The sequence below is a fragment of the Bradyrhizobium zhanjiangense genome (genome assembly GCF_004114935.1).
GTDB lineage: Bacteria > Pseudomonadota > Alphaproteobacteria > Rhizobiales > Xanthobacteraceae > Bradyrhizobium > Bradyrhizobium zhanjiangense.
On sequence record NZ_CP022221.1, the window covers coordinates 2,175,679 to 2,233,349 of the forward strand.

Annotated in this window: 43 protein-coding genes and 1 pseudogene; 25 read left to right on the plus strand and 19 right to left on the minus strand. The window is 57.9% G+C overall.

The genetic code is table 11. The annotated features are described in order from the left end of the window. Positions 1-343: 343 nt before the first annotated feature. Positions 344-1,092 (plus strand): annotated as a pseudogene (locus XH85_RS46260) (IS5 family transposase). A 493-nt stretch (positions 1,093-1,585) separates the two neighbouring features. Here the strand turns inward: XH85_RS46260 and XH85_RS10440 are convergent. The 3 genes from XH85_RS10440 to XH85_RS10450 all read right to left on the minus strand — a co-directional run bounded on the left by XH85_RS10440 (position 1,586) and on the right by XH85_RS10450 (position 5,452). Further along, complete coding sequence (locus tag XH85_RS10440) at positions 1,586-2,974, minus strand: M16 family metallopeptidase (protein WP_420809158.1); 1,389 nt, start codon at positions 2,972-2,974, stop codon at positions 1,586-1,588. Next, entirely contained in the window at positions 2,974-4,437 is a 1,464-nt protein-coding gene (locus tag XH85_RS10445) for a M16 family metallopeptidase (RefSeq protein WP_245473946.1), read from the minus strand. Before XH85_RS10445 ends, XH85_RS10440 begins: the two co-directional genes overlap by 1 nt. Positions 4,438-4,741: 304 nt before the next feature. Next, a complete protein-coding gene (locus XH85_RS10450; protein WP_245473449.1) occupies positions 4,742-5,452 on the minus strand; it encodes a hypothetical protein in 711 nt (236 codons plus the stop codon). Between the two features lie 1,181 nt (positions 5,453-6,633). On the opposite strand from XH85_RS10450, the gene XH85_RS46265 reads away from it, so the two are divergent. Then, positions 6,634-6,819: a hypothetical protein gene (locus XH85_RS46265; RefSeq protein ID WP_091881765.1), complete on the plus strand. Its 186-nt coding sequence runs from the start codon at positions 6,634-6,636 to the stop codon at positions 6,817-6,819. Positions 6,820-7,622: 803 nt separating this feature from the next. Here the strand turns inward: XH85_RS46265 and XH85_RS10460 are convergent. From XH85_RS10460 to XH85_RS10500, 9 genes are all read right to left on the minus strand, one after another. Continuing rightward, entirely contained in the window at positions 7,623-8,132 is a 510-nt protein-coding gene (locus tag XH85_RS10460; protein WP_128931815.1) for a tetratricopeptide repeat protein, read from the minus strand. Between the two features lie 106 nt (positions 8,133-8,238). Next, the gene (sctV, locus tag XH85_RS10465) at positions 8,239-10,356 is read right to left on the minus strand and encodes a type III secretion system export apparatus subunit SctV (protein WP_128931816.1); all 2,118 of its coding nucleotides are present in this window, start codon (positions 10,354-10,356) and stop codon (positions 8,239-8,241) included. A gap of 8 nt (positions 10,357-10,364) precedes the next feature. After that, positions 10,365-10,793, minus strand: coding sequence for a type III secretion apparatus assembly chaperone SctY (sctY, locus tag XH85_RS10470; protein WP_128931817.1), 429 nt, complete (start codon positions 10,791-10,793; stop codon positions 10,365-10,367). Positions 10,794-10,795: 2 nt separating this feature from the next. Further along, the gene (locus XH85_RS10475; RefSeq protein ID WP_128931818.1) at positions 10,796-11,335 is read right to left on the minus strand and encodes a hypothetical protein; all 540 of its coding nucleotides are present in this window, start codon (positions 11,333-11,335) and stop codon (positions 10,796-10,798) included. Positions 11,336-11,368: 33 nt separating this feature from the next. Then, on the minus strand, positions 11,369-12,259 hold the full coding sequence (locus XH85_RS10480; RefSeq protein ID WP_128931819.1) for a SctD/MshK family protein: 891 nt from the start codon (positions 12,257-12,259) through the stop codon (positions 11,369-11,371). A gap of 115 nt (positions 12,260-12,374) precedes the next feature. Then, positions 12,375-12,608 (minus strand): nodulation protein NopA, encoded by a 234-nt coding sequence (locus XH85_RS10485; RefSeq protein ID WP_128931820.1) that lies wholly within the window; start codon positions 12,606-12,608, stop codon positions 12,375-12,377. A gap of 71 nt (positions 12,609-12,679) precedes the next feature. Next, positions 12,680-12,973: a hypothetical protein gene (locus tag XH85_RS10490; protein ID WP_128931821.1), complete on the minus strand. Its 294-nt coding sequence runs from the start codon at positions 12,971-12,973 to the stop codon at positions 12,680-12,682. An 887-nt stretch (positions 12,974-13,860) separates the two neighbouring features. Continuing rightward, positions 13,861-15,660, minus strand: coding sequence for an HrpF/NolX family T3SS translocon protein (locus tag XH85_RS10495; RefSeq protein ID WP_245473948.1), 1,800 nt, complete (start codon positions 15,658-15,660; stop codon positions 13,861-13,863). Between the two features lie 1,501 nt (positions 15,661-17,161). Beyond that, entirely contained in the window at positions 17,162-17,863 is a 702-nt protein-coding gene (locus tag XH85_RS10500; protein WP_128931822.1) for a secretin N-terminal domain-containing protein, read from the minus strand. Positions 17,864-18,053: 190 nt separating this feature from the next. Between XH85_RS10500 and XH85_RS10505 the strand changes: the two genes are divergently transcribed. The 11 genes from XH85_RS10505 (at position 18,054) to XH85_RS10555 (ending at position 27,156) form a co-directional block, all read left to right on the plus strand. Next, positions 18,054-18,575 (plus strand): nodulation protein NolB, encoded by a 522-nt coding sequence (locus XH85_RS10505; protein WP_128931823.1) that lies wholly within the window; start codon positions 18,054-18,056, stop codon positions 18,573-18,575. A 17-nt stretch (positions 18,576-18,592) separates the two neighbouring features. Then, the gene (sctJ, locus tag XH85_RS10510; protein ID WP_245474224.1) at positions 18,593-19,447 is read left to right on the plus strand and encodes a type III secretion system inner membrane ring lipoprotein SctJ; all 855 of its coding nucleotides are present in this window, start codon (positions 18,593-18,595) and stop codon (positions 19,445-19,447) included. Positions 19,448-19,468: 21 nt separating this feature from the next. Next, positions 19,469-20,083, plus strand: a complete 615-nt coding sequence (locus tag XH85_RS10515; protein ID WP_128931824.1) for a nodulation protein NolU — start codon at positions 19,469-19,471, stop codon at positions 20,081-20,083. Beyond that, positions 20,080-20,703: a type III secretion system stator protein SctL gene (gene sctL / locus XH85_RS10520; protein WP_128931825.1), complete on the plus strand. Its 624-nt coding sequence runs from the start codon at positions 20,080-20,082 to the stop codon at positions 20,701-20,703. Before XH85_RS10515 ends, sctL begins: the two co-directional genes overlap by 4 nt. Beyond that, positions 20,700-22,055 carry a type III secretion system ATPase SctN gene (sctN, locus tag XH85_RS10525; protein WP_128931826.1) on the plus strand — a complete coding sequence of 452 codons (1,356 nt, stop codon included), beginning with the start codon at positions 20,700-20,702 and terminating at the stop codon, positions 22,053-22,055. The genes sctL and sctN overlap by 4 nt, the downstream gene beginning before the upstream one ends. After that, positions 22,031-22,567 (plus strand): hypothetical protein, encoded by a 537-nt coding sequence (locus tag XH85_RS10530; RefSeq protein WP_128931827.1) that lies wholly within the window; start codon positions 22,031-22,033, stop codon positions 22,565-22,567. The genes sctN and XH85_RS10530 overlap by 25 nt, the downstream gene beginning before the upstream one ends. A 57-nt stretch (positions 22,568-22,624) precedes the next feature. Next, entirely contained in the window at positions 22,625-23,680 is a 1,056-nt protein-coding gene (gene sctQ / locus XH85_RS10535) for a type III secretion system cytoplasmic ring protein SctQ (protein WP_128931828.1), read from the plus strand. Continuing rightward, positions 23,673-24,338, plus strand: coding sequence for a type III secretion system export apparatus subunit SctR (gene sctR, locus XH85_RS10540; protein WP_128931829.1), 666 nt, complete (start codon positions 23,673-23,675; stop codon positions 24,336-24,338). The genes sctQ and sctR overlap by 8 nt, the downstream gene beginning before the upstream one ends. Before the next feature lies 1 nt (position 24,339). Continuing rightward, the gene (locus XH85_RS10545) at positions 24,340-24,615 is read left to right on the plus strand and encodes an EscS/YscS/HrcS family type III secretion system export apparatus protein (protein ID WP_025038819.1); all 276 of its coding nucleotides are present in this window, start codon (positions 24,340-24,342) and stop codon (positions 24,613-24,615) included. Positions 24,616-25,306: 691 nt separating this feature from the next. Then, positions 25,307-26,122, plus strand: coding sequence for a type III secretion system export apparatus subunit SctT (gene sctT / locus XH85_RS10550; RefSeq protein WP_128931830.1), 816 nt, complete (start codon positions 25,307-25,309; stop codon positions 26,120-26,122). Next, on the plus strand, positions 26,119-27,156 hold the full coding sequence (locus XH85_RS10555) for an EscU/YscU/HrcU family type III secretion system export apparatus switch protein (protein WP_128931831.1): 1,038 nt from the start codon (positions 26,119-26,121) through the stop codon (positions 27,154-27,156). Before sctT ends, XH85_RS10555 begins: the two co-directional genes overlap by 4 nt. Before the next feature lie 180 nt (positions 27,157-27,336). Here XH85_RS10555 and XH85_RS10560 read toward each other — a convergent pair whose 3' ends face one another. The 4 genes from XH85_RS10560 to XH85_RS10575 form a co-directional block, all read right to left on the minus strand. Next, on the minus strand, positions 27,337-27,969 hold the full coding sequence (locus tag XH85_RS10560) for a CpaD family pilus assembly lipoprotein (RefSeq protein ID WP_128931832.1): 633 nt from the start codon (positions 27,967-27,969) through the stop codon (positions 27,337-27,339). A 10-nt stretch (positions 27,970-27,979) separates the two neighbouring features. Continuing rightward, positions 27,980-29,428 (minus strand): type II and III secretion system protein family protein, encoded by a 1,449-nt coding sequence (locus tag XH85_RS10565; protein ID WP_128931833.1) that lies wholly within the window; start codon positions 29,426-29,428, stop codon positions 27,980-27,982. Positions 29,429-29,455: 27 nt separating this feature from the next. Further along, entirely contained in the window at positions 29,456-30,145 is a 690-nt protein-coding gene (locus tag XH85_RS10570) for a response regulator (protein ID WP_128931834.1), read from the minus strand. Positions 30,146-32,173: 2,028 nt separating this feature from the next. After that, positions 32,174-33,151: a hypothetical protein gene (locus XH85_RS10575; RefSeq protein WP_245473950.1), complete on the minus strand. Its 978-nt coding sequence runs from the start codon at positions 33,149-33,151 to the stop codon at positions 32,174-32,176. A gap of 608 nt (positions 33,152-33,759) precedes the next feature. Here XH85_RS10575 and XH85_RS10580 point away from each other — a divergent pair. Next, on the plus strand, positions 33,760-34,200 hold the full coding sequence (locus XH85_RS10580) for a VirK family protein (RefSeq protein ID WP_128931836.1): 441 nt from the start codon (positions 33,760-33,762) through the stop codon (positions 34,198-34,200). 765 nt (positions 34,201-34,965) lie between these two features. On the opposite strand, the gene XH85_RS10585 is transcribed toward XH85_RS10580, so the two are convergent. After that, complete coding sequence (locus XH85_RS10585) at positions 34,966-35,835, minus strand: hypothetical protein (protein ID WP_128931837.1); 870 nt, start codon at positions 35,833-35,835, stop codon at positions 34,966-34,968. A gap of 2,324 nt (positions 35,836-38,159) precedes the next feature. On the opposite strand from XH85_RS10585, the gene XH85_RS10590 reads away from it, so the two are divergent. The 10 genes from XH85_RS10590 (at position 38,160) to XH85_RS10635 (ending at position 53,220) form a co-directional block, all read left to right on the plus strand. After that, positions 38,160-39,500 (plus strand): NtaA/DmoA family FMN-dependent monooxygenase, encoded by a 1,341-nt coding sequence (locus XH85_RS10590; RefSeq protein WP_128931838.1) that lies wholly within the window; start codon positions 38,160-38,162, stop codon positions 39,498-39,500. A 34-nt stretch (positions 39,501-39,534) separates the two neighbouring features. Beyond that, complete coding sequence (locus tag XH85_RS10595; protein WP_128931839.1) at positions 39,535-41,223, plus strand: ABC transporter substrate-binding protein; 1,689 nt, start codon at positions 39,535-39,537, stop codon at positions 41,221-41,223. Positions 41,224-41,227: 4 nt separating this feature from the next. After that, a complete protein-coding gene (locus tag XH85_RS10600) occupies positions 41,228-42,184 on the plus strand; it encodes an ABC transporter permease (protein ID WP_245473952.1) in 957 nt (318 codons plus the stop codon). Continuing rightward, on the plus strand, positions 42,181-43,044 hold the full coding sequence (locus XH85_RS10605; protein ID WP_128931841.1) for an ABC transporter permease: 864 nt from the start codon (positions 42,181-42,183) through the stop codon (positions 43,042-43,044). Before XH85_RS10600 ends, XH85_RS10605 begins: the two co-directional genes overlap by 4 nt. Beyond that, positions 43,045-44,769 carry a dipeptide ABC transporter ATP-binding protein gene (locus XH85_RS10610; RefSeq protein ID WP_128931842.1) on the plus strand — a complete coding sequence of 575 codons (1,725 nt, stop codon included), beginning with the start codon at positions 43,045-43,047 and terminating at the stop codon, positions 44,767-44,769. Between the two features lie 889 nt (positions 44,770-45,658). Next, a complete protein-coding gene (locus tag XH85_RS10615; protein WP_128931843.1) occupies positions 45,659-47,140 on the plus strand; it encodes a pentapeptide repeat-containing protein in 1,482 nt (493 codons plus the stop codon). Positions 47,141-47,343: 203 nt separating this feature from the next. After that, entirely contained in the window at positions 47,344-48,225 is an 882-nt protein-coding gene (locus tag XH85_RS10620; RefSeq protein WP_128931844.1) for a pantoate--beta-alanine ligase, read from the plus strand. A 330-nt stretch (positions 48,226-48,555) separates the two neighbouring features. Next, a complete protein-coding gene (locus tag XH85_RS10625; RefSeq protein WP_128931845.1) occupies positions 48,556-49,797 on the plus strand; it encodes a cytochrome P450 in 1,242 nt (413 codons plus the stop codon). 282 nt (positions 49,798-50,079) lie between these two features. Beyond that, on the plus strand, positions 50,080-50,433 hold the full coding sequence (locus XH85_RS10630) for a hypothetical protein (RefSeq protein ID WP_128931846.1): 354 nt from the start codon (positions 50,080-50,082) through the stop codon (positions 50,431-50,433). 570 nt (positions 50,434-51,003) lie between these two features. Continuing rightward, entirely contained in the window at positions 51,004-53,220 is a 2,217-nt protein-coding gene (locus XH85_RS10635) for a hypothetical protein (protein ID WP_128931847.1), read from the plus strand. A 562-nt stretch (positions 53,221-53,782) separates the two neighbouring features. Here the strand turns inward: XH85_RS10635 and XH85_RS10640 are convergent. Further along, positions 53,783-54,004: a hypothetical protein gene (locus XH85_RS10640; protein WP_128931848.1), complete on the minus strand. Its 222-nt coding sequence runs from the start codon at positions 54,002-54,004 to the stop codon at positions 53,783-53,785. A gap of 488 nt (positions 54,005-54,492) precedes the next feature. On the opposite strand from XH85_RS10640, the gene XH85_RS10645 reads away from it, so the two are divergent. Beyond that, positions 54,493-54,699, plus strand: a complete 207-nt coding sequence (locus tag XH85_RS10645; protein WP_128931849.1) for a hypothetical protein — start codon at positions 54,493-54,495, stop codon at positions 54,697-54,699. 1,157 nt (positions 54,700-55,856) lie between these two features. Here XH85_RS10645 and XH85_RS10650 read toward each other — a convergent pair. Beyond that, entirely contained in the window at positions 55,857-57,176 is a 1,320-nt protein-coding gene (locus XH85_RS10650) for an MFS transporter (protein ID WP_128931850.1), read from the minus strand. Positions 57,177-57,671 lie beyond the last annotated feature (495 nt).

Consider the following 57,671-nt stretch of genomic DNA (forward strand, 5'->3'; position numbering starts at 1 on the left):
TATGGATTCAGCGGGCCTTTCCAGTCTATCCCTTATTTCTCAAGATGAGAGAGCATCAGAATTCTTCTGCAAGAAGGGGTTCCGATTCACGGGACAAGGGCACGACGAGAAGAATTCAGAAATGCGGCACCACATTAATGATCCACGGTGCGTTCCAGACGAAGTCATCCTTATTGGCGATATGGAACGACCAGCTAGCGTACTCTGGCGGCATGAATTGCCAGCCCATGTCCGGGCTGGCAATTCATCACGTGTCTCAATTGTACCGCTAAGAGGCCCATGGTTCGTACTTGATCAGCGGAGTCTGATTCCGTCGCCCGATTGATTCGGCGCAGGAACTTCATTGCGCAAAGGACTGTTCTGGCTTGACGACAAGCAGTGGGCTCAGATTGAGCCGCATCTGCCAACGAACCAGACCGGCCCTTCGCGCGAAAACGATCGACGCATCACAGCGGTATCGTTCACATGCTTCAGTGCGGCGCACGCTGGCGCGGTTGCCCGCCCGGCTATGATCCTTCCACGACGATCTACAATCGGTTCAATCGCTGAGCCAAGCGCGCCATTGGCAGCTGATCTTCGAAACGGCGCGCTGCGGGAACGCCAGCGTGACTTTGTCCACCGACTCCACGTCGATTAAGCGCATCGCTCCGCTAGCGGCGGAAAGGGGGAGAATGGATAGGCGATCGGCCGTTCGCGAGGTGGGTGGACGACGAAAATCCACGCGCTGACCGACGCTGATTGCAGACCTTGCGCATTTCATCTCACTCCAGGTAACGAGGCCGTTGTAGCCGCAGGTCCGGTCCTTTTGAAACTCGTGCTTCCTATGTCTGCCCTCATTGGAGACAAAGGCGACGATGGCGACGGCTTTCGCGCCGACATTATCAATCGTAGCGCGAAGCCCGTCATTCTAAACAAAGCCAACAGGGTGACTCTCCACAGCTTCAGCAAACGCGCCTACAGAGGGCCGCAAATGTTATCGAGCGCTGCTTCTGCCGGCTCAAGGATTCTCGGCGCGTTGTAACCCGCTACGGCAAACGAAACTTCCTGGCTTCCGTGTACCTCGCCGCCATCGTCGCCTATTGGATCAATTGAGTCTGACCCCTAAGGAGGATACTTACTGCAACAATGGAGGGAGGCGAGGAAAACAGGAAGCGTCGACCTCATCGCTGCCGCCGAACGCCGCCGAAATTGGCGACCCTCTGGGCTGCGAAGAGCTCCGATCCGGGCATCGCTGGTTAGGCTGGAAATGAAAATAACTAGCAGCAAGCCATTTGGTAAGTATCTCCACGTCTGAGCTATTCCCCAATGGCACGACCACAGTGCTTCAACTTAGTCTTCGCCGGGGCCGTTTTCTATCTTGCATTCACCCTGAAGACTTCAACCCGGGCTGCTTGTTTGGCAACGCGTTGCGCAGAAGCGGCGCTCGAGCGGCCGCGTGGTAGCTCTCCAATGAGCGAATATCTTCGCGAGCCAAAGGTGGGTGGCTAGAGGCACTCTGGGCGCATCAGCGAGGAGCTTGCTAAGCGCCTGGGATGCTAGAGGGTCAATTGGGTGGCGTCGTCGGGGGCGTCTAGCTGCTCGGCGTCTAGCGGGGGTGTGGTTCCCGATGGCATGGTGTCGGCTGCGCTGCGTCCCTCGGGGAGCGGCCGACGATGATTGTGAGCAGACCCTCGCCCCACAGCCGCTGCGCTGCTCTCTTGGCGTCCTCCAACGTCACCAAATCGACCATGGCGTTGTGCTTTTCGAAATAGTCGATGGCTAGCTTGTCAAGCTGATGCCGCAGCAGCGTTCGCGCCAGCTTTGATGATGTGTTGAGAGCCAGCACTTGCGAGCCCTTCAGGTAGGACTTTCCATCATCGAGCTCCTGCTGAGTCGGTCCTTCCTCGGAGATGTGGCGGACCTGCTTCTCGATTTCTTCGACCGTTTCGTCGGCACGATCGGCGCAGGTGGCGCTATTGCCGAGAAAGATGGCTGAATGATCCAGCCAGACCAGGTTCTCGCGGACCGAATAGGCCAATCCGCGCTTCTCGCGGACTTCGCGGAAGAGGCGCGACGTCAGGCCGGCGCCGCCGAGGATGTGGTTGACAACATAGGCGGCCATGAAATCGGGCTCGCTGCGACGGACAGCTGGACCGCCAAAAGTCACAACAGTCTGCGGCACGTCGAGCGGAATAAAGACCCGCCGCGGCGGCTTTGCCGGGACAACTTCGGGAACCGGCGTCGCTTCCGCCTTGGTCGGCAGGCTGCCAAAGGTCTTGTCGAGCAGTTTGCAGAGGACCCCTGGATCGACGTCGCCGACCACCGCGATTTTGAGCGTGTCTTTTGCAATCACGCGTCGGCCATACGCCTTGAGATCCGCGACCTCGATCTTCGGCACGCTTTCCAGCGAGCCTCCGGCTGGGCGAGCATAAGGATGATCGCTAAAGGCGGCTTCGAGGAACTTGCGATGGGCCACAGACGAAGGATCGGTCGAGTCGTGTCGAAGACGTGCAAGCACAGTGGCCCGGATTCGTTCGACATCGGCCGCGTCGAAACGCGGCGAGGTTAGCGCCATCCGTAAAAGGTCGAAGGCTTCGTCCGCGTTGTCCTTGAGCGTGCGCAAGGAACCCTGGAAGTGATCATGGGTTGAGCGAAAACGCAGCTCAATCGCACGACGCTCGAGCCGCTTATGAAAGGTCTTAAAGTCAAGGTCGCCGGAACCTTCCTTGAGCAGGCCAGCAACCATGTGGCTTACGCCAGGTTTTTGAGAGGGGTCCTGAGTCGCGCCGCCGGTGAAGGCAAATTCCATCGCGATCAACGGGACAGTGGAATCCTGCACGGACCAGGCTTCTATACCGCAAGACGAAACCAAGCGCTTGATCCTGGTCCGCGCGAGCGTCCTCGTGGCGGCAAGCGAATTTGGCGACGCGAGCATCGCGATTGAGAGCGAGGCTCCCCCGGGGAGGATCCTACGTCGTGTGCAAGGATGGATCACTAGAGCTTCTCCCCGTGTTTTGGCGCAGACTCTTTGATGAGATAGCCGGTCACCGATCGCTTCTTGTCGAGCCATTTCCGCACGGCCTCGTGCACCTGCTGTGCATCGACCGCGCGGATGTCGTCCGGCCAGCCTCGAATATCGTCGATGCATAGTCCCGTTGTCAGGCCGCGGCCATACCAGCGCGCGAGCATTTCATGATTGTCCTGGACGTAGGTTACTTGCGTGATCAACCGCGTTTTGACCCGCTCGAGGTCTTCGGTGCTCGCAGGATTACGCCCAATGTCGGTAATTACCTCGTCGATGGAGCGCTCGATCTGGCTGAGTTTGACGCCGGGTTTTGGTATGGCCCAAATCTGGAATAGCGAGAAATCGAGCGCGGCAGAGTGGTAGCTCGCTCCGGCAGTGACCGCGAGCTGCTTTTCGACCACCAGCGAGCGATAGAGATATGAGTTGACGCCGCCGCCCATCAACTGCTCTAGCACGTCAAGCACCGACCCCTCGCCGGCGGCCGCGGTGCGAGCCGACGGTACGAGGTAAGAGCGGTGCAGGGCTGGCTGTTCGACGCGGGAATCGGCCAACGTCACTGCGCGCGGCGCGGCCGGCGTCGGCTCCTGCGGCCGCAGGCGCTCCAGGGGAATCGATGGTTGCGCGGGGATGCCGCCAAACCTCTCCTTCACCATCGAGCGGATTTCCTTGGGGGCGACGTCGCCAGCGACAATCAGGATCGCGTTGTTCGGTGCATAGAAGCGTTTGTAGAAGGCAAGCGCGTCCTCTCGGGTAAGCGTTTCGATTTCGTGGCGCCACCCGATAATGGGGCGACCGTAGGGGTGGTTGAGGTAAAGCGCCGCCATCATCTGCTGAGCAAGCCGTTCACCTGGATGGTTGGCGACGCGCTTATTGAACTCCTCCAGCACGACGTCGCGCTCGGACAGCACGTTCTCATCTTTGAGAATGAGACCGGTCATGCGGTCGGCTTCAAAATCCATCATCTCGCCGAGGTGCTCGCGCGGCACGTGCTGGAAGTAGCTGGTGTAGTCGAGCCCGGTGAAGGCGTTGTGATTGCCGCCGGCGCGCAGCACGGCCTTGGAGAATTCATTCTCCGGATGTTTGGAGGTACCCTTGAACATCAGGTGTTCGAGGAAATGCGCAAGCCCCGATTTGCCAGGCGGCTCGTCGGCGGAACCGACCTTATACCAGATCATCTGAGTCACGACGGGTGTGCGATGATCCGGGATCACGACTACCTCCAGGCCGTTCTGAAGCGTGAAGCTAGCTGGTCGATCTGATCTGACCGTGTCGGAAAAAACGCCACCCTCTTCAAGAAGAAATAAGTCAGTGCTTTCATCCGTACTATGCTCGACCGCCAGCGCGGTGGGCGTCGTCGAGTCGGAGGCACTGGCGGTACCTCCCGCCTTGGCGGTGACCGAGATCCGGTTATTCATTGCATCGCCTTTTTTCATACGGATCCACGTTTATGGCGGACAAATCCGACAAAGCGGGTAGCCGCACGTGTTTGCCAAACAGCAGAGCAAATGCCGGACCAGTTGCCGGAGTGGCGTACTTACGGGCGCGCGCACGCCGACTGGACGCAAAACAGAACCGGCGCGTACTATTCTGGCTAACCTGGCGTGAACACGACATTGCGCACCACGCGTCAGGACAACTTGGCACAACTGACAGAAAGGAAAACTTGCAGAAAAGGTGGATTGAGCGGCGATATGACGCCGGTGCAACTTTCGGCAGGCTCGCTGTTACACTCTCGCTCTACGCAATGAGGGGCTTGGCAATATTTCTCATGGTCGCGAGGCGGGAGTTGGCGAGCAGCTCCTTGGAGTACACTGCGCCGAAATAGTCCAGGACGAAGGTGCCAGAATAGCGTAGATTATCCGACGCGCGGATTAGGTTATCGAGAATTGTGGCGGCTTGGTCGATGCGGTCGCGATAGCGTGCGCGGATAACGTTAACGGCGTTCATCGAGTGGACCGCCTCGTCGGCAATAACCTCCCGCAGCCAATAATGGAACGTGTTGTTCCCAAGGGCGTCATAAAATGGCTTTTCTGCTGCATAGGCGCGACAAGTGCACATCTCATCAAACGCGATTATGACCATTAGGGAGAATTCGTCCTTCAGGTGTTCAAGGATCGGACCAAAATCATGCGTTCGGGCGTCCAATCTCGCCCGAAGATCCGTTTCCGACCCGTTAGCGACAAGTTCAATGATTCGGATGAATCCGTCGGTGTGGCGCTCTTCGTCAATCGCCCACGCGTGGAAGAATGCTGCAGCTTCATCGGACGCGATAAGATTTCGCGCCACTAATTCTTGTTTCAGGTACCGAGCGTCATATTCCGTGTACAGATCAGGCCACAATTTGTCCCAACGTGCGTGGACAGCCGACGGCTCGGCGGCGAACATCGCTGGCGTAAGAGCATCGAATAATTCTTTTGGATTCCAGTTCCGTCGAAACGGCGTGATCATCCGAGTGCCCCTAATCGCGTACCGTGCGAGCGCTCCGGCGCAACATTGTTGTCATCTGTTGCCAGCCGTACGCTCGCACAGCATATGCTACAAACAAACAACAGATGCCGTCGTCTCCTTGTTTTGGTAGGCTGATGGCCAGAGGCCTTTCGGCCGGCTGACGCCTCCTCTTGAATGGCGCAGTAGCCTTTCGTGATGCACACGGCCGCAAAACCAGGAACACTCATCATTGCTAGTCGCCGGTCCAACACGGCCTCACCTGACTCCGGCCGGGCCGCCATGCTGACAGGCATCATAGTTTCAGCAGATCCACGACGCCGTCTGTTGACGGGGAGGACTGCGGCACGTTTTGAAGCACAATTAGCGGCACACGTGGTATCGGATGGGAGGCCCGGGCACCAATCGGATGTGGATCAAGGGGTGATTAGTCTGCGTCCCAGGAGATCCCAGCCGTTAGCCTCGTTCCCATAGCCTTTTACTTTTCGTAACTTGCGGCGATACTACTTGAGATGAGCATCGATGAGTATCTCTGGCCTTCTTCGATTTCGCTTAATGAATTCCTGTGCACTCCCGCCGCGCAAGCGTACTGCTAAATCAATTAAACCGAGCCATGGAAGGTTATGCGATTACCTACACGACCTGGCAGATCGCCTAGGGTTGCGAGATTAAGAGGATTTGTCTCTAAGCAGCATTTCGGTCGTCGACCGGCGAGGCAAGCAACTGCTCAGTCTCGCTAGCGTCGATGAGACGGAGGAAGTCACAGTTGCGTGCCGTTTGCTGTTTATGGAGGCAAAGGGATGCCGACAAAGCACCGGCCCTCTTCGTTCTTCAAATCACCAATAAACGGATTGCTCATTACTCCTGAGGATTCGAAAGACAGGCCAGATCACAGTCATCTGATTGAGATTGCAAGCCGAAACGTGCCTCGTTCCCGTTAGCTATTTCTACATTCCGCTATCCAACCAATAAACTGAGACAACGGGGTGCAGAAGCGCTCGGATGGAGCACTGCGGAGCCTGGTTTTATGTGGATGCGCTCCTTTTGGAAGACGTTCATTGTCGGTCCCCCTCATGCCGACAAGATTCTGCCAACCATTCACGCCTTCCGCTCCGACCGCTAACGGATCGAAAACGGTTTTCGAGCAAGTTCTTGCCCGGGATAGCAGGGGAGGAGATCCACACATGACCGGACCGGCCGTTATGGAAAACGTGCGCCGCTATCGCGCGATAGCGTCGTTGTGCCGTCAGTCCGCCGCATTTCGGCCAATCCAACGGGACTCATTACTAGCGCAAGCTGCAGAGTGGGAGGAACGCGCGATCGCGGAGCTCGAGAGATATTTTAGTTCCTCGGCCGCATGTTTTCGTTAACGGCAGCGGGCGCTTCGCAGATCCACGATCGAACAATAAGTAAGGTTCACGAGGGAGAACCGTGGCCAGGTGATCCGGTTGCGCAAGCCAGCCCTCGTGAAATCATGTCGGCGTTGGCGCTACTGTCTTCAGCTGCGGCAAAGATATAAGCTGCCTACTCGCGCATTTGGCATCTTTGTTCTTGTTCCACTTGTCGTCCTGCTTGGCGGGATCAAGCGCCATCATCGAGTCACTTACCTCAGCAAAACCCAACGCTGCTGCGCGAGCTTTCGCTGGCGATTGAATGTGTAGAGAGGGCGAGCGGTTCGTCGCCATCGCGCCGGAGCTGACGTTCCAGAAGTATCGCCTGGGTTGTTGGCCAGCGGATGAGTGACCCTGAGATCTATCGTCGAGGTGCTTTCATCTCGTCCAGGAAACTTATCGCGCTCGACGGAAGATTTTGAGATATCAACCACTGGGGGCTCGGAAACGGGCGAGTACGGCGGGGTTGCCACCGAAGATCGACCCGAGGGAAGAATTCGATGGCGCCGAATTCTTAGTAGAGACTATGTCCTGGAAACGTTTGACTATCAGTTCAGTACGAGCCATTGTTCGTGGGGCGTCCCATTCATCCGTCGCGGATACACTTGGCGTGTGGTTGGGTTACTGATCTGGTTATACATGCCGGTTTCATTGTATGAACGATGTCGCTTCGCAGGGAATTTAGCTCTTGAGCCTCAACGGCGGCTGATAATCGGCTAGCTGTCGGTAAGCTGACAGATACGCACGAGCAGCTGCGATCCGCTCTTGTTCGTTGGCTACCCCTAACGGTACGGTGCGCGCCGGCCATCCGCTTGCAGTTGTGGGCCCGAATTGCCTTTCTGCGTCGTCCCTTCAAGGGCGAGCGACAGCTTGAGATTGTTGCTCAACATCGGATTTTCTGGGTCAATTGCCAGAGCTTGGCGGTATAGCGTTTGCGCCTCGTTATGGCGGCCCTCGTGATCGAGCGCAACACCTTTGGCATTCAGTGCGCGCAGGTCGCCGGGTGCTGCAAGCAAGATGTTGTCGAGCACCTCAAGCGCCTCATCAGGGCTTTCACGCATCAGCAGGGCCCGCGCGAGAGGAATCGCCGCATCGACATTGTCCGGTCGTTGCCTCAGCGCATCGCGCAAAGCCTTCTCGTCAGGATCCCGAGTGAGGGCCTGAGAGATGCGCTCGCGCATAGCCGGATCGACCTCCTTGGCCCCAACCAGCTCTGCCGTAGACGTCGGCTGCTGTGAAAGACCCGACTTGTGCGAGTTAACGCAACCCGTGAGCAGCACAATGGCAAGCATGGGGAGAAAGGCCGAGCACGAATGGCGACGAAAGTTACGCCAGCGCCCCATAGCGTTAGTCTTACATGAATTCATAAGCGACCTCACGACCCCAAACCTGTGCTCGTCAGCCGGCCGCAGGGAGGAGGTCACGATGCCCGCCTGTAGGAGTCTTGTCCTTGCCAGGCGCAAGTTTGACGGAGCCAATCGGCTGGACGGTGAAGTCCGAGGCGAGATCCTGATACGAGAGAACAGGTAGGTCTATTCCATTGCGGGTGAGAAAGCCGCGGACGAAGCGCCGGATATCCATCGAGCCCAGGATAACTGGCTGGTTCTGACTGCGCGCGATGCTCGAATGGATCTGGCGAAATTGTGCAAGCAGCATCTCGCTTTGCCGATCCTCCAAAACGAGGTAGGGACCGACAGCGGTCTCGCGCACCGCACCTCGCACGATATCCTCGGTCTCACGCTCGACGATAAAGGCCGCCACAACACGATGGGCGTTGGCATAGCGGTGACAGATCTGCCGCTTCAGAACGGAGCGCACATATTCGGTGAGCAGTACGGCATTTTGCTCCCGTTCGCTCCATTCTGCGAGCGCCTCCAGAACCAAACGGGTGTTCCGGATCGGGATGCCCTCGTCCAGCAAGCGACGTAGCACATCCGCGATGCGAGGGATCGGTGTCGTGCGCAGCACCTCCTTCACCAGATCAGCATATTCCTGCTCCATCCGGCTAAGCAACTGACGCGTTTCCTGAATGCCCACCAGGCGCTGTGCATAGCGTGTCAACGTCGACTGGACGCGCAAGGCGATGATTTCGCTCGGACGGTGGTGCCCTATTCCGGCAGCTTTGAGAGCAGGCGCATGTCCTTGTTCGATCCAGATCCGATTCGTGTCTGGGTCCTGCCAAAAGGGGATCCCGCTCAGTTCAATGTTCGCCACGTCGTCGTTAAGTAAGAGTTGTGTCGGGTCAATGGCGCCCTCTTCCACCGGCACTCCTTCGACATCCACCCGGAATTGCGATTGGGGCAGGTGCTGTGCGCTTTGGGCGGGAATGCGTGGAATTGTGATGCCAAGATCAGCTGAAACCAGTGCCGAAAGCCGTGCGACGCACTGCTCGAGTTCCCCTACGTCGATTGCCTGCATCAGGCTTGGCGCTAGCAACAGCGTAATCGGAAGTGCCTCCGCGGGCACGGTTTGCTTCTGACCTTGTGCAGAAGCGGGAGCCGAACCGGTGGGACCGGCGCCGGCCTTGGGAGCGGTCTTGCCCTCTTGCACGCCAACCTTGAGAAAGCTGGCGGCGGAGAACAGCGCGGCCAGTATGACAAAGGGCGGCAAAGGGAAGCCAGGAACGAACCCCATCACAAGCAAGACACAGGAGGCCAAGCGTAGCGCGTGTGTGCTGGCCGTAAGTTGGTTGACGATATCGGCGCCGAGATTGAGTCTGGAAGGACCGTTGACCCGAGTGACAATGGTTGCGGCTGTAATTGACAGCAGCAGGGCCGGAATCTGCGAAATGAGCGCATCACCGATCGTCAGGATGGTGTAATGATGCATCGCCTCCTCGAGGGACATGCCCTTGGAGAGCGATCCGATCGTGATGCCACCCAGCATGTTGATGCAGATGACTATTAGTCCGGCTATGGCATCGCCCTTCACGAATTTCATAGCGCCGTCCATCGCGCCGTGCAGTTGGCTTTCTCGCTCCAGCGCGCCGCGCCGGCTGCGGGCTTCGTGCTGATCGATATGGCCGTTGCGCAGCTCCGCGTCGATCGCCATCTGCTTGCCCGGCAGCGCATCGAGCGTGAAGCGCGCCGATACCTCCGCCACCCGTTCGGCGCCCTTGGCGAGAACCATGAACTGCACCATGGTCACGATCAGGAATATGACAATGCCGACGGCGATATTGCCGGATATGACGAAATCGCCGAACGTATGAATGATGCTGCCGGCATCGCCCTCGGCTAGGATCAGTCGCGTCGTTGCAACGGTAAGAGCGAGACGAAAGACGGTGGAGATCAGGATGACGCCCGGCAGGGACGAAAAGTCGAGCGGCGTATTGAGATACAGGGCTACCATCAACAGCAATATGGCAAACCCCAGATTGAAGCCGATCAGCATATCGATCACAACGATCGGGATCGGCATGATCATCATTCCGATCGCCAGAAGAAGCATCAACGCGACCATCAAATCCGGGTGAGCCGGCGCGCGCGTGATGAGATTTCGTAGAAGGTTGGCCATGAGAAGCCTTATTGTTGTTTGATTGCAGCTGTGCTGCCCCGCAACAAAACATAGCGTTTGAAGACGGCTTGCGCTTCGGTCATGCGGCCAGCGTGACGCAGGGCGTGGCTGCGCATCAGCATCAAAGGCGGGCACGAAGACGGCTCGTCATCCAGTTTGTCAAGCCTGTCCAATACCGACAGTGCTTCGTCACCGCGATGCTCCGAGATGAGAGCGTAGGCCAGGATGCGGAGCAAGCCGATGTCTTGAGACTGTTCGTGAGCGACCAGCCGCAACAGAGCCAGGCTCTTGGCGCTTTGTCCGCACGCAAGGTAGACATAAGAAAGCACGCAGAGCAAATCTCGCTCCGGCCCGGAGATCAGCTCGATAGCGCCGGCTTCGGAAACGATCGGCGGCTGTGTGGATGTGAAATGTTGCACTTTGTCCGGCCCGACCATTGCTAGCCTTTGATCAAGCCGTTGTGACTCTGCCGGAGCAGGAGTAAACGTTGCAGCTCCAGTTGCAGAAGGGCGGCCCCTTCACGTGGCACCAAATCCTCTGGCGCGGCTGATAGCGTATCAGCCAAACGCTCCAGAAGAAGGCCGTGTTGCTCAGGACGCAGAACATGCGAATGACGTAAGCGCGGCGTCACGAAGCAGAGCAGACTGTGCGCGAGATTGGGCTCATTATGCCAAGCGAGTTCCGAGCCTGACTCGATCTGACCTGGCGGGGCGCGCGCCTCGTCGAGATTGATGCGCGAAACTGCATCGATCGAACTGAGCTCGAGCGCGCTCTCGATCGTGGCGTCCACCAACCGATCCTGCACGTCACTATGATGAGAAATTGAGGTGTGGCTCTTGTGATCATTGCCACGCGTCCGGTCAATCCCGATGGACTTGGCTCGAGAATTGACCGGCGTGACGGCAGATGCATGATGATCAACGTTTGGCTCCTGAAAAGAGGTGCCGGGCTCGATGGGATTCGGGGGCAGCCTAGTCATGGCATTTTGCTTCCTTACCTGCGGCCTAAAACGCTAATAGGGTAGAGTGGCAAGCCGGCCATCCCGGCTCAGCAGAACACGCCCTTCCTCAATCCCGTAGACGGTCCATCCATTGCTCAAGAGCGCGCCGACGAAATACTTTTGACCAGCAATGACAATATAGGGATCGCTCCCGCGCCAAACAGCTTGGACCCCAATTGCGGGAGGCGTCTTCTCATCCTTGATAGCCACGGCATTGACGAGCGTATAAGCGCCATTGCTATTGTGATCAAACCGCTGCTGGACGTCTCGCCATGTGGCGAGCGAGGCGGGCGTAACGCTGCCATCGGCGGTGACAACGCCCGCCCCAGAGCCAACCTTGATGCCGACAAGGCCCGCTCTATCAACTTCCTCTTGCAACCGTTCGGCAGCTGCATCGGCGGCCAAAGCATCAGGAGCGCTGAGCACCAGCTTGGGCGCAATGTCCGGAGCAGGGGACGGCGGACTTGACGCCACGGTGGTATCGGTCTGGACAAAATTGGATGAGACTGCGCCAACCGCGGCAGAGCTGATCAGGACCAAAGCGAGAAAGGCGAGCGATATATGCCGGCGGTCGATGGAGCCAGCTTGTTTGTAGTCCTCGATCGTCCAGCGAATGGACATCGTCCCGGCATGCAAAACGAAAGGAAGAGGGACAACAATGGATTCGTTCGGTAAAACAGTCTCGTGCCCCTCGATCCTAACGTCCCTTGCAAGGGCCTCGATCTCGATTGAATTGGAATGGGGGGTGACACGAAGATGGTGCGGTGCGAGGCCTTGTTCGACGAAGATTAAGTCAGCATCGAGGCTGCTGCCAATCAGACACGATCCGACCCCCACTTTACTTGTCAGCCCGGAGTAACACCCCGACAACACTTCAAAATGCGGGCAATTTGGTTCATTCACGGTCGGTTTCCTGAACAGCGAACGGAACCGTACGGCAAAACCGTACGGCCCGTTGCGACCTCACAGACTAAGCAGCCGGGGAAAGTGGGGCGGCGACGTCGCCCCATCTCATCCCTTACTGCACCCGCTCATCGGCCGCTTTCTTGACGGTCGAGAGCTCGGTCGAGACGACGCGAAGTTCCACATCCCTCTCAGCAGCCTTTGTGCTGGTCAAAGTCAGAGCGGCGATTTGCCGTTGGAATGCCGCCTCTCCAGCAGCTTCAGCAGCCGCAGAACCGGCTGCAGCAGTAGCGGTGCCGGCCGCCCCACCCGCAGTCGAGGTATGAGACGCACCAACTTTGTTAGACATACTATTCTCCTGTGTGCTCGAATTTCGCCGCGACGTGCGGCTCCTATTTCCTAACGTCGCAACATGCGACGTCAGGAATCCTCCTCTGTCTCGGCCATGACATCGTCGAAATGGCTCATTGCACTATTCGCAAATTGGAGAGCAACGGCTCCCAAAGCGACGCTGAACGCTTGCTGCATAGCGGCTTCTTGCGAGTTGCCGCCCGTGGACGCGCCGCCGTTTACGGGAATGTTTGCATCAGGGGATCGGGCATGATCGTCGCGCTCGCCAGGCTTGTGAGATCCTTTTTTGCCGCCGCTTTTGCCGCCAGCCGCATGGAGGTCAGCATCAACGTGCCCAGCGGCGCTAGAGCTCGTAACGCGCATCGGGTTCTCCTATGTCAGTTCGATCGTGCCAATGGAGGCAGTTTCCTGCCCCTCACTATGCAAGTATTAGCTTTCGACAAGCTGACGAGTCGTAGAAAATGCAATGAGCCGATGGTCGATCATCATTATACGTCTTCACCAGCCGACCGTATTTGAACGAGACTGGAGATCAGATGGTTAAGACAAACAATCGTTTGTGGAGCTTGATCGGGTGAGCACGTTGCTCATCGTTTCGAAAGCTTCAATAGCGAAATATCAAAGCCACCATTAACAAAAGCGTTTTGAGGCCGACGTGCTGCAATCTCGGGCTCACGTCCCTTGCGATGCCTCCGAGCTCTTTCGCCAATCTGCTTGCAGTCAGGCGAAGCGCATTGAGCTTGACCTGGTCGGAGCGTGGCGGAAAGCAAGAGTGACGGCCGATTCAGCGGCCAAGACCGGTCCCTCGGTTCTGGCGGGTCCATAGCAGATCCGTCAATCGCGCCTCCCTTTCAGGGAGACCGAGCAGAAGCCCGCCACTCGAGAAAGAGCCCTTCGGACTTCTACCTGCCCTGGACCAATGTGCTCTCGATCCTTGCGCAACCGGCAGGCTCCGCGGCTGCGGCCGGTCTGTCGCGAATGCATCGCGGTCTTGACAGGCGGCGTATGCAGTCGATGGAATTTCACAGCGGCAGACTGGGTTTGAGGTCGAATTCGAACGATCGAGTGCGGCCAACATAGTTTGTACGCAGTGAAGAGCCGAAATAAGTTCCTCGGATTCGGGGGCGGTCTCAAGTATGCTGGTAGAGCTTGCGCGACCTACTGCTCGGCAGAGAGGCCCAACCGCGCGGAGGCCGCGCAAGCTCAATCAGCGTTTCCAGCGTGATCCTGAGAAGATAGCGTCGCTCCGCCTAGGCGTTAGCGCCTGCAGCTTGCAAGCGCTCGGTTTCGATGCGAGCCTTCAGGTTATTCAGATAATCCTCCGCGTAGGACTGGGCCACCGAAACCGGCAGGTTGATGCCGGCCGTCGCGGCTTCTTGAATTGCCTGCTTCACCAAGCCTTCTCGCATTGCTAATTTGACCTCAGGTCCGGCGATGCAGCCCACCGCCTGTGCCGCAAGGCTCAGCCCGGCTTCTTCCAGCGCTTGCTTTATGTTGCCGCCACTGATGGCAGTGTGAAGAAGATTTGCAGCTTGCGCCTCGGCTTCGAGGACCATTGACGCCAGATCGGCCAATTCACCCAAGCCTGGAATGAAGCCAAGTACACCGACTGCTGTCGCGGCCCAGTCGAATACCTTAGAGCCAACTTTGAGCACATCATTAAGTGCGTGCATGAAGGCGCCACCGTTCTTTTTGGGAGACTTGATGTCGGGCTGGTCTGCGACGCCCATCGTCATGTCCGCGACCGCGTCCTGCTCGGCAGGCGTTCGGACGGCATGCGTCTTCACTTGGTGAACGGTGCGGTTCGCACCCGACATGTTGTTGAAGAACTGGTTGAAGTCGGTGTTGCTGATGTTGCCGGAATCGACCGTATGGCCGCCGCCGAAGTCGAAGAACTTATGGTGGGTTTTGTAGCCCGTAATCGCGTTGTTCATCAACCCGAACAACACAGGATCGGAGAGCAGCTGGGAGGCCGCCTTTCGCACCTCGGGCGCGAGGCTCTTATCATCCACCATGCTCGCCAGCTTCTCCCGGGTCAGATCACCCTTCCCGAAGAAAGCGTTTTGGTTCTTGCTGATCGTATTGAGCGTATCGAGCTCGGCTTGCGTGAGATTCATCGATGATGAAGCAACCTGCAGGAAGTCCTCTTTGTGGACCTTGTCTATCGAGCCACCGTACAAGTGCTTCCATTCATCCGGGTGGTCGAGGAAGTATTGAGCGGCCGCGAGGACCTGTGGCGGGCATTTGCCGGTTTTAGCTTCGCCGTCGACGATCCGCTTGAAATCCGCAAGGCTCAGGTTCTTAGGCAGGTTGTCGGAATACCGATAGAGCTCGCGCAATGCATCGGTCTGGGTCATAACCGATGGCTCGCCATTCCGGGTGCCGTCGGAAGGAATGTAGTTTTGCGTATAGCTCTTTGCCCGCTGCTCCTGGAAAGCAGCAACCTGAGGGTGGTGATCGGAGAAGCCGGAGAGATCACCTGCTTTGATCTTCCCGCCGCAGCGGCCGTCACCTTGCGAGCCTATCGCATAGAAGAGCTCTGGGTCCTGTTGCAGAGCCTCGATCGCCGCCTTTAGATCCGGCGGTGTGGAGGGGTCGTTGGCCAAATCTCCAAGAGATTTCCAATCAAGCGGGCATTTGTCTTTGTGTCGGTTCAGCACCGATACAATCTGCAGCTCGGCATCAGTCAGCGTGCCGCTGTTCCACGTGATCCTGGAGCTTTGTACGGGTGCCTCTGCAATCTTCGGGGCGCTCGCAGCGGAGGAGGACTCCGCGGAGGATGGCTCTGGGGCCTGCTGACATGCGTCCAGTGCGGCCTTGACCTCCGGCGGGAGGATGTTCCGCACCTCCTGCGTGAGTTCCTCCGTCAGCTGCTTGGCTGAGTCTGCAGCCGGCGGAACCTGTGGAGTGGAATGGTCATCGGCATTGTCTTTCAACGAGAAACTAGCCAGCATCGCCTCGAAGTTTGAAAGATCCCGCGCCGATGAGGGCCCGGAGGCCAGCCCGGACAAACTCGAGCTGGCGGTTACCGATAGGTTGTTGACTGACATTATACGGTCCTCTGATTTGAGATCGCACCACAAGCCGGTCATGTGGCGCAGCGCGAGAATCGCGACGAACAACGAGCAAGAAATGTCGATAGGCTTCGATCGCTCCTACCACTTGCTTCCGATTGCTCAGTGCGCCCCCAGCGCTCAGTTCCGCTACAATCTATAGGCACATCGCCGTCTAGATATTCACGCCACATGGTAGGTTCGATTAGCTTTCCAAAAGCTGACGGCGCTCAGAGGTTTCACAACGAGACGCGCAATGATGGTGTGAGAGGCGGTGATGGGTTCTCGATATCGGAATCGGCTTGCTTGTTATGCTCGATCGCTCGCCTCCGGGCCAACTAGGTGGAATTAGCGAGGCCGAGTCTGCCGCTCTGCGGATGGTCACGTGCGCTGATTCGTGAAACAACGTCGCAGGTCTCCGCAGCGTCTTATGGTGAAATCACCCACGCGTAGCGACCTCGCGCCTGCGCCCAACGAGAGTGTTGGCGCTTGCGTAGATGCTCGAAAGAGTCCGACGGTATTGTGCGGACCCTATTGCCCCGAGCGGATCGAAGCTCAGCTGCACTCGGCATTCTTCATGTCGTCATGCTTAGCCGCTTGGCGAGTGTTCGCTCGAACCTACAGGCCAAAGGGAAGGGTCCAGCGACGGTTTGAGACGAATAAAACCTTCTTCTCGCCATTCCGCCGTGTGAGGCACACCCAGGATGGTGAACGTTGTTGTCCGGACACCCCTGGTAGGTATGAGATCGCGGCTTCTTAGCATTTCGATCTGAGCGGGCGTAGCCGTTTGGCCAGTGAAGACCCAGTCGTCCTTGGCGCGACGACCGTTCGCCATGGCGAAATCTCCAATTTCCGGCGGAGCAACCCCTGCGTGCAATGTGGGCCCAGCTTGAGACGGTCCAGCGTGAGGTGACCCGGCCCGCATGAGCCAAGGCTCAAGATCTTGCCAAACAAGCTCGTTGCCGAAATCGGAGGCGTCCGCGCGGTGTTGAGCGATCGGCTGTTTGGAATTGGACCGCTCGCCGCCGCTCAATGATGGCTCGACACGCGATGATCTGCCTCCGAGTTCCTGCCAAATTAAATCCTGGCTGTATTCGGGTATTTCATGCAATGCTATTAGTTCACGCTCAAACTCCCTTGGACCGGCGGGCAATGAGGACGAGTGGGACGCTGGGTTGTTGTCCGCCCGGCTTAGCGCGTTGAAGTCCATCCTGTCCCTCCTTTTGGACAACGGAGTGGCTTTCATTCTTATGCGACGAAGCTCATTGAGTTTAAAGCTCGCATGAGGCGCTAAAGTGGCAAAGCACGCTCACCGATGCTGCTGGCTAGAGTTCTGGTTCGCATCCGTGGCTCCGGCTTGGACGTTTATTGCGCCACCCAGCGGCATCGGCCATCTACACATCCGCGCTCTGACAATTGCAGCAGTAGCTTTCGAAAAGCTGACAAAGGGCATAAGCAGACGCATTGCATCTCTTCCAGGCCATCTGTTGTCTTCAAGTCATTTCTTACCTGCATCGGGTGTGTGGACCACGCCGTCTTGATGTGGTGCCTCCGGCGAAGGAGCCTCATTCGGTCGTCCTTCGCGAATGACCACGCTGGAGGATCCCCGAAACAGCATCAAAACCGAATCGTGCGGCGGCTTTTCGGCACCGCTCGGGTTTCGCCGTGCCTGTGCCTCCGCCGCAAGTCCTTTTACTGTTTGCTCCACAAGCGCGACAAAGCGGGGTGGACCAGAGGCGAAGACGAGGCCATCTCCCGGTACGGGTCTCACGATGTAACGCTCGTCGGAGATGTTGAGCGCATCGAGTGCCGCCTTGAACGCATCAAAGCTGATTGGACTCAAGACCAAAAGGCGGCTTTGCGCCTCATGCGCATCGGATATGTAGAGCACCAGCCCATCGTAGTACCATTGAAGATTGTAGAGATTAATCAACCGTTCGAGGAACTCTCGCGGTGGGAGATCCGGCATTCGCCCGCGAATCCGCCCCTTCACCCCGGTGCTGACATTGACTCTGATATTTAGGTTGTTGCCGAATTCCTGCAGTGCGGCCGCGAGGTCCTGATCCAGAACTGTGTAACTATAAGGCGTCGATGGCAGCGCCAGGGGAGCGCCGAGCGCCTCGACGACGCCAAAGCAAATGAAAACACCAGCATAGAGAACTTTCTTCAAGATGTGCAGCCTTGTGGATGGGATAAGCATTCCTGCTATTTTTACACTTCAGAACAAGCACCGGAATTTGTCCCAAAATTTGGAATCCGATGCCTCGTCCCAAATTGGAAGCTAACCGTGATCATTAGATGACAGATGCTCGTCAGTTTTTGGTCAGCTTGCTTCTCCAAGGTGCGGCCCATTCGTGTGAACGAACGGCCCATCTCACCACGTGACAGAAATGATTTCCTCCATGTTGGTCGGCGTTACGTCGATCTCTGCCAACTCCGTCGAGTGTGCCTCCAACGGCTGTTCGCCGGCACACGCTCAGTTTGGCGAGAGTCTTGCGCAGGTGGCCTCGAACCAAGGTGCCGGCTCTTCTGTGACCGAGCACGCGCCAGCTCCATCGCTGCCGGAAGTGCAGCGCGCAGTAGCGCCGGCGAGCCCGCTAGGCGATCGCGTCCTTCAGAGCATTTCTGCTATCCACCAGGGCAAACCATTTCCGCCGGGTGCAGTTTCGCCGACGCTCGTCGGCGAGCCTGATCCTACCAGGAGTCTGCAGCTTGGGCCGGCCGCACAACCGGTCTTGCGCGTGCAGCAAGTGGAGGTACATCCAGTGGGCCAACCGGAGGGTGTGGATCATTTCGACTCGGCGCTAGCGAATCTGCGGGATGTTTACAACGGCGTCATCCAGGTATCGCTCATCTCCAAGGGGACAGGTGCTGTCAGTTCATCTCTGAATAAGCTTCTATCGGCGGGCTGAGCGGGCCGTTGGCTGTCTTGACGAAAGACAAGATCGGTAATGGCCGGCCCGCAAGAAAGCGGCTTGATGCTCTCGTCCTGTTGCTGCTTTTGCTGACCCTCGCCGGTTGCAAAGCTGATCTGTATACCAAAGTTCAGGAGCGTGAAGCGAACGAGATGCTTGGGCTGCTCCTGAGCAAGGGCGTCGATGCCATCCGTGTCGTCGGTAAGGATGGGACCAGCACGATTCAAGTGGAGGAAAGGCAGCTCGCCTACTCAATCGAGCTGCTGAATGACCATGGCTTGCCGCGCCAATCCTTCAAGAGCCTTGGTGAGGTGTTCAAGGGGGCGGGCCTCGTTGCCTCTCCGGTTGAGGAGCGAGCCCGCTACGTCTATGCTCTCAGTGAAGAATTGTCGCGCACGATCAACGATATCGATGGGGTTCTCTCCGCCCGTGTTCATGTCGTTCTGCCGAAGAATGATCTTTTGCGACAGGATGCAACCCCGTCCTCGGCGTCGGTTTTCATTCGGCACGCCTCCAACGCGAAGCTCTCAGCCTTGCTGCCGCAGATCAAGATGCTCGTCGCCAACAGCATCGAAGGTCTATCGTACGACAAGGTGGCGGTCGTGTTCGTGCCGGTTGAGCGAGCTCAGCATGAGGTCTCCGTTGTGCCAGCGGCAGCTTCCGCCGAACCAACCAAATTCATCGCAACTCACATTGCGATCGGTGCAGGAGGTGCGCTCGCCGCGTTGGGCATTCTATCTTACGTGCTGCTGAGCACACGTGGGCGACAGCTTCGTCAATCCTGGCGCAAAGTGACAAATCTCGGCAGAGGTGCCAGCAAGCCAGCGGTCCAGTCCGCCGGCAAAAAACTGTCCTCCGATCCGAAATAGGCGGCAAGCAGGTCCGTATCGATGGCATCCACTGACCCAAATCATTCATCGCATTCCGATCGCCTGCGCGAGCTTGCCGCTTTGATTCATCCCGGCCGGTTCGCCGGCCATCTTGATGGGCTCCTGTCGGCCGCCACAGTGCTGCAGCTGCAGAAGACTCCGAGACTGCAGCAAAGACTGGTCGAATTGCTGCTGGGCAGTGAGCTGGTCTCGAACGGAACCGACTGGGGTAGGGATGTTCTGCTCGGGCATGATCCGCGTCGGGCGGCCCTGCTCGCTGGCAGTATCTGGCATGCCCGTTCGGTGCTCAAGCTTGTGTCAAAGCACGATGTAGCGATTCTGATCGAAAATATTGGTGCGGAAGCTCATGCTTTCGCAATCCGACACTTATCCAGCGCCGTCGCTACCACATCGATTGACGATCCGCAGAAGCTCGCGAGCCAGATTGAACATGACGGATGTGCCTGCCTTGGTGCTTGGCTCAAGGACGCATCAGAGCTTGACCGTGTCCGCGTTCTTTTCCGCTTACCTGTGGGGACCACCGCCGAATCCCCAGCAGCCGAACACCACAATTCAGCGGGTCAGTTACTGTCTTTGGTGGTGGCCCACTTGGCCACGGAGGAGCCAGCGGCATGACGGCCAACGAAACAGTCTTGCCAGATAGCCCGCGGATACGGCCGCTTGGTCCGCTCATACCAGCCGCGGAACTTGGTGTCTGGTACGATGCGGTGCAGACGCGCGCGTTAGCCGAGCGATATCTGCGGCAGGTTCGCAGTTGGGCAAGGAAAGCCTATCAGCAGGAGCGGGAGCGCGGCCATTGCGAAGGTCTTAGGTCAGGCTCGGACGAAATGGCACAGCTGATCGCCCGAGCTGCTTCCGATGTGGCCCGGCGAAAAGCCGTTCTGCAACAGGAGTTGCCACAGCTCGTGATTGAGATATTGACCGATTTGTTGGGCTCCTTTGATCCGGGTGAGATGTTGGTAAGGGCCGTTCGTCACGCCATCGAGAAAAGATATGGCAGCGCAGAAGTATGCCTTCACGTGTCTCCTGTGAATGCTGATGCACTAAGGCATGAATTCGTGGCGTTCGATGGAACGGATAGTCGGCCGAAAGTCAGAATTGATCCGGACCCAACCGTGGGGCCTGACCAGTGCGTTCTGTGGAGTGAGTTCGGCAGTGTCGATTTAGGACTTGCCGCGCAGCTCCGCACATTGCGTCTTAGCCTTAATCCATCTTCTCAGGAAAGCGATCCGTGACGACGCAACGATCAGGCCTTGATCAATCGGCCGGAGAAGGAGATGTGCATGCGGCGATAGCATCTCTAAGATTCGCAGCAAAGCATGTCGATACGCGTGCCGTGCGGGGACGGATCACGCGTGCGATCGGCACCTTGCTCCATGCCGTGTTGCCGGGGGCCCGTGTTGGAGAACTTTGCCTGTTGCAGGATCACGCTTCCGGATGGTCACTTGAAGCGGAAGTCATCGGTTTGCTGCCGGACGGGGTGTTGCTGACGCCCATTGGCGATTTGGTAGGCTTGTCCCACCGCGCGGAAGTGCTCCCGACCGGACGCATGCAGGAAGTGTCAGTCGGGCCCGACCTGCTCGGCCGCGTGATCGATAGCTTCGGCCGTCCACTCGATGGCAGGGGGCCGATAAAGACGGTCCACACTTGTCCGCTCCGCGGCAAGGCGCCCAACCCGATGATGCGGCGTGGCATCGAGCATCCGTTTCCGCTCGGGGTTCGCGTGCTGGATGGACTTCTGACGTGTGGCGAAGGTCAGCGGATCGGAATCTATGGAGATGCCGGTTGCGGCAAGTCGACGCTGATGTCGCAAATTGTAAAAGGCGCGGCCGCCGATGTCACCGTGGTTGCGCTCATAGGAGAGCGTGGACGTGAGGTGCGTGAGTTCATCGAACGTCATATTGGAGATGCCCTCGCTCGCACGATCGTTGTCGTTGAGACATCCGATCGATCGGCAATGGAGCGGGCGCAATGCGCTCATATGGCGACCGCACTCGCCGAGTATTTTCGTGATCAAGGGCTGCAGGTCGTTCTGATGATGGATTCGCTGACGCGCTTTAGCCGTGCGATGCGCGAAATCGGCCTTGCCGCAGGAGAACCTCCTACCCGGCGCGGCTTTCCTCCTTCCGTCTTTGCGCTGCTGCCTGGTCTGTTGGAGCGTGCCGGTATGGGCGAGCGGGGCTCGATCACGGCATTCTATACCGTGCTTGTCGAAGGTGACGGCACGGGCGATCCGATCGCCGAAGAGTCGCGCGGCATTCTCGATGGTCATATCATTCTTTCGCGCGCGCTGGCCTCGCGAGAGCATTTTCCCGCCATCGACGTGCTGTCGAGCCGAAGTCGTGTCATGGATGCGGTCGCCTCTGGTCCACATCGCAAGGCGGCATCCGTCTTCCGCGATCTGCTCTCGCGCTACAATGAGGCTGAGTTCCTGATCAAGGTCGGTGAATACAAGCCGGGCAGCGATCCACTGACTGATCGGGCAATCGATTCAATCGAGGAACTGCGCGCATTCTTGCGCCAGGGACCGGACGAGCCGTCTAGCTTTGAGGAGACCGTTTCATGGATGTCGCGTCTGACGGCCTAAATCTCGTGCAAGCGTCGAAATTGCGGCTGGTGAAAGACATGAGAGAGCGAAGCGCGCTTCGTGAATTGTCGAACATGGAAGCCAGGCGCCGAATTGCGGTCGAAGCGCTGCAGCGAGCGTCTGAGAATCTTGAAGGCGCGGAGAATCGTCGCGCCAAGGTCGAAGCTGAACTTTATCAGGAGCTGGTGTCGCTCAAGACGATGTCCGTGACCGAGCTCGATCGTCGCTGTCAACTCGTCCTTGGGCGACTGGCAGCACAGATCGAATCGGCACGCCAGGCGCGTGAGCAGGCGCGCGTCGCGCATGAGCAGGCTCAGCGGTCAGTGAATGAGGCGCGGACCATATGGGCCAAGCGTTCGGCGGCGAGCCAGAAATGGGAGGAAATTGAGGGCGATGTCCAGCGCACTACCGCTGTCCGTTCGGAGTGTGCGGCCGAAATTGATGCCGACGACGAGGTTTTGCTCCGATATCAGGGTGGTTCGCGCAGCCAAGCGGTCGGTGGCTCGAACTGATGGCTCGTTCTCTTACGACGTCGCGAGCTGCGCCCGTGGAACCTGCCGGTAAATGCCGTGGGTGAACCCGCATTATTTCAGCCAGCGGTAAAGTTGTCGCATGGCGTGGTCTCGTGGCTCAACGAGGTCGCCGCACCACGCACGGTTCTGCAGAGCCGCCTTGGCGATAAGCCGCTATCGATCCGTATAAGCCGGCTTGTTTGGCAGGCCGAGCCATATGCCATGTCGATGCTCGACTGCGTATTTTGCGCCGGAGACGAGACCGCTGTCTTGTCCTTGCCCCGCCTTCTCGTCGAGGCGCTGATTTCAATGGTCCAGTATGGCCTTACTTTACCTTCCGACCCAACCCGCTCGCTGCTTCTCGAACTTGCTCTGGAACCTTGGCTCGCTCGATTAGAGATCATGCTCGCGCGGAATTTGCAGCTGATCCGCATCGAAGACGCGACGGCCAAAGACCCCTATTTGGAGCTCGATGTTACTTTCGGACCGCTGGCGGCCAAGGCCCGCCTGTTCTTGTTCGCGCCACTTGACGGTCTGGTTCCGTCTGCGTTTCGTGTGTTAGGCGAGTTGATCGGCCAGTTACCGCGAGACTTAGGCAAGATTTCTTCGGAATTGCCGGTCGTGATTGCGAGAGAGATCGGCTCGCTGCGGGCGCCCGTCAGGCTTCTTCGTCAAGCACAGCCCGGCGACGCACTGCTGCCCGACGTCATTCCATTTGCCCATGGCCAGCTCATCCTCGCTGCGGACAAGTTGTGGGCGCCGGCGCAGGTCGCGGGCGACAGACTTATCCTTCGGGGACCATTCCGCCTGCAGTCCCATCCTCTAAGGTATGCAAATATGACGATACGACCCCAAGCGGAGCAAGCAATCCCGCCCTCGGAAGCCGACATCGACAGTGTTGAGATCACGCTTGTGTTCGAATGCGGCCGCTGGCCCATCCCGCTGGGTACGTTGAGAAGCATCAGCGAGGGGCACGTGTTCGAGCTTGGCCGGCAGCTGGACGGTCCGGTCGACATTGTCGCCAACGGTCAATTGATCGGCCGCGGCGACATCGTACGTGTCGGTGAAGCGTTGGGCATCCGGTTACGTAGCAGGTTGGCGGTCAATGGTTGACATTCAACCGAGCATCCTTGCGCTTGTTGCGGCGACCGTCGGCCTCGGCCTGTTGACGTTCGCAGTCGTCACAACGACGGCGTTCATCAAGGTTTCCGTCGTTCTCTTCCTGATCCGCAACGCGCTCGGCACTCAGTCCATACCACCGAACATCGTTTTGTATGGCGCTGCATTGATCCTTACCGTGTTCATAGACGCCCCGGTATTCGAGCAAACATACAACCGCGTGACCGATATGCAACTTCGTTACCAAACCGCCGACGACTGGTTGACCGCCGCCAAGGAGGGCAGCGAGCCGCTGCGCGCCCATCTCAAGAAGTTCACCACTGAGGAGCAGCGCACGTTCTTCCTGTCGTCGACGGAACATATCTGGTCGGAGGAGATGCGCGGCAACGCAACAGCCGATGATTTTGCAATCCTCGTTCCGTCCTTTTTGATCTCGGAGCTTAAGCGTGCGTTTGAAATCGGTTTCCTTCTTTATCTTCCGTTCATCACAATTGACCTGATTGTGACGACAATTCTGATGGCCATGGGCATGTCAATGGTGTCACCAACAATGATATCCGTTCCTTTCAAGCTCTTTCTGTTCGTCACAATCGACGGCTGGTCACGGCTCATGCACGGATTGGTCTTAAGCTACGCATCTCCGGGGAGTTGAGATGGACGAGGCCAGCATCCTCACCCACCTGAGCCGATCACTGGTCCTGTTCATGATCTGGGTTTTACCGCCGCTCCTGGCAGCCCTCGTGGCCGGATTGGGTATCGGCATCGTGCAGGCCGCAACCCAGCTCCAGGATCAAACCTTGCCGCTTACCGTGAAGCTCCTCGTCGTCGTCGCCGTGCTCGTTCTGTTTGCTCCGGTGCTGAGCGCGCCGCTGATCGAGCAAGCCCAGCATATCTTCACTGAGTTCCCCGCGCTCACAGCGAGGTATTAGTGCGCGGAACGCACGGCTGTCTAAGTTTTAGCTATAGCGCGCGTTTGTCGGCCTTGATTGTGAACCACAAAAGGGCGAGTTCGTCAGCTTATCGAAAGCTCGCCTCACTAGCATGCGATGGATAGATATCCGAACTGTCCTGTTCGGCTCCGTGAGGCTGCCGTATTCGGAGGAAGATGATCCCATTTGGAAGTTCTATCCATTCGATTTAGGGGTTGCTTACAACGTGATGGAATTACCTGCTAAGACCTGGTCCTCGATGCTTTGCCTGGCGAGTTGTCGACGCAGTGAACGGGCGAACCGCTTTGATTGCAAGCGGCCCCACGATTCTGGCGTTCTGGTGAATGAGCCTGCGAATGAAGGTGCCGCTCGAGACCGATCTCCATAGACTGCGAAATTGATGGAAGCTTTGAGGCCCTCAGATCTCCAAACCGCGCTGCGGCCGGTGAGAGCGGAAGAAGCGTGGCTTGTAGGCCCCGCAGCGGCGCGATTTCGCCGGTGCTCTCATTGAATGATCATACCTCTGCGCCGGATGGCTGTAGTCATATGGATGGTTGAAGCCGAGCCTTGTGCGAGGCCTGTCGCTCTGCAACCGCTGGCACAGGAGATCTGCAGAGTTCTTGACGTCTCACATCATGGCGACGCGAGTGCGACGGTTGCATTGGCTGAAGGAACGACGAGCTGAGCTCAAATGGATGCCTTGTCACCCACCGAGACGCGAACTCTGATTCAGACTGCTGTCGAGTTCGTCGTTGCGGGCGGACTTGGCGCGGCCCGGGCCCTCGGCATTATGCTGGTTCTTCCGGTATTCACGCGACCGCACATTAGCGGGCTTATCCGCGCAAGCGCTACGCTTGTGATTGGATTGCCTTGCTTGATGCAGATCAGGAACGGCTTGCAGACACTAGATCCGGGCACGCGTATGATTGCGGTCTCGCTCCTCGGTTTGAAGGAGATATTTATCGGCCTGCTGTTCGGTTTTCTGCTTAGTATACCACTTTGGAGCATCCAGGCCGTTGGTGACATCATTGATACGCAGCGCGGCATCTCCAGCCAGGTGGACGATCCTGCCACACGCAGTCAAACCGCCCCGATGGGGCTCTTTCTCGGAACTGCCGCGGTTACGATCTTCGTTGTATCAGGAGGTCTGCAGACCATGGTCAGATGCCTCTATGGAAGTTATCTGATCTGGCCCGTGTATCGGCTGCTACCGCCCCTGACCCACCACGGGGCAATGGAGTTTATCGGGCTTCTCGACCATATCATGCATACGACCCTCGTGGTCGCCGGGCCCGTGCTAGCTCTGCTGCTTCTGATCGACGTATCCCTCATGCTGCTCGGGCGCTTTGCGCCGCAAATCAAGCTGAACGATCTCTCTCCGACCATCAAGAATGCCGCCTTTGGCATCATTATGGTCAGCTACGCCGTCTTCCTGATCGAATATATGGGAGCAGAGATCATTCGGTTCAACGGCGTGCTGGAGTGGCTCGAGAAGTTCTTGAAATGAACGACACGAGCGAAGAGAAAAACCTTCCACCAAGTCACAAGAAGCTGAGGGACGCGCGTAAGAAAGGGCAGAGCCCGCGCAGCGCCGACTTTGTGACCGCGGCAAGCCTTTGCGCTGGTTTCGGCTGCCTGTGCTTTAGGGCGGGCCCGATCGAAGACGAATGGCGCGAAGCCGTGCGGCTCATCGACAAGCTGCAGGAACAGCCCTTCACCAGTGCGGCCCGGCAGGCGTTGGTCGGATTGATGGACCTTTCTGTAACAGCCGCGGCTCCCATCCTAGGTGCGGCGGTTGTTGCGGCGATTTTGGCCGGTGTCCTGGCCGGCGGCGGGCTGACGATTTCGGTTGAGCCGCTTAAACCCAGCTTTGAGAAATTGGACCCCGTCAAAGGGCTGAAGCGGATTGTCTCCCAGCGGTCGGTTGTCGAGCTTGGAAAGTCTATCGTCAAAGTTTTGGTTCTTGGCGCTACGTTCGTTTTTACTGTGCTCGCAAGTTGGAGGGCACTGGTATACTTGCCCGTTTGCGATTTGAGCTGCTTTGGTTTTGTCTTTAAAGAGCTCAAAGTGCTGATCGCGATTGCTGCCGGCGCTCTTCTGATTGGCGGCTTGGCCGATCTGCTCATTCAGCGTTGGTTGTTCTTGCGCGACATGCGCATGACGCAGAGCGAAGCCAAGCGCGAGTCCAAGGAACAGGATGGTAATCCGCAGATCAAGGGTGAACACCGCAGGCTCCGCCGGGAGTCGGCGAACGAGTCTCCGCTCGGCATCCATCGGGCGACAGTGATACTGACGGGGCGAGCGACATTGATTGGGCTGCGCTACGTTCGGGGCGAGACCGGCGTCCCGGTACTGGTGTGCCGCGGCGAGGGCGAAACGGCTTCACAGTTACTGGCGGAGGCGCGCGCCCAACGTCTGAGCATTGTCGAGGATCATGTGTTGGCGCGTCAGCTGATCCGAAAAGGTGCGATGGGCAAGGCCGTTCCGACGGAGTGTTTCGAGAGGGTTGCAAAGGCAGTCTTTGCCGCCGGCCTAGTTTAGCGTCGCGCAAAACAGCGATGCGCTCAAATCTCTCGTCAACGACCCAACTGTCCCAGAACCTGATCTGGAAACTGCACGATGCCAAGAAAATGTATTCCAGGAGGCTCGTCGGCCGATTCCAAGACTGATATGGACAAGAATGCCAACCGACGTTCATGCTGCTCGGGTCTTACGAGCCGCTTATTGGGTTTCTGGCGCAACCCTGTTATGCGTTTCATCCTCCAAATTGCTCCTGTTGCCCGCCGACGTGGCCCCACGTGCGGTGATGGGAAGCACTGCACGATCACCACTGGTCGGCATGACAGCGCCATTGCCTAACAAGTCGCCAGGTTCATTGACCATGACCGCAAGGTTATTCCGGACTGAGCAGCCAAGGGTTGGATTGAACGAATTGTCGTTCACTGTAGGACCGACGATGGAGAGCGAGGGGCAGACCGGAGGATGGGCTTCGAAAGTGATCACTTCGATCCTCACCCCGGAACGAGCCGGCAAATCCGCACGAGAAGCCGACAGGCTGATGTTGTAGGTGGGCACGCCCATGGCGCGAGCCTCGTGGGCCACCTGTGCAATGAGTCTGGGTGGGCCGATGACACCCACATGGAGGGCATCCCGCCGGCCGCGACTGGTCGCTGCAATAAAGCTTCGCAGCCGATGCCGTTCGGGGCCACGAAGGCTCTGCAGGAACAGCACGCTACTCTTCTGCTCGACCTGGATCTCTTGGTCAGCCGGCGCGGGCTGGATCGAGGCAGTATTTGCGCAGCCCCCCAATGTTGCTCCAATAACGATCGGGTAGCACAGATGTCGCAAAGTCATTTGGCGATCCTCATTCGATAATAAAGCCGGCGCTGCCGGTCAATCCTGGTGCGCTGGCGCGAGGCGCATCGCGCTCTCGCGGCGGCCGGGCCACCGTGTTCGTCAAAATCCGCCCCGCGTCTGAGGGCGGTGAGATGCGGTCGCTCGGCGCACTCATCCGGTTCGGGTTCGGTCCGGGCCGCACGATGTAGGGCGTGACAATAATGACCAGCTCGGTTTCACGTTTTTGAAACGATGAGGAGCGAAAAAGCGCGCCCAGGATCGGCACATCGCCGAGCCAGGGAAACTCGCCGATATCAGTGTTGAAGTTGCGCCTGATGAGGCCGCCGATTGCAAAGCTCTGACCGCTGGCGAGCTCGACCACAGTGCTCGCCCGCCGAGTCGAGAGGGCAGGGACCGCCATGCCATTGATTTTGACTTCGCCTTCGCTCGACAATTCGCTGACTTCGGGCTTCACACGGACGTTGATCTGATTATTGTTGAGAACCGTCGGAACGAACTCGAGGCTCACGCCGAACTGGCGAAATTGGACGGAAACCTGCCGGTTGTCCTGCATCACCGGAATGGGGAATTCGCCGCCGGCGAGGAAGCTTGCGGCTTCGCCGGACATGGCCGTTAAATTCGGCTCAGCCAGGATTGAGGCGAGGTGCTCGCTCGCGAGAGCGTCGAGAACAGCGCTCAGGTTGGTATTGCCGGCGCTAAACCCAATCCCGATCGTGCCGCCCCCGCCGGCCGCGCCGGACCCGCCCCCTTTGCCGGTCACAAGGAAAGCGCCGTTTGGGCTCGAGGCCGTGAAGTTGATGTTGAGATCCTTGACGGCGCTGCGGGAGACTTCTGCCACCCGTACGCTGAGATTCACCTGCAATGAGCCGGCGACCTGGATCTTGTTGACAACCAGCGCGCCCGCGCCAAGAAATTGCTCAGTGATCTTCCTGGCGGTCTCGACGACATCGGCATTAGGCGCCGTACCGCTAAGGATCGCGCCGCGCGGGGTATAGCTGACCTGAATTGGATAGTCGCCGACCTCGGCCTTAAGCGCGGCCCGCAGATCCTCGATCGGTTGGGTGACGACAACACGCAGCTCGGCGAGAGCCTCTCCGTTGTCGTTCAGGGCAAACAGGCTCGTCCGTCCGGCCTTTTTGCCAAACACGAAAATCGTAGTGTTCGATGGTGCCTGATAATCCGCAATCGCCGGGTCGGCTATAAAAATGCTCGCAGCCGGCCCGGTCAGATGAACTGTCTTGCCCTGTGAGGAGGTAAGGTTGATCGTGCCCGTGGTGCTGCCAGGCGCCGCACGTGGCGGTTCCCCTTTGCCATCCCGCTTTGTCTGAGCTGTGACAGCAAGCGGAAATAGCAGCGCGAGTGCGCACAGGACGTAGCAGAGGCGGTGAAAAGCGGAATAGTGCGAGCCGCTGGCGGCCATCGGCGGCTCGCCGGCTTCATTGTTAACCACGTTCAAGGGAGTGTTGCTTTCAAGTTGGCTCGGCTAGGCAGCCGATGCTGCGCCAATGAGTTCAAGGGTGTAACCGACACCGCGCGCGGTCCTGATCCTTAGCGTTGCACCCGCCTGGCTCAAATGCGTGCGTAAGCGATAAATCCCGACTTCCAGCGCATTGGTCGAAACCTCGTCGTCAAATGCGTACAAGCTATCTTCGAGCGATGCGCGCGGCACGGTACGGCCGGCGCGGTTGAGCAGATGTTCAAGAATGCACACTTCGCGGCGCGCAATTCTGAGGATTCGACCACCGACCGAGACCTGTCGCGCGATCGGATCGAAATGCAGATTCCCGAATGTCACTACCGGCGTCGTCATTTGCGTTGACCGTCGCAAAATAGCCCGCATGCGAGCAATGAGTTCGTCGATAGACACAGGCTTGGGCAGAAAATCATCTGCGCCCGCATTGAAAATCGCAATCCGCCGTCTGAGATCATTGAGACTGCTCATCATCACGGCCGGCATTGACCGTCCCTCGCGCCGCAGCTGCTTCAGCCAGTCCAATCCGTCTCCATCGGGCAAATCCGATTCGAGCAGGACCATGTGGTAGTTCGCGCAATCGAGCGCGGCCGCCGCCTCATCCACGGTGCGTGTCACGTCGACGGCGAAGCCGCAATTTAAGAGTGCTTCCTTCACCTCGCGGGCAAAGTCCGCATGATGATCAACCAGGAGAATTCGCATTTCATCGCCTCTCGTCCATCCACGTCAAGACCTGAGCGCGTCACGATTGACCATGGGGCTCGATGGAACTGAGAGGCGGCTGGATTGGTGTGAATTTGAACAGCCCGAAACAAGAGGGCGGAACATGTTGACAGTCGATCAGTCTCTGCCGGTCCATTGTCGTCAGATGGACCACGGACCCCTCGGGGCTGCTTACGACGTCGGCGCCGCTCAACATGCCGCTCATGCGAGCAAGAGAGCTGATTCTGTTTGAAAGGCTGAAGGCCGCGGCAGCCCGCTGACGCGTTCGTGGGCCGATCACAGCCATTCTTGCATGCATTGAGCCGGCACCTACAGTCCGAATAGCGCCAGGCCGCGCAATCGTAACCAAAGCGCGGGAGATGATCGGATTTGTGGCTGAACAGATGAGCGAAACCGACATTTGGAAACTTCCCCAATTCGTCTTGGTCTGCGGTCAGTCTTGCTGGGCTGTTGAGCCTGTCGTGTCGTGAAGTCACGACAATGCAAGCCTTTCCGCATTCGAAGACACATCACGCGATGCATCTGGCCAATGGCTTCACACGCCGAGATGCTCGACGAAACGATCAATGGCCCTCCCGGCTTGAAGAACGCCCTCTCGCAGCCAACTGTTTGCACGCAAGATGCCGACCGCCCTGAAGTTCCGCCGCGCCGAGGTCCCCTCGTCCGCCGCAGCCCAGCGAAAGCTGCGAACGATCCAATCGAGCTCCTCGGTGTTGTCATCGCGCATAGATCCAGATGGCTACACCAGCACCATTTCCTCTTACGGGGTGCACGGCGCCAGAATGATCGGATCTCGCCCAGTAAGGGCCAGATGGCGACCGCCAGCGTTCTGCTCGCGCGCTGCATCTTGATTCACTTGCGAGGGGATCGGCGCTCCGTCCTTCGATCTGAAAATGGGCGATGTCGGACGCTCGCCCCGGAGAGGAGAGCAGCATGACGGGGCGGAGCGGCTGAGCATTGTGCTTTTGAGACGTTCGCAATTCTTGCTACCTGTCAGGAAGAGTACACGCGAGCGGGTTCTGTGTCGCGGGGCTGTCGGAAATCCTACAATCTGACGCTAGGTGAGATTCAAGTGCCTTTGACCGCTGGTCGTAGCAGTGCTCTCGAACTCGCAAGCATTCTGGAGCGATGACGACAGATCCGAAACCAGACTGTCGACCTACGCGTAACGCTCGTGCCTCTCCCCATTGTCATGGGCATTTCGTCGGTCCAATCAAAGCGTAGCTTGAGCCAAAGGCGATGACAGTTTGTGAAGGCGGTCGTCTTTGCTAGCCTTAAGGTGTGACGTCACGGTCGTGCGGTCGACCTCGTGCGCGCCAATTCAGCAGGGAGACAGTGGCGCCCCGTGATGCTTCTATGTGACGCGCAGGAGCTAACCTCTGGGATGCAGGCGCCGGAGCGCAAAAAGCTGATTCGACCGGCAAGGGACTGAAAAAGGAATCGATTGCCAAACGACATTCTTGAAGGCTGCCTCCATAGATCACGGTCGACTATGGGGCTTTTAGGCAAGATCGGCAAAATCGATTGTTTTGATGGAACGCATCCAGGTCGCGAATAGGCTGTTGTGCGACGGTACGGCTAGCCGCTGAGCGAGACTCTATTGACTTGATCTTTGATGCGATCGCGTTCGAGCTCTTGTGATTGATCGCACCATCGATGGCCGGAAACGATCGATGCGCGGCCTTAGTGGCTCACGTTTTGAACTTTCTTCCAAATGTGTCGCGTCGACTGGGTCGATGCGAGGAGAGGCTGCAGCACTCGAATGAGGCCCGTGGAAGAGCGAACAATGGCGCGAGTTTGTGTCCTCCTCCACTGTCGGGTACCTCTTGGGATGTGGGCGCGCCTTCGTCCCTCGCGCAGGTCAAGGGATAGGTTGATCAGAGCCTGTGTCCAAGCCATTACCGTTGTTCGTGAAGCGGCGCCGCCGGGATGACCCTTCCTTCGGGTGGTCATCTAGTCAGCATTAAGGGACCTACGAGCATGGCGCAGTCGCCAGTTGGCTAATCGTTACTCCCCAGTCTCCCGCTTGAAGGGATTTTCTTCGCTGGCAACTCGATAGCTTTCCAAATTGCCGCCCAGGAACAAGCGCTCTGTCTCACGGGTTGGCGTTCTGCCAAGCGAACACATCAAATCCACATCCGCATCGATGTTGTCGCTATCCTCCACATTCATTCCAAGGCCAATACTGCTCAGTACGTGGTCGGGCGTCCAGACCGCAGACTTCGGTACGACGTAGGTATGCAGCGTGTTGGCATTGTTTGCGATCGCTCTCGCCTGGTGGTCACGGGAAACGCTGAGTTTCGAAGGGTCTTCGACCAACGACACGAATGGAGAAGCGGTCTTACCGCGCATATGCCATCCAGCCTGGCGTGCCAGGTCCAGGGGATATCGCTCCAGAGGATCTCCAATGGAAGAATGATCTCGCGCCGTGTTACGGACGTGTGATATTGCAGATGTGGTGGCTTCCGTGCGCGGTTTGCAATCGCTGTCCTGGTTCTGGAAACGATGCAGCTTGAGATATGTCGATGCCGCTATATTGTCGAAAATGCGATCCCGGTCGACGCCGTTGTCCCCCGCTGGCGCCCATCGCGCTGATTGCTTTTCGGCGAGGGCGATCTCGTTCTTGAGCTCTTGGAGCGTGGCGCCCATTAGCGTTGCCGCAAGCTGGGCGCGCGCGCCGACAAATGATGGGGCTGGATAGCGACTGGTTTCCGAGGCCGCCTCGCCTGGCGCAGACGAGGACCTGGCGGTGGCGGAATTTGCCGCTAAGGGGACTGAAGCCGAGGTTGGGCAGACCGGATCTACGTCGTCTAAATTCAAGTCATTCAGCTGCTGCTCGAAGCTTGCTTGATCGTCTGAACTGTGCGCCGGTGCGCTAATCTGGGTGTTAAGCTCGTCCTGTGGCCCGAGGACCCGGTGCGGCTCCTGTAGCGGGTTGTGAACCTCAAAGGGAGTGTCTGCGGCATTTCCTGGATCAACATTCATCTCTTTCTCCCTCCGAAGTGCAGGCAGTCGGCGTAGATCATTGCAGGTGCAGCTTTCGAGAAGCTGACGGACCAGGAAGGAGGTCATTTAGCTTTGGAATGAGTCGAATAGATTCAGTCAACGAGGCGAACGGTCAGCTGGACGGAAGCCGCGCGAAGCGAGGGATCATAATACGGTGCTGCCTTGTGCCTTCTGGCATTGGTGTTCGATCAAGCCGAGATCGGTTCCCCTGACTGAGCCTTCAAGACGGACGAGCTGGCGCTTGCGGCTGGCGTACATCGTCTCCTTATGCAGATGTGAGAACTGCATTCTCTCGCCCGTTAGGACTGCGACGGACAAGCGCAACCGGCTTCCGTTTTGTGGTTTCCAAGCGGAGGACACGCTGGATCAAGTCGTTCTAGTCGATGCGCGCGAAGCTAAGCCACTTCAGCAAACCTGACCTACGAGGTTGTGATGTCGGAATAGCCATCACAGCGACTTGCGCCTCGTTGCGACAGGCTGCTTTTGTACAGGCGCGAGCGCGTGTGGTGTCTGGAATCAGACAAACGGCTTGCGAGCACGACGTCTTTAAAAGTCAATCCGCGGTACTTATCGAGGGAGAAGAGCATATGAAGTTTACTGGCCGAGCACTACCGATTCTGTTGTCCTTGCTTTCGGCCGCGAGCGTGAGCGCGCCGGCGAGAGCCGATGAACCCGCGCCGAAATACACCGAGGTGCTCAGTGCCCTCCAGGCGGGGAAGAATGTAAAGCTCATACTGGACATGAGCCGCTGTACCACAGCGGAGGGTGGCAAGCCTGCGTCGGCGACGCAAGCCGGTCTGGTCATCAATGCCTTCAGGGTGACCGTCCAGAACGGCATCAGCTTCGTCAATGCTCATCAAACGGTCGACAGCTCCGGACATGCCGTGACCGAGTACATCCGCCATAGCCTTAGCCGCGAAGGCAAGCTGACGGTGCGAGCCTCGAAACTTGTCGTCGGGACCACCGAACTCGTGAACCAGGGCGAATTCATCTGCGAACTTCCGGATGGCGCAAAGTTCATCTGGTAACGAAGAGCACAGAGCAGGGAGCGCTTCAAAGACTTGATCCTTTAATCGTGCGGACACCTTCGCACGGATACGGATCCTTTCGATCGTCAGGAACAATCAGAGTGTTTCTGACGGTCGTTTCGTCGGGCGAGGATCAAGTTGCACGAACTTGCTGCTCAGGTAACTCATGAGGGCCGCCGATCTCCATTCGATCTCAGGGATTGGAAGATCGGCGGTTCAGGCAGTCGTCATATGGGGTGGAGCCAAGGCTCTCAGTTGAACGCTTCAGATGAGCTCGCCAAGGACGTCCTCACGCTTTCTGCGGTCATCGTAAGAACATTATTCCCAAGTCGATCCAGCCGCGGGCTCGCGATGATGACACTCGACCCTAGGCCCCCAGGATGCGCTCTTATCTTTCATCCGCCTCTTTTGGGATCCTTTCACCTGAAATCTGAGTGCTGCCGAATGCAGCCACAAGGTGATTGAACCATCCCGCTTAAGATCATCTGGGCTGGCCGTTATGGGTTTGCTCACCGCTCGTAAACTGCGTTCGGACGCAGATCTAGGCTCTCTGAGCAAACGATCCGTGGTTTCGGAAGCTTGAGCAGCTGCCCGAGGTGCCGATGAGGACCTCGTTCAGTCAAATTGCGGCCAACGCAAGAGAAGAGCGGGCCAGTCGCCCGCGCTGGCCAGTTGGACCGGAGTATTATTGGTAGCGCGAAACGCTGATTTCGATGTTTCCGAGCGTCGGAAAAGGCAAATCACCCTTTTCGAAGCCTGTACCACTCAGCCTTTTGTTCCTGACTTTCTGTATGGATTAGATGCGCTAGAGGTCCGATAGTCATCCAGGTTCCCGCCCAGAAATAGTACCTCACGCTCCTCAGTTGGGGTATCACTCACCCATGCCAGAGCGGGTTTATCATTCTCAGTCCCGTCCTCGAGAATACTGACGATCTCTTCCGCCGTCCAAGTTGTGACCCTCGGCACCGTGTAGGTGTGCAACTCATTCGCGTTTTCCGGAATGACTTTGGCGCCATACTCGTTGCCATCGTCCGGCGAAAGGAGCAGTTGTGAGGCCTCCTCGGACAGCGACACAAAAGGCGAAGACCTGGTATCGCCCCTCATGTGCTCTGCCGCTGCGCGACCCAGATCAAGTCGTTGGCCTCCCCAGATATTCCAGGGGGCGACGTTGTAACGCAAAGCCGCCATGGAATGCAAATGGGCCATCGCGCTTTGACGGTCCAACGCATGTGGCTTGCAATGGCTGGCGTGGTTTTGAAAGCGCTGCAGCTCCACGTATGACGATGCCACCACGTCGTCGTAAACGCGGCCACTATCGACGCGGTCGACTGACGATCCACTCGCTCGTGACCATTCTGCTGATCTTTGCGCAGCGAGTTCGATTTCTCTTCTGAGTTCCGCAATGTTGGCGCACGTCAGCGTTGCGGCAAGTTGAGCGCGCGTTCTGACAAAGGATGCAGCCGTGCACCGTTCATTCTCCGGAATAGCTTGCGCTCTCTTGTTACCATCCGTTACCGTCCGGTTCGATCCAGCCCCGGGTGAAGCCAATGCTGCGAGGATTGGCTGAGACTCTCTAAGCCGCTGCTCAAGGTCTGCTTGCGCTGTCTCTTCCTGTTGCGGCTCGAGGTAATGCATCCGAGCCTCGGATCGGTTGACGTCCTCAAATGGGTCCATTCCCTTCCCTTTGGTAGCCTTGTCAATATCATTCGTACGAAGTTGATCCGATAAGGATCAGCAACCGAGACGCGCGCAATGTCGATAAAGCGCACCGGGTCTGGTTCTCGAGCGGATGGGTGGGTTGAGGGCGTACGAGCTGACCGGAGATCCAACTCATTCTTCTGTTCCAGAGTTTGGGCCATCAAGTCGGCATCCTGTCCGGATAAAGATGTTGCCATGCTAGAAGGGTTAGCTGTCGAACAGCTGACCAGACTCATTGCTTGAAGAAAACTCGGGGCTCTTCCGACTATGCCGGCGAGCCTGTTGTTCATTGCAGAGCGGAGTTTGGGAGATGGGGCCATCGTCGCTATCCGCACCACGGCAGCGCCGAGTGAAGGTCCGGGAGAAGCAGCGCGGCGGAAGCGCGGCTATCGGTGAGCTTGAGCGGCGTGGAGAAGTATGCCTGGGGCAGCTTGCATCGGCTCCGAGTGGATCTCCTTTAAATGCTGGTCAAGATGCTAGCTGTGATCCGAACAGCTGAGTCTGGCCGCAGCCGTCGGGCTCGTGTCCTGGCCGGGGTGGCGTGAAGCTCATTGTCCTCTGTCGGGACTGCTGATGCGAGGCCGGCCTCGCGTTCGGTGCGCCGGGCGTTGGCCGTAAAACAAGAGTCGGGCGTGCGACTTCGATCCAGGCATCCGCAACACACGGGTAATGGCTTAACTCACAACATTAAAAGGCTGTGCGGCCGCGAGACGTTGAATTCCCAACCAGACGTGGTTGGGCCACAAACGATTCGGGTGCATAAAAACCGCGGCGGCAAGGACGACTGGCGCACGGGCGCCTCAGTTCGGAAAAGAAAAACGGGGCGTTGACGCTTGCAGCCGATGCGCCACACGATGCACCACAACGTTGGTCGCGCCTTACAAACATATCGCCGCGCAAGCCTTTGGTGTGACCTGCAGGCGCAGCTGAACAAAAAGACCTAGGGCAATCTCCGCGGTCGGTCGTATCGGCCCCTCCTTCCCATCTCCGAGCCCGGCGCGTTTCCGGTCAAAGTAGCGATAGATCCCAGGCACCGACGCATGAAAATTTGACTAGCATCAGTCTTCCTGGGTCGATCCAAAGCCACCAGCCGGGATGGCCGAAGGAAGCGGCTCTTGGCGCTCGCGGGTTGCACTCCTGTTGCTAATGGCAGGACGATGATGGCAGGTCAGAACGCCGGGGCTGCGTCCACCATGCTGGCGGGGAGCGTGTGGTCCGTGATCTTTCTCGCCGGAGATGGCCGCGGACCTCGAGGCTAGCCAGACGGTTCGAACTGGCATTGATGAAGCTGATAGCCCGCGATTCATCACGAGAGGCGCGCCCGACCTCATCTGCGGTGACGCACTCCGATATCCAACTGAGTGATTTCGTGAACGTTGATGCTCCCGATGTTTGACGCTCCAAGGCGTTTGTCTCCAAAAGTAACTGAGTCCCGTGCACATAGCGCGGGCGCGCTCACGAAGAGGGCCTCGAGGACGGGCATTCTTGCAAAGTCGCGGTCGGTCATCATACCGATAGAAAAAGCGAGAACATGCGGCGCCTGCAAGACAATCAAGCGAGAGATCCGCAGCATCCTCGAATGCAGCAGGCGCCACGGTGGTGCAGAAGAAGGCTCAGCGTCCAAGCATGCCTTAACGAGGTATGTATAATCTAGAATGTTTCATCGCATTATTAGATGGTTGGCTTGGTGCGGCCTTATTGATCGGATGTCGCTTTGCAACGAGCAGCATGCGGTTGATCAACAATGTCTCCCAAATCTGTCGTGTGTTTTCGAGCGCATCAATTCATGTCCCTCGCTTTGAGCCGGCGCTGCCAATTAAAGTCGCTGCAATCACGCAGCGCGTGTTCGGGGAGCCTGATCAGAGACCATTTGGGCTAAGCGATGGACAGATAGACGTCGCAATAGAAGGGGATGCCAACAGACGATAGTAGATTGAAATACTCAACTATTGCGTTTGCGTGGTCTCGACCTCTAAAGATCCTCTAGTCGATCCTTGCTCGCCCGGTCGCGAGTCCAAACGTTCCGATCGCGAATGGGCATCAGAACACCTTCCTGAGAAGCAGCTGGCTTGTTGATAGATTCTGGAGCGCCGATGTGAGTGTACTCGTGTGGGATCAACTAGCCGCTGGAAATTGGCTTTCACGACGGCGTCAATCGGCAACCAGCGTGGTCGAAGCTCTTTTGGGCAGCGCCCGCGCGCAGAACATCACAGCACGTAGCGGAATCTTCTTGGCTCAGAGGCGCCGCATGAGGGGTTGTGATGTCTTCGGTTAACTCCATGCTTCATCTTGGCCTAAATCTTCATGGCGCTGGTGGCCATTCCGCCGCGTGGCGCTGGCCGGGTACAAATCCAAGCGCCTTTTTCGATATCGAGCACTACGTCCGGGCTGCGAAGGTTGCGGAGCGTGGTCTGCTGGATGCTGTATTCCTCGCCGATACTCCCGCGATAAACTTCGACATTACGCACCAGCCACCGCTGAATGGGCTCGAACCGACCCTCGTTCTTGCGGTGATTGCACGCGAAACGCAGCGGATTGGCCTGATCGCGACAGCGTCGACGACCTACAATGAACCATACAATCTCGCTCGGCGTTTCCAATCGCTCGATGTCATCAGCCGTGGCCGCGTTGCGTGGAACGCAGTCACGACGTCGAGCCCGGCGACGGTAGCAAACTTCGGCGGTCGAGAAGTCGGGCGAGCGGATCGCTACAGACGGGCCGAGGACTTCGTTGAAACGGTCCGTGCTCTCTGGCTGAGCTGGAGCGGCGAGATGGTCATCGCCGATCAGGCCGCGGGAGTTTACGCAGATCAGAGTCAATTCCGCCTGCTCGATCCCGATACCAATAGTTTCGGCATCCGAGGCCCACTGACGCATCCCGCTTCGCCCCAAGGTCACCCAGTCATCGTTCAGGCGGGCGGTTCGGATCCCGGACTACGGCTTGGTGCCCGCAGTGCAGATGTCGTGTTTGCGGCAGCCGGGGACTTGACGACGGCTCTGCGGGAGGCAGAGCGCCTGCGTGCGCTCTCTCGGCAATTCGGCCGCCCTGCGGCTCCGCTCATCCTGCCGGGCCTTGTCACCTGTATCGGGGGCACCGAGGAAGAAGCGGCTCGTCGCAAAGAAAAGCTTGATGGACTGCTCGATCTGGAGCGCGCCATCGGCGCCCTTGCACGAAGCATGGGTGTGGCGGTCGAGAAGCTCAGCCTCGAGAGGCCAATCCCGGAGGAGATTTTGCCTGATGCAGATCATGTTCCGTTTTCTGTCGGTCACCATCGCACGATTGAAGCTCTGGCGCGTCAAGGTCGGACGGTTCGCGAGATCATCAGCAGCGTTCAAGCTTTTGGCCACCGCTTGCTTGTGGGTGCACCCGAGCAGATCGCGGATTCGATTGAGGCATGGTTCCGCGCCGGCGCGGTCGATGGTTTCAACATCATTCCGGATGTTCTGACCGATGGCACTTCAGCGTTTGTCGACAATGTGGTTCCCATCCTGCAGAAGCGCGGGCTGTTTCGCAAAGAATATCTGGGACAGACTCTGAGAGAGCATTTCGGCATTTCTATTCCTTTCGAGCCGGCACGAGCCACAGCTAGCTCACCGCACTGACGCTTCCTCAACACCAAATCTCTGGAGCCCGGATATGCATTTATCGGATGCGCGGTCAGCGAGGCGCTGCACTGGCAAGTCCAACCGTCAAGCAACAACAGTGGCGGCTACCCTTGTTGTGCTCTTGGGCCTGTCGCAATTGTCGCCCAGCGTTCATGCTCAGGAAGGGGAAGCCGGCAGCGTAAAGCGAGGAGGCGTTATTCGTTACGGGCATTTTCAAGAACCGGCGTGCCTGTTCGGAGGATGGGTGCAGCAATGGTATCTGCAACGCCAGTATAGCGATAATCTAGTTGCCCGCAGCGAGGGTGGGCAGATTGTGCCATGGCTGGCGGAGTCTTGGACCATCTCCGACGACAAAAAGGTGTACACATTCGAGATTAAGCCGAATGTAAAGTTCACCGACGGGACTGCCCTCGATGCGCAGGCCGTCGCTGACAATATCAACGGATGGCTCAGCAATGACCCCGATCTTCGCAATCCGACTGCCGCTCCTTATCTCGGCGATAGCTTCGAATCGGCAAGGGCAATTGCTCCTCTGAGGTTGCAGGTAAAATTGAAGGTGCCGTTCCAGCCCTTGCTGAACGTGTTCGCCCAATCCTCACAAGGCATTCTCTCGCCATCGGCACTCAAACGTGGCCTTGCGGTGAATTGCGAGAACCCTGTCGGCTCAGGTCCATTCATTGTCGACAAGTGGCGCCATGGGCGGGAAGTCACCTTCCGCCGCAATCCCGACTACAATTCGGCGCCGGCCACCGCGAAACATCAGGGGCCGGCTTACGTTGAGGGGATCAGCTGGAAGTTTCTGCCAGATCAGACTGTCCGATACGGCTCGCTGATCACGGGGGAGACCGATGCTATATACGATGTCCCGGCTATCGCATGGAAGGACGCCAATTCCCGCTTTCCAGTATTGCGGCACGTTACCGGCGGGACCCCTCTGCGCCTGGCGTTGTATACGGCCCGGCCCCCATTTGACGACGTGCTCGTCCGCAAGGCCTTTGCCTATTCTACTGACCGGAAGGCCGCGGTCGACACATCCTTCCTCGGCTCCTTGCCATTTGAAGGCAACGGTGCGCTAAGTCAGAGCTCGCCGGAATACCTGCGTGAGCTCGGGCAGTCCTATGCGTACGATATTCGGAAAGCCAATCAGCTGCTTGATCAGGCAGGTTGGACTGAGCACAACCTTAACGGCGTTCGTGTCAAGAACGGCAATCCGCTCATCGTGCGCATTTCCTATTCGTACGCGTTTCTGAAGCCCGATGGCGAGCAAGCCTTGCAAGTTATCCAGCAGCAGGCAAGAGCGGCCGGTTTTGACGTACGTCTTCAACCCACCAATCCGGCTGATTTCTTCGCCGGAAAAAACCTGGGGCCCAACGATTATGAGATCGTGCTTCTTTATTGGGTTGCGCCCGGCGCTGAGATATTCCGAATTTCGTGGAAGCCGGACCAGAATGGCGAGCCCAATCGCTTCAATCCATCGCGCTTCCAGGATCCGACACTTTGGGAGCTGATCCAAAAGGCGGAGCAGGATTTCAATAGCGCTGAACGTACCGGCCTCTATCAGCAGGCGGAACGGAAGATCGTGGATGAGGCTCCTGTGATTGGCCTTACGGTGCTGGACGTGACTTTGGCCACCACCCCGCGCCTGAAAGACGTGTGGCTGGACCACGGGTCAGTGGGCGAGCCCGTCTTCTATGACGCTCATTTCGACGAGAAGAAATGACACCGTGAAGGTCGTATCCCACAATCCGCTTGTTTGGTTCGCGCGCCGTATTCTATCTGGTGTGGCCGTCGTGTGGGCTGCAGCAACGTTTACGTTCCTAGTTCAGTGTTTGATGCCCGGCGATCGCGCGCAGATCGTCATCAATGTGAGGAGTGGCGACGTCGGGCCGGCCCCCGCGGCCGAGCTCGCAGCAATCAATGCGAAATATGGCTTTGATCAACCGCTCGCCGTTCAATACGGCAAATACATATTGCGAATCCTGCATGGAGATCTTGGTGAATCATACCAGCAGCATCGACCCGTCGCGGGGATCATCGCAGAACAGATTGGCCCCACCATTGTTCTGGCGATCGCCGCGCTGCTGATGGCTTGGGCTATTGCGATTTTGACCACCCTGTTGATCGCCGGCAGAGACAACATATGGTCGAAGCTGCTCAGCGGCGCGCAAATCTTCTTGGCAACCGCGCCGCCCTACTGGCTAGCTACAATTCTGCTCGTCGTGTTCGCTGTAAACTTGCGCATTTTTCCAGTTGTCGGAGAGAGCTCGCCGATTGGACTCGTTCTCCCAACACTTGCTCTGGCTCTCGAACTGTCCGGCATTTTCGGACAAGTCGTTCTAAACGAGTTCACGCGCGTGCTCGAGCAGCCCTTCGTTACGTCTGCGCGGACCCGAGGTATGAGTGATTTCGGCGTCAGGCTTCACCATGTCCTGCGCCATGCTGCATTGCCGGGCATAACCTTATCAGGCTGGGCGCTCGGCAAGCTTCTTTCGGGGGCGATTTTGATAGAAATCGTTTTCGCCCGTCAAGGGCTGGGTGGAGTTCTTGTTGCCGCAACGTCCTCGCGAGACGTTCCGATTGTCTCGGGAGCTGTTTTGGTCTCTGCGGGTCTATTCGTCACTGTTAGTGTGATTGTCGATCTAACTTATCGGATGCTCGACCCGAGGATTAAGTTGACATGAGCATGCTCGCAGAAGTCACCGTGTCTCGGCCGCTCAGAGAACTCCTGGCATTCGTCCGCCATGTTCCCGTCCGAGTTGCTGCCTCGCTTATTATCATTGGTTTCTTTGCCCTCGCGGCCATGATGCCAAAGGTGCTACAGACGCACGACCCGTTCGCTATTGATTTGAGATCGTCGTTGCAATCTCCTTCGATCGCCCATTGGTTGGGGACAGATCAATTGGGCCGGGATCTTTACTCCCGATTACTCGAGGGGGCGGGCCAATCGCTTGCCATCGGACTTGGCGCGACCGCGCTGAGCATGTCCATTGCACTTATTCTCGGCGTCGCCGCCGCACTTTCTGGCGGCGTATTCGACGGCATCCTCAGCCGGATTGTCGACGTGCTTTTCGCAATTCCCACGCTCTTGCTCGCCCTTGTGTTCGTGACCGTTTTTGGGCCGTCGGTATTGACTGAAGTCATAGCTGTCGGAATCGGCACAGCGCCGGGCTATGCGCGCATGATCAGGGGCCAGATGCTTTCCATCAAAGGGACAGGGTATGTGGAAGCCGCCAAGGCGCTGGGCCATCCATTTCCCCGTATCGTCTGGAGGCATATTCTTCCCAACGCCATGAACCCGCTGACAGCAATGATGACGATCGGCGTGGGTCAGGCCATTATCTGGGCCTCCGGCCTTGCCTTTTTAGGTCTTGGCGTCGCTCCCCCGGCGCCTGAATGGGGCGCGTTGCTCAATGCCGGGCGGAATTATGTGATCTACGCCTGGTGGCTGGAGATCATACCCGGTCTGGCCGTGACAGCGTTTGCCCTCAGCGTCACCACCGTCGGGCGCCATATACAGGACCGTCTGGAAGGAAAAACCTGAATGTCGCAGGTTCGTCCCAAGCCTGTCTCGCAGCAGGCAGACCTCCTCACGGTCGACTCGCTGCGTGTTTCCTTCGGGCGCGACATCGCGGAGAAAGCGGTTGTGCGCAGTGTGTCCTTCTCCCTCCGATCGGGACGGTGCCTTGCAATCGTCGGCGAGTCCGGCTCGGGTAAGAGCGTAACGGCCCGGGCTCTCGTAGGCCTCGCTGGTCGCCACGCCGATGTCCATGCACGCCAGCTGAGCTTCGACGGGACGGACCTGATCGGTCTTAACGATCGTGGCTGGCGGCGCATTCGCGGCAACGAGATTGGCTTTGTACTACAGGATGCACTCGTCGCGCTTGATCCGCTTCGCCAGATCGGCAAAGAGATTGGTGAAGGCTTGCTCCTCCATAGTGCGGTATCATCACGCGAGGAACTCGCGCAGCGCGTCATTGCCCTTCTTGAGCTCGTCGGTGTCCCTGAGCCCGAGACCAAAGCCCAGCAACTTCCGCATCAATTGTCCGGCGGCCAGCGTCAACGGGCTCTCATCGCTGCAGCACTTGCGCGCGATCCACGCGTCCTTATCGCCGACGAGCCGACTACCGCTCTCGACGTGGCGGCGCAAGCTCATGTTTTGGCACTGCTCGAGGAGACCAAAAAGCGGGGCAAGGCTCTGATCCTGATCAGTCATGATCTGGCAGTGGTCTCCCGCGTCGCGGATGAGATCCTCGTCATGAAACGAGGCGAGGTTGTCGAACGCGGCACCGCCGCCGAGTTATTCAAAGATCCGCGACACCCCTACACCCGTCAGCTGCTGGACGCCGTGCCATCAGGCCGGCCGCGCGGCTCACGACTGTCACCATCGACTATTGTGTGTTCGCCCAGCCGGCAAACGCAGCCACCCGTGCAATCGCTGCCGAAATCTCGTCCCATCCTGCTCGAAGCGACAAGTCTGGTGAAGCGCTTCAATGGCCCGGATGGCACTGTCCGGGCGGCCGTGGACGGCGTCTCCTTCGAACTGCGATCCGGCGAGACTTTGGGCATCGTCGGTGAATCTGGATCAGGAAAGTCAACGATGGCGCGCATGATCCTGGCGCTCGACGAGCCTGACGAGGGAGCCGTTCAGTTTGCGGGCCGGCCTTGGACCACGCTCGCTGAACGCGAACGCCGGGCTCGGCGGCGGTCGATATCGATCATCTACCAGGATCCTCTTGGCTCGTTTGATCCACGTTGGACGGTCGGACGCATCATATCCGACAGCCTTTCGAGCGACGTTGAGACACGGCGCCAGCGGCAGGAGCGCGTTATCGAGCTGCTCGATATGGTCGGACTCTCCCAGGCCCTGCGGGACCGACGGCCGCTCGAACTCTCCGGCGGTCAGCGCCAGCGCGTTGCGATCGCCCGCGCGATCGCACCAAATCCTGCCGTAATCGTCTGTGATGAACCGGTTTCGGCGCTCGACGTCTCGATCCAGGCCCAGATCTTGGACCTGCTGGGCTATTTGAAGGACCACCTCGGCATAAGTTATCTCTTCATCTCGCATGATCTTAGTGTTGTCCGTCATATCAGCGATCGCGTGATAGTTATGCGCCGGGGGAGAATCGTCGATAGTGGCGCCACTGAAGAGATATTTCGTAATCCACTGTCTGAATATACCAAGAGCCTTATCGCCGCCATGCCGCGTCTTGTGCGCGAGCAAGAGATAGGTCAATCATCTACGCTCCTCGAAGAAGGCATCGCATGAATGCCTTTGAATTCGATCCTTTATCGTAAATTGTCTATCTCCGATCGCGGGGATATTCGCCTTGCGCGCCGATTTAGCGACGATTGCGCGCTCGTTCATCGCTCGACCAGGACAGCTGTGGCACGGGCTCCCATGTAGATGGACCGGCGGGCGCGCGGCGCAGGGCTAGCCGAGTTCGAAAATTCGCTAACCGTGAGGTCGGCGATCCGCAAGTGTTGAATTGCAAGTCATCGATTGCGTGCCCGCAAGGACTCGCGGCTCTTGCTCTCCGGCAAACGAGCTCGGAATTTTCGCTTTCACGATAGCCTTGCGATCATGGTGCGGTCTCTGACAATGAGACCCTGTTTGTCAGGTTCAAAACATTCGGCGTCAATATCGATTTCAGGACGCCTATTCAGCCCTTAATTGCGCCTGATGCGGCTGGCACGGTCATTGCTATCAAAATTATGTAACGCCGCGTAAGGGCTGAGCGCAGCGCTGTGAACGATCACTTTCCGCCCGCAAGCCGTGGGTCCATTTCTGAAAAAGAAGCAAGACCTTGAATTCTTCGCATTCGCTTTGATGGAGAGCGATGTGGATTTGCCTATTAAGAGCCGACGAGACAAATCGCAGCTTCTGGACATATCAGCACTGTCAAACGACCGTTGCGTTGTCAGCGTTGCCGGTCCCGGTGAACAATCGCAGCGAGCGGCAGTGGAGGCGACGAGAATTCGGTTGGCGTGCTCAAGCGTGCCGGCTGCGGAGGCCACCGACACAATAGGTGCCTCATCGACGCATCTTGTCGCCATTTCGCCGACGAGCGACAAGTCGCATAGCGTACCTCCAAGGACGAGCAAAAAGATGTCAATAACAGGTCCCCTCGTAATCCGGGCAATACGGAATCGTCGACATGTCGCAAACAATCGGCGCTGATAGCGAGTGCACCGCGAATGAAGAGGCAGAGCACTGGTCAGAGTCGAAAAACAAACTTTCATCAGATGGCGAGTTTGTTCGGTACTGGAGCCGAGCTGCGGATCGGCTGCGCGCAGTAGCCGCTGTCGGGAGGCGAACCGAGGAGGCGATCAGAAGGACCGGGATTGGCTTGCAGCTATCCTCCGAGAACTTTAACGGCCACGACCTGTCAGATTTCCCGTTGCGACGCTGTATCCTCAATCGTGCGCAGCTCTATGGAGCAAAGCTGGATCGGGCAGACCTTTCTGGGGCGAATCTTATCTGCCCAGGGCTAGAGAGGGCAAGTTTCCGCGGGGCCAAGCTCGATTTTGCGTATATGCACGCGATGGCAGCGCAGGTCTGCAACTTCGATGATGCCAGTCTGCGCAATGTAATTGATGCAACCGGCAGTCTATTTCACGGTTGTAGCATGAAAAGGACACGCTTTGACAACGCGATGCTCAGCGGACTTCTCGTTTACCAGTGCGACGCGAGCAATGCTGTATTCGATGGCGCGGAATTACAGGGCTCGACTATCAATGAATGCTTCCTTCCTTCCGCTTCCTTCCGGTTTGCCAAGCTGAGCCAAGTCACAATCACGAAGGCACATCTGGCGGCTTGCTCGTTCTTCCAGTCAAAGGGGGACTGTTTATCGATCGTGCGTCCCACCTCGGTCGATGGCCTTGTCCTGGAAGGCGCTCATCTTCCGTATCTGAGACTCTCAAAGGTGAGCGGCCACATTACGGCGAGAGCCCTGAACGCTCCATTCGCTGATCTTCACCTGTCAAATCTTTCGAGTGCGCAGCTTGAGCAGGCAGACTTGACCAAGGCACGGCTCCTGCACGTAAGCTTGTCCAACGCGAACCTAATCGGTGCTGTGTTGGACGGTGTCTCTATTCATTCCTGTCAGCTCGATGGAGCGGACCTGTCTCGGGCATCAGGCGAAAGCATTTCGATTACAGAGAGCACAATGCAAGCCGCCAAATTGACGGGCTTTCGTGGCCGCTGTGCCTTTGTGCGCGACTGCGATCTTGAACATGCAGACTTATCACAGGCTTACCTCTACAGGTCGATGATTACCGGTGATCCCCCGCAATCAATGGCATTGGCTCACGCAAATCTCGAAGGATCCAATCTCGTTCAGGCATATCTCGCCGCAGGAATGACCGGCAGCAACCTTGAGGCAACGCGCGTCGCATACGTTCGCATGAACCAATCGTCCTTGCGCGACGCGAACTTGAGTGGGATATCGCCGTTCCAGGCCAGCTTCATAAAGGTCGACTTTTCGGGCGCCAAGATAACCACATTCGAGCCACCGTTTTTTGCCGACCGATGTCCGGGACTGCAGACCGCTTTGAAGGCTGATCAGCCGCGCGAGCCATCAAGCTATCTGGCTGAATTCTCATCGTTGATCAGACGTGGTCGAGAAGGGTCAACCTGACTGCTTTGGAAATCGCAAAATAGAAGGGATTACAATGTCGCTGAGCTTAGAGCAGCTTGGTGCGGTGGTCCGAGCTGTGAGCGGGCGTTAAAGCTCTTTGGGGCTCGTTGGCGTGCGCGGCCAATACGACACCCAGGCCCAACCTTCTGCGATCCGACTGATCAGACCACTCTTTCGGCGTCCAAAAGAACTGGAGTAAGAAAATGCATCTGGGATGTCTTTCCGCAGGCAAAGCGTTCATCCGGGAGGTGGCGAGAACAGGTCAGACGATTGGGACGGTACACACCCTAGGCGCCCTGCATCATGGGCATGCAGAACTGATCAGAAGAGCGGCATCGGAGAATGACGTCGCGATTGTCACAGTCTACCCCAACAAGACTCAGCTTAGACCAGGTGGGAGCTACGATTTCGATTTGGACGCTGATATTGGCCTTGCCCTACGCGCGGGAGCAACTGCCGTGATTTCCTCGAACGACACCGAAATGTTCCCGCCTGGCTATCGAACGTTCGTATCGCAAGGCGACTATCATCTGCGTTTAGATGGGCCTGAGGCATACTTGAAGGAAGCCGTTACCGGGGCAATTCGCTGGATTTGTTATGCGCGACCAACTCGCAGCTACTTCGGTCTCAAGGATATCGGTCAGGCGATCCTGGTGAAGCGCGCTGTCGCAGACTTGCTTCTTGATTGTGAGATACGATTTGTGCCGACCGTGAGATACAGGAACGGAGTGCCCATTTCGTCGCGCTTGCGAAGATTTAGCCGATCCGAACTCGATGAGCTTTCGTGTCTCTTCACGGCCCTCAATCATTCGAGGAAAGAGATCGCCCAAGGAGCGTCGAGCGTCAAGGATCTGTTAGCGGGGGCTACATCTCAAATAGCGTTCCGACAGTTTAAACTCGATTTTGTTCGGATTGTTGGCGCTGATAACTTCGAAGACCTAGAGCAAGTCAAGCTTCCTTTCATAATTGTTGCAGCGGCAACGGCTCATGGCCTCAGGGTCTTCGATAGTATCTACATTCCAGATCAGGATACACTCCTGAATGGTCCTCCGGATGTCTGGATCGATCTGCCTGAAAAGTCCTAGCCAGGCGATTATGCATGGCATGATTTTGACAAACGTAGCCACACCGTTCGTGCCTAAACGCAGGGCTACCTTATGACTGTGCATTCGGTTTTACGCTGCCCCCAGCGCACAGCCATCCTCCAACCAGCGGTGATAGCTCTCACGATCCACTGAGTAGATCGACTTGAAAAGTCAATCCGATCCGGACTGCCCGATATGGTAGGGTTGGCTAGCCGCACTTTGAGATAGTCTGCTTGAGCGGCCCGGCGCAGCCAAACGCTTCGGCACTCGAAACGGTGAATCGCGACCTTGGATCCGTAAGCTCTCGAGAGCAGAATCTGCGAAGACGATATGAAAAGGCGATTGGAAGATTATAGAGCTGACGATGCGTCTGTTATCCCGCTAAGCAAGCTGGATTTAAGCGAGACCAAGCGCTTTCAAGACGATAGCATATGGGGTTGCTTCGAGCGGTTACGAAGGGAAGATCCCGTTCACTACTGTCAAGACAGCCCTTATGGCCCATATTGGTCCTTGACGAAATACCGGGATATCGTGGCGGTGGATACAAACCACAAAGCATTCTCGTCAGAGCAAGGTGTCACTATTGTCGACGTGCCTGTCGAGCACTGGACCCAGAGTTTCATCAAGATGGGACCTCCCCAGCACGCCGAGCAGCGCAATACCGTGAGTCCGATAGTCGGACCGGAAAGCCTGCAGAAGCTCGAAAGCTTGATCCGCTCGCGGGCCAGGGCGATTCTAGACGGCTTGCCGCGCAATGATGCCTTCAATTGGGTGGAGATGGTCTCCATCGAGTTGACGACGCAGATGCTCGCCACGTTGTTCGACTTTCCATTTGAGGATCGGCGACTCCTGACCTATTGGTCAGACGTTGCTGTTGGAACTCCGAAAGCAGGACATGCAATCGACAGCTGGGACAAGCGAAGCACAATCTTGTCGGAGTGCCTGGACTATTTCACCCGACTTTGGAGCGAGCGCATCAATACCGAGCCGCGCCTCGACCTGATTTCCTTGATGGCGCACTCGCCCGCCACACGCCATATGGAGCCGAGCGAGTTTCTCGGGAATCTGATTCTGCTGATCGTTGGGGGGAATGACACCACGCGCAACTCGATTACCGGCGGCCTCCTGTTCATGAGTCAGTACCCCGCCGAACTGCGAAAGCTAACCGACAATCCCAAACTGATCTCGAGCGCCGTGTCCGAGATTATTCGATACCAGACGCCGATCGCACATATGCGCCGCACCGCTGCGATCGATAGCATCGTAGGCGGGAAACAGATCAGGAAGGGCGACAAGGTCGTCATGTGGTACATCTCCGGCAACCGGGACGAAGAGATCATTGAGAACGCCGACAGTTTCGTCATCGACCGCAAGAATGTGCGCCAGCATCTCTCGTTCGGATTCGGCATCCATCGCTGTCTTGGTCGACATCTTGCGCAACTGCAGTTGAGAGTCCTCTGGGAAGAGATTTTGGATGCGGGACTGGAGGTCAAGGTTGTCGGCGAACCCGAGCGAATTGCGTCCAACTTCGTGCACGGCTATTCCGCTCTCCCCGTGCGGATTGCAGCCTAGGCCCTGATCGCTCCGGTCCGGCAGCCGGCACTCAATGGAGTTCGGCTCGTCCTGAACCATCTTCGCTTCTGCAAGCAGCGAAGATGATTTGATCGACGCGAAACAATCGCTGCATGTCGGGATCTCGCCATCAACCGGGCAGATGTTTGAAGTGCGCGTGACGAGCGATAGTGTAGCGCGCGGACGACTTGGAAGCGCCTGGCAGGCTGAAAAGGCAACCGCCACGGTAACTCCGATGCTGCGTCTCCGGGCTGCCTTGGATGGCCGGCACCGTAGAGGCCGATGAACTTGATATTGAAGATTGTAGCAGTGGCAGCGATTTTCCTTGGAGAAGCGCTTTCGATATTCGCCGAGCTGATTGCCTCACGGCAATTTGGGAAGGCCGGCGGTGATCTGGCAATGCTGTTGCCGATGTTTTTCCTGATATCCTTCGGTGGCATGCTCCTCGTTTTCGGATACGCGCTGGGCTACATGCATCTGAAGAATATATGGATCGTTGTCGCGATATCGGTGGGAGCTATTCTGATAGTGGAACCGATACTCACCCTTCTGCTCTTTAGAGACGTGCCGACAGCCGGTTCGCTGATCGGGCTGATGTTCGGCGCGATTGGTACGCTCGCTGCCATATTTCTATGAAGTTGATCCGACGGCCAGGGTGGGGCCCGGCTTTTGGCGAGATGTAGTTCGAAGGGAGTTACGCCACGTCAATTCTGCTCGGACAGAGCAAAATGTTGTTCGTGATGGTCTTCAGCGTCTCGTCACAATCCGTGTATGGCTGGTGGCTTGGTAAGCTCTTTGGTCGAAGTCTCTTTACCGGATAGCGGGACGCCTCTTGCGACCGCAGGTCTGCCAATCGACATACGCTGGCCATTTCTGCTTGACCACAATTCACCGGTAAGAGGCGAGCGCTCTCCTGGCTGCTCTCCAGCGTCTGGGATGACATGGCCCAGTCCACGTGCACAGAGCCACGAGATTGGGGTGGGACTACCTCGCCCCCAAAGGCACGTCGGCCCCAGTGATGTCTCAGCTGATCATACTTGGAACCGATGCGGTTAGTTCAGCAACACAGGAGCTGCGATGGAAGTGGAACACAAAGGCGACATCTTCTTTCGTGTGCATCCGGATGAGTGCTCTTGGTCAGCTAGTCGTCAGCCAAGCTGTCTAGTCAGACAGATTGCGGATTCTCGACTTGATTGGAGGTTGAATATGATGGGCATTGGCCGAGCCGGCACGTCGCACGTTGAGCCTGCAGAAGTTGATAGCATATGGGGATCGGGCGGGGAGCCTGGGCCAGCCTCCGGAGAAGCCAGGCAATCTTTCGATTCCGCCGTGGAGCGGATGCGCTCCGGGTCTCAAGATAGAATGGCGCCGCTCGTTGGCGACCCACCAGCTTCGGATGTGGCATTCCCAACGAAAGACGAGATCAAGGCAGCCAGGCGACAAATGCGCAGCCTGCTCGAAACCTTTGATGCTTCTCAAAATGAGGCGGCCCAACCCCTGAACCGGTCGGAGGCCCAGGACCTGATCGATCAAGTCGTCAAGACAGGCTCGGAAGTTCTGGACTATTATGCAAGCCTCCCCCCCAACCTGGCACACAGGCTTCTTCCCGACGATCAAGCTCGCCGAGTTCGCCAAAAGACTCTTTCTGCGGGGGACCAATGCAACGCCGTGGCAACCTTGATTGCCCATGAGCTGGAGGCGAGCAGAAGGAAAGCGGCAACAGTGCTCGAGCGGCTGCGCGAAGCCAACGCTTCGCCCGCCCAGCTGAGCCGAGCGGTATCGACCGTGGCGCAGCGCTACATGGCCTGCATGGAGTGGTGGGGAAAGAAGGTATTACGCTCGGAACGGATGCGCTCCGTCTGCGCGGCCACCGCCAACTTGCCGGATACCACGCCCGAGATGCTACGCCTGCATACCGGCTGGGCACTTTTTACGAAGTGCATGTATCTGCAATCGCGGGTCGCTCTCGCGCAGCTCCTGATCGAATCGCAGGCGAGCACGTTCGAACCAGACTTGAATGACGCCCTCATCGGTGAGGACGGGCGGGTGCGTCTGCTCGGGACCTTCGTCGATGATGTTTTTCCAGCATTCCTGTCGACGGTCCAAGCCGTTCTGTACAGCGACGGAGCGGCGCTCGACGCAGAGCACTGCACGGTTCTGGAAGGTGTCATGGAGCGGCTTTCGGAATTTGCGTCAGGAGTGCACGGCATCGTTGCCGGGCTAAGGGATGACGGAATGGGGGCGGACGTTCCATTGGATCTGTTGGACCGGATCGTAGAAGGTGCCTGGGTCACTGCAAACGAAGTCACGCGCCTTTTGGCTGTGCAGCCAAAGACGCCCGCCGTGATTGAACCGCTGGCCAGCTGGATACCGGAAAATGCCGGCGTAGTGGCTGAGGGCCAGGCCGCGCGCAGGAAGGGAAGAGGCAAGCGCGCACCGGGGCCAGGCGAGGGGAGTTCGACGGCTGCGCAGCGCGACCCGCAGCTCGCCAGGCCCGACGCTGCCTCGGCTCCGACAGGTAAGGTCATCGTCCTCTCGGACCTCGGCACCAAGAAGCTTGCGACCGCGGAGGAGGCGGCACGCGCGCAGGAATCAGCGGACGGCCACCTGGAGATGTGGCAGGCTCCGCCATCCAGGAAAGCGCTGAGCGGATTGCTCAATCGATTGGACGAGCTGCTGCAGTTCAATCTGCCGGCGCAGCAAAGCGCCGTCTCGCAAGCACGCCAGATGAAGCCCGAGGACGCTGACCACGTCGTGGGTCTCGTCGTTAAGCGCCTGCAGACGCAAGCCACCGAGATCGAGGCCTGCGTAGCGGCGCTGGAGGAGCCTCGCCGACGTGGCCTGCTTACGCCTGCGCAGGTGCCCGAAGTGCACGAAAAAATAGTCCGGCTCAAGGCGATGTGGTCCGAGGTGCAGGGACAGGCAAATTATTTGAATGCGCGGAAGGCAGCGATCACGATGGATTGCATGAAGACCTACGCCTTCCCGTCGCAGAATTACCTTGAATATTTGCGGGCGGCCGGGGAATTGGCGCCTGCAGATCCACCGTGCGCTCTGAAGGGCGAGCCGGGGACGCTGTTCGAGATCAGGCTTCAGCCCAAGGCGCTGAGCAATGGTAAGATGCCGAGTCCGGTGTGGGTGCACATCCATACCAAGCGACCGGTACATGCCTGGCAATTGGCAACGCTCGGCGATCGCGAATTCGCCGCTTGCCACGTGAAGTCCGACGAACAGCGGGGGTACAATCAGCACTGGCAGAGCGCTCGAGCCGCCGAGGGGCACGAGAACGTCGTGATCCACCGCGGCAAGCTCACCCCTGCGTTCTGTAGGTCCTTGTTGAGCGCCGCCGCTGGCGGCCATCCGTGGCACTCGCTTCCCGATCCGGAGCACGTGTCGGCGCAGATGGCTCGACTAGGAATCTAGTGAGCTGATTATCTTGCGGCAGTGTGCTGCGCGGTGGCAGCTTTCATGCCTACAGATCGGCTCGGCGGATTGCCTGGGCAGCACCGAGCCCGTCAGGCTCCATCTCGCAAAGCGATGCGGCTTGGGGGAACCCTCGGCGGAGCTTGAGCGGCTTGCGGATCGTCCGGATGCACCGGGAGCTGAGGATCCCGGGCCGCTTTGATGAATCGAATCGGGTGGTGCACAACACCGCTGCCTGTTTGCTACTCTTGCATAAGGCTACGACGGCCCCAGCATCCCGCCTCCATGGCCCCCGGAAGATGCTGGGGCTTGTCGTTTCTTCGTTGAGCGCCTCAAGCCGAGTGACGTCGGAGCTGCTTCTCTTCAACTGACCATGGCGGCGAGCGCTGCCGAAACAATTCCAGCATATGGGCGTATGGTCAGTCATGTCCCTGCTGTTTTCAGTCACCAACGTTGGGATCGCCGGAACGGTAGGCGATGCTTCCGCAACCCGATAAGCTCGGTCGCGCTGCCATTGAGCGGTCGGTGGTGACAACAATCGGTATCGAGAGCATGACAACGTTTACAGCTCGATGCCGTGTGTCCCAAACACCCATTGCATGAGCTCGGTTTTGATCTCGCGGGCAATCATTTGAGATCCGACCGCCCGCTCGGCATCGGCATAGCCCGTTGGGCCCTCTTTGGTGAGCCGTTGGTTCAGGCGAGTTTGAAACTCCTCGCCCATCTCATCGACGAGCCGCTCCTCCATTTCTGCATGGTTTTCGGGGGCAATGCGCCTCAGCACCGTCTCCCAAGCTTGCCAACACTTCGCCAGATAGTTCGCAAAGCCGCTACCCTCCTGGTCCCGCGCTGTCGCCACGGCTCGGTGCTTTGCGGTTTGGCCTAGAGCTCAGCCGAACAAAGACGCCGTAGTCCTTCTCGGCCACCTAGAACTCGCTTGCCCAGCTCGTCCGAAAGTGCCGCAGGGGCCATTAGGAGCGCTCTTCGGGTCTCGAACCGGTGCAATTCACTGCGTCCCAGGCCACAAGCCAAGTCCGGGTACAATACGCGGTAATGCGAGTCCTCCGAGAAATGCGCGGACCACTTTGAGGCGGGGAGAGGGGGACCACAAACGGCTTCGCTTGTTCTTCGCGGCTCAATCAAACCCGCGGAGATGTCCAAACTTATTCATTCCGTAGATAGAACCAATCACGAAAATCAATTTTATCATCGCGGGGTCGTCATATAGGACCGTAGAGGACGGCTGGGCCTATACAAGGGAAGGACTCTCGAATGAAAAAATTGCTGTTTGTAGCTGCGAGCGTCGTCGCGCTTGCAACGGCGGCGGTGCCGACTTTTGTCGCTGAGGTCGCCGCGCAACCGGTCGACGCCAATGTGCAGGTAGCCGATACATCATATCCTGAATGCGAGGAGGACCCGTTGGAGGGTATCTGCGATCTCTTCTTTTGCTTGACCGACCCCGCGTGCGTGAAGCCCTGACAACGGAAAGCAGACCAAGAAGAGAATGAGGATAGAGGCCTCCTACACCGACCGCTCGTGGAGACAGCGGTCGCGTCCTCTTCGCGCCCTGCAGACGATGCACGGCGCGCCATGTTCGGTGTTCTCTTAGGTGACAATTCCGCCCGAGCAGGGCGACACATCGAGGTGAGACTAGTCAGGCGAGCACTGCTGACGCAGCTCTTGCCCTATAATTGCTAACTCGGTTGGGAGCACCGGGAAAACAATCAGCGCCAAAGCCGCTGGTGCCAGGCTCATACTCAGTCTACAAAATACGTGGCCGGGCAATGGGTGTTCGGTTTTACAGCTAACAATGAGAATTGCTGAAGTTGATATCTGAGAGCTCTGTTGAAGCTGGCGCGGTTACCATCGATCTGGCACGCCTTCGTGTGCGGGGCGTACCATGCTGCTCTTTCAGCCGATGGCTCCAAACCCATCATTCGCAATGGGCCCTTCACGCCTTTCGATGTCAGCGTCTGAGAACCTCGGCAGATGGACCGCGCGCCACGATCTGATGGCGGACTGAGGAAAGAGTACGCGCGCGTGAGCGATGCGAAGTTCGGATGACGAGGTTGTCCTGCTTGGCGCACGCCTGTAGGCGATAGGGCCGGGACAAGAAGGGGTGCTTACTTGCTCTCTTCACTTACTCGCTAACACCGCCGAGGCGGTTTGGGAGAATCCGGTGAGCAAGGCTCGCGAGTTTATCGATTTGGCGTAGACTGCGTTCACGCGGTCGAGCAGTATCGAACGGCTGGCGCATCACAGGATGTGGATGAGCTCACCTGGCCCATTATCGAGCCTGCAGGGCATGGTATTTCGGAAGCTGACTTGCACGCTGTGATCGGTGATATGTCCCGCTACATCGCAGACCAACTCAAAGCAGTGAACAAAGCTGACAGCGAATGGGGTAAAGCGACCCAGCTATAGCGGACCATTCTTCAGGAGGAAACGAACAGTTTGAGAGCCAACGCAAATTCAACAAGAAGGCTCGGTTGGACACGGGCTTCGTGCACGCGAATGCTGCATCAAGACAACTGTTCCCCATCTCTCAGGCCGATCTACATCAGTGCCAACGGTGTGAGGCGGCCGCGATATAGCGGGAAGGGACCCGTTTAGTTCGTCCAGCGCTATCACGGGCTTCACTTGTTCGCAACGCTCTTAAGTTTCGGCGGTGCGGTTTCGGGCATCATAAGCATGGCACAGAGCCCGGCTGCGCTAGCGGCAAGCATATACCAGGCCGGCGCCAGCGCGTTCCCGGTTGCGTGGATCAGCCAGGCGACGACGGGTTGAGCGGTGCCCCCGAAGATCGCTATCGCAAAAGCGTAAATCGTCGCGAACGCGCTACCGCGAATGTTCTTGGGCAAACCTTCGGTCATACTCACATAGAAGACACTATACGGAATCGTTCCGATGAGGGTGAGGGCGCCGAGGCCTCCAAGAAGTGCGAGGGCACTGCGGCTCTCTGCGATCCACAAGAACACCGGATAGGTCATCAGCAACGCAGTGATTTGCGGCCATATCATGATGTGACGGCGTCCGAGCCGGTCCGCGAGCCAACCGCCCAGCAGTGCGGCAGCAATTCCTACCGTATTGCTGACGAGCGGGGTCGCAAAGGCGAGAGGCGCGGAAACTTGAAGGGTGTTCAGCGCATAGGTGGTCATATATCCCGTGACGTAGGTGATAATCGTGCAGCTGGCCAAGATGACGAATCCCAGGCTCATGATGCGGCGAGCGGCAGGCGATCTCCTTACAGGCTGGACGACGGGAGGTGGGACTTCGGGGCGGTGCAACGTTTCGGGCAAGGCGCTCCGCAACCAAAGTCCGAAGGGCAGCGTACCGGCGCCGAGCAAAAGCGCGATCCGCCATCCGTACGCATTGAGTGCCTCGCTTGTCATGGTGAGGGAGAGTATTTCCCCAACCAACGCTCCGGCCGTCGCAGCTATCTGTTGGCTCGCAGGCTGAAACGAGACAGCAAGACCGCGGGCTTGCGCCGGGGCCGATTCCATCAAGTAGGCAGTAGTCGGACCGACTTCACCTCCGAGAGCGAACCCCTGCAGCAAACGTGCGAAAATGGCCAGTGACGGAGCGGCAATTCCTATTGTCTCATACGAAGGGGTCACAGCCAATACAAGTATCGCCGCGCTCATCATGGCAAAGCTGGCGGTCATCGCGGGCCGGCGCCCGACTCGATCCGAGTACGAGCCGAGCACGATGGCCCCGATCGGTCTGGTCACAAAACCCGCGCCAAACGTCGCGAGCGACAGCATGAGGCTGGCGAACGGGTCCCTCGCCGGGAAGAACGCCTGACCGATCTGGATCGCGAAAAAGCTATAGGTCCCGAAGTCATAAAATTCGAGAATATTGCCGATCGTTGCGCTTAACACGGCGCGGCTCGTCAAGCGTTCGTCTGCCGGAACGAGGGCCGGCTCCAGCTCCTCTTGAGTAAATTGCCTGGCCATCCTCGACCTGTCTGGAGCGCGATCCCTAGCCCAAACATTTCGACCAGGCGGGTCGCGCACGTTGCATTCCACTTGCCGCACTCGTCTCCAGCTTGATGACCTGGCACGGCCAATGCGCCAGTCCACATGTAGCCCGAACGTGTCACGACGAAGCTCATGATACCGTGTGCAATAAAAATGCCTGCCTCTTGCGGCCCCATTCAACCCTTGAATTGATCGCGGCCCTGCCAGCAAAGACACATAAGAGAACCAGCTGCAGTTGTCGGGCGGCCGCAGACATTGCGCTGCTGTGTAGTGGCGAGTTTGCGACAAAATTGGCGGGCGCTAAGCAGGTGGCGCCTGCTCTGATCTGGCGATCGCCGCCGTGAGGAAGCGCGACCGGCGACGACTCGAGCCGCGACATCGTGCGCTCGTCGGCTGGGTCATGGGGCGGCGTGCTTAGAGGGCGCGGGCGCCGACGCGAACTCAGGCTTGGCTCGGCGTGCCGGCATAGGA

What these genes read in the sequence shown, in the direction of transcription:
- XH85_RS10490 (WP_128931821.1), bottom strand. Translation starts at nt 12,973, where the DNA reads ATGCGCGTTACGAGCTCTAGCGCCGCTGGGCACGTTGATGCTGACCTC.
- XH85_RS10610 (WP_128931842.1), top strand. Translation starts at nt 43,045, where the DNA reads ATGTCGCAGGTTCGTCCCAAGCCTGTCTCGCAGCAGGCAGACCTCCTC.
- XH85_RS10555 (WP_128931831.1), top strand. Translation starts at nt 26,119, where the DNA reads ATGAACGACACGAGCGAAGAGAAAAACCTTCCACCAAGTCACAAGAAG.
- XH85_RS10590 (WP_128931838.1), top strand. Translation starts at nt 38,160, where the DNA reads ATGTCTTCGGTTAACTCCATGCTTCATCTTGGCCTAAATCTTCATGGC.
- sctY (WP_128931817.1), bottom strand. Translation starts at nt 10,793, where the DNA reads ATGGTCGGGCCGGACAAAGTGCAACATTTCACATCCACACAGCCGCCG.
- XH85_RS10505 (WP_128931823.1), top strand. Translation starts at nt 18,054, where the DNA reads ATGATTTCCTCCATGTTGGTCGGCGTTACGTCGATCTCTGCCAACTCC.
- XH85_RS10650 (WP_128931850.1), bottom strand. Translation starts at nt 57,176, where the DNA reads ATGGCCAGGCAATTTACTCAAGAGGAGCTGGAGCCGGCCCTCGTTCCG.
- XH85_RS10495 (WP_245473948.1), bottom strand. Translation starts at nt 15,660, where the DNA reads ATGTCAGTCAACAACCTATCGGTAACCGCCAGCTCGAGTTTGTCCGGG.
- XH85_RS10545 (WP_025038819.1), top strand. Translation starts at nt 24,340, where the DNA reads ATGGACGAGGCCAGCATCCTCACCCACCTGAGCCGATCACTGGTCCTG.
- XH85_RS10475 (WP_128931818.1), bottom strand. Translation starts at nt 11,335, where the DNA reads ATGACTAGGCTGCCCCCGAATCCCATCGAGCCCGGCACCTCTTTTCAG.
- XH85_RS10595 (WP_128931839.1), top strand. Translation starts at nt 39,535, where the DNA reads ATGCATTTATCGGATGCGCGGTCAGCGAGGCGCTGCACTGGCAAGTCC.
- XH85_RS10580 (WP_128931836.1), top strand. Translation starts at nt 33,760, where the DNA reads ATGAAGTTTACTGGCCGAGCACTACCGATTCTGTTGTCCTTGCTTTCG.
- XH85_RS10485 (WP_128931820.1), bottom strand. Translation starts at nt 12,608, where the DNA reads ATGTCTAACAAAGTTGGTGCGTCTCATACCTCGACTGCGGGTGGGGCG.
- XH85_RS10635 (WP_128931847.1), top strand. Translation starts at nt 51,004, where the DNA reads ATGATGGGCATTGGCCGAGCCGGCACGTCGCACGTTGAGCCTGCAGAA.
- sctT (WP_128931830.1), top strand. Translation starts at nt 25,307, where the DNA reads ATGGATGCCTTGTCACCCACCGAGACGCGAACTCTGATTCAGACTGCT.
- sctR (WP_128931829.1), top strand. Translation starts at nt 23,673, where the DNA reads ATGGTTGACATTCAACCGAGCATCCTTGCGCTTGTTGCGGCGACCGTC.
- XH85_RS10570 (WP_128931834.1), bottom strand. Translation starts at nt 30,145, where the DNA reads ATGCGAATTCTCCTGGTTGATCATCATGCGGACTTTGCCCGCGAGGTG.
- XH85_RS10445 (WP_245473946.1), bottom strand. Translation starts at nt 4,437, where the DNA reads ATGAAAAAAGGCGATGCAATGAATAACCGGATCTCGGTCACCGCCAAG.
- XH85_RS10450 (WP_245473449.1), bottom strand. Translation starts at nt 5,452, where the DNA reads ATGATCACGCCGTTTCGACGGAACTGGAATCCAAAAGAATTATTCGAT.
- XH85_RS46265 (WP_091881765.1), top strand. Translation starts at nt 6,634, where the DNA reads ATGACCGGACCGGCCGTTATGGAAAACGTGCGCCGCTATCGCGCGATA.
- XH85_RS10615 (WP_128931843.1), top strand. Translation starts at nt 45,659, where the DNA reads ATGTCGCAAACAATCGGCGCTGATAGCGAGTGCACCGCGAATGAAGAG.
- XH85_RS10460 (WP_128931815.1), bottom strand. Translation starts at nt 8,132, where the DNA reads ATGCTTGCCATTGTGCTGCTCACGGGTTGCGTTAACTCGCACAAGTCG.
- XH85_RS10605 (WP_128931841.1), top strand. Translation starts at nt 42,181, where the DNA reads ATGAGCATGCTCGCAGAAGTCACCGTGTCTCGGCCGCTCAGAGAACTC.
- XH85_RS10625 (WP_128931845.1), top strand. Translation starts at nt 48,556, where the DNA reads ATGAAAAGGCGATTGGAAGATTATAGAGCTGACGATGCGTCTGTTATC.
- XH85_RS10530 (WP_128931827.1), top strand. Translation starts at nt 22,031, where the DNA reads ATGGATGTCGCGTCTGACGGCCTAAATCTCGTGCAAGCGTCGAAATTG.
- sctV (WP_128931816.1), bottom strand. Translation starts at nt 10,356, where the DNA reads ATGGCCAACCTTCTACGAAATCTCATCACGCGCGCGCCGGCTCACCCG.
- XH85_RS10630 (WP_128931846.1), top strand. Translation starts at nt 50,080, where the DNA reads ATGAACTTGATATTGAAGATTGTAGCAGTGGCAGCGATTTTCCTTGGA.
- XH85_RS10575 (WP_245473950.1), bottom strand. Translation starts at nt 33,151, where the DNA reads ATGAATGTTGATCCAGGAAATGCCGCAGACACTCCCTTTGAGGTTCAC.
- XH85_RS10500 (WP_128931822.1), bottom strand. Translation starts at nt 17,863, where the DNA reads ATGCTTATCCCATCCACAAGGCTGCACATCTTGAAGAAAGTTCTCTAT.
- XH85_RS10560 (WP_128931832.1), bottom strand. Translation starts at nt 27,969, where the DNA reads ATGACTTTGCGACATCTGTGCTACCCGATCGTTATTGGAGCAACATTG.
- XH85_RS10515 (WP_128931824.1), top strand. Translation starts at nt 19,469, where the DNA reads ATGGCATCCACTGACCCAAATCATTCATCGCATTCCGATCGCCTGCGC.
- XH85_RS10620 (WP_128931844.1), top strand. Translation starts at nt 47,344, where the DNA reads ATGCATCTGGGATGTCTTTCCGCAGGCAAAGCGTTCATCCGGGAGGTG.
- XH85_RS10645 (WP_128931849.1), top strand. Translation starts at nt 54,493, where the DNA reads ATGAAAAAATTGCTGTTTGTAGCTGCGAGCGTCGTCGCGCTTGCAACG.
- XH85_RS10585 (WP_128931837.1), bottom strand. Translation starts at nt 35,835, where the DNA reads ATGCATTACCTCGAGCCGCAACAGGAAGAGACAGCGCAAGCAGACCTT.
- sctL (WP_128931825.1), top strand. Translation starts at nt 20,080, where the DNA reads ATGACGGCCAACGAAACAGTCTTGCCAGATAGCCCGCGGATACGGCCG.